40 protein-coding genes (1 of these 40 only partly in view) are annotated in these 41,302 nt (G+C 66.6%); 22 read left to right on the top strand and 18 right to left on the bottom strand.

Translation table 11 applies throughout. The features are described 5' to 3' along the window. Nucleotides 1-719: 719 nt before the first annotated feature. Nucleotides 720-2,450, bottom strand: a complete 1,731-nt coding sequence (locus tag PV764_RS11710) for a M28 family metallopeptidase (RefSeq protein WP_026070220.1) — start codon at nt 2,448-2,450, stop codon at nt 720-722. Between the two features lie 54 nt (nt 2,451-2,504). Continuing rightward, nucleotides 2,505-3,167: a hypothetical protein gene (locus PV764_RS11705; protein WP_019186007.1), complete on the bottom strand. Its 663-nt coding sequence runs from the start codon at nt 3,165-3,167 to the stop codon at nt 2,505-2,507. A 205-nt stretch (nt 3,168-3,372) separates the two neighbouring features. Here PV764_RS11705 and PV764_RS11700 point away from each other — a divergent pair, with 205 nt between their 5' ends. From PV764_RS11700 to PV764_RS11690, 3 genes are all read left to right on the top strand, one after another. Next, nucleotides 3,373-4,590: a peptidoglycan DD-metalloendopeptidase family protein gene (locus PV764_RS11700; protein ID WP_265183204.1), complete on the top strand. Its 1,218-nt coding sequence runs from the start codon at nt 3,373-3,375 to the stop codon at nt 4,588-4,590. A 127-nt stretch (nt 4,591-4,717) separates the two neighbouring features. Then, nucleotides 4,718-6,199: a S41 family peptidase gene (locus PV764_RS11695; RefSeq protein ID WP_019186005.1), complete on the top strand. Its 1,482-nt coding sequence runs from the start codon at nt 4,718-4,720 to the stop codon at nt 6,197-6,199. Nucleotides 6,200-6,220: 21 nt separating this feature from the next. Then, the gene (locus tag PV764_RS11690; RefSeq protein ID WP_019186004.1) at nt 6,221-6,655 is read left to right on the top strand and encodes a hypothetical protein; all 435 of its coding nucleotides are present in this window, start codon (nt 6,221-6,223) and stop codon (nt 6,653-6,655) included. Between the two features lie 22 nt (nt 6,656-6,677). Here the strand turns inward: PV764_RS11690 and PV764_RS11685 are convergent, their stop codons facing one another. After that, nucleotides 6,678-7,370, bottom strand: coding sequence for a rhomboid family intramembrane serine protease (locus PV764_RS11685; RefSeq protein WP_019186003.1), 693 nt, complete (start codon nt 7,368-7,370; stop codon nt 6,678-6,680). Nucleotides 7,371-7,596: 226 nt separating this feature from the next. Here PV764_RS11685 and PV764_RS11680 point away from each other — a divergent pair, with 226 nt between their 5' ends. Together PV764_RS11680 and PV764_RS11675 are read left to right on the top strand one after the other, a co-directional pair. Further along, a complete protein-coding gene (locus PV764_RS11680) occupies nt 7,597-8,940 on the top strand; it encodes an outer membrane protein transport protein (RefSeq protein WP_421116657.1) in 1,344 nt (447 codons plus the stop codon). 184 nt (nt 8,941-9,124) lie between these two features. Next, a complete protein-coding gene (locus PV764_RS11675) occupies nt 9,125-9,769 on the top strand; it encodes a hypothetical protein (protein ID WP_421116656.1) in 645 nt (214 codons plus the stop codon). 92 nt (nt 9,770-9,861) lie between these two features. Here the strand turns inward: PV764_RS11675 and putA are convergent, their stop codons facing one another. Continuing rightward, a complete protein-coding gene (putA, locus tag PV764_RS11670) occupies nt 9,862-13,101 on the bottom strand; it encodes a bifunctional proline dehydrogenase/L-glutamate gamma-semialdehyde dehydrogenase PutA (RefSeq protein WP_421116655.1) in 3,240 nt (1,079 codons plus the stop codon). A gap of 276 nt (nt 13,102-13,377) precedes the next feature. Here putA and PV764_RS11665 point away from each other — a divergent pair, with 276 nt between their 5' ends. The 6 genes from PV764_RS11665 (at nt 13,378) to PV764_RS11640 (ending at nt 18,102) form a co-directional block, all read left to right on the top strand. After that, a complete protein-coding gene (locus PV764_RS11665; RefSeq protein WP_019185999.1) occupies nt 13,378-13,854 on the top strand; it encodes a DUF2244 domain-containing protein in 477 nt (158 codons plus the stop codon). 11 nt (nt 13,855-13,865) lie between these two features. Continuing rightward, a complete protein-coding gene (gene coxB, locus PV764_RS11660; protein WP_421116654.1) occupies nt 13,866-14,801 on the top strand; it encodes a cytochrome c oxidase subunit II in 936 nt (311 codons plus the stop codon). A gap of 64 nt (nt 14,802-14,865) precedes the next feature. After that, entirely contained in the window at nt 14,866-16,476 is a 1,611-nt protein-coding gene (gene ctaD, locus PV764_RS11655) for a cytochrome c oxidase subunit I (protein WP_019185997.1), read from the top strand. 8 nt (nt 16,477-16,484) lie between these two features. After that, nucleotides 16,485-16,619, top strand: coding sequence for a hypothetical protein (locus PV764_RS11650; protein ID WP_421116653.1), 135 nt, complete (start codon nt 16,485-16,487; stop codon nt 16,617-16,619). Continuing rightward, complete coding sequence (locus tag PV764_RS11645) at nt 16,616-17,206, top strand: cytochrome c oxidase assembly protein (RefSeq protein WP_019185995.1); 591 nt, start codon at nt 16,616-16,618, stop codon at nt 17,204-17,206. Before PV764_RS11650 ends, PV764_RS11645 begins: the two co-directional genes overlap by 4 nt. A gap of 20 nt (nt 17,207-17,226) precedes the next feature. Beyond that, nucleotides 17,227-18,102 (top strand): cytochrome c oxidase subunit 3, encoded by an 876-nt coding sequence (locus PV764_RS11640; RefSeq protein ID WP_019185994.1) that lies wholly within the window; start codon nt 17,227-17,229, stop codon nt 18,100-18,102. A gap of 40 nt (nt 18,103-18,142) precedes the next feature. Here PV764_RS11640 and PV764_RS11635 read toward each other — a convergent pair whose 3' ends face one another. Then, complete coding sequence (locus tag PV764_RS11635) at nt 18,143-18,361, bottom strand: twin transmembrane helix small protein (RefSeq protein WP_019185993.1); 219 nt, start codon at nt 18,359-18,361, stop codon at nt 18,143-18,145. A 57-nt stretch (nt 18,362-18,418) separates the two neighbouring features. Between PV764_RS11635 and PV764_RS11630 the strand changes: the two genes are divergently transcribed. Genes PV764_RS11630 through PV764_RS11610 form a run of 5 tightly spaced genes read left to right on the top strand, consistent with a single transcriptional unit; the run spans nt 18,419 to nt 22,767 of the window. After that, on the top strand, nt 18,419-19,153 hold the full coding sequence (locus PV764_RS11630; RefSeq protein ID WP_046272850.1) for an SURF1 family protein: 735 nt from the start codon (nt 18,419-18,421) through the stop codon (nt 19,151-19,153). A gap of 27 nt (nt 19,154-19,180) precedes the next feature. Beyond that, the gene (locus PV764_RS11625; protein ID WP_421116652.1) at nt 19,181-19,756 is read left to right on the top strand and encodes a hypothetical protein; all 576 of its coding nucleotides are present in this window, start codon (nt 19,181-19,183) and stop codon (nt 19,754-19,756) included. A gap of 10 nt (nt 19,757-19,766) precedes the next feature. Next, nucleotides 19,767-20,978, top strand: coding sequence for a COX15/CtaA family protein (locus PV764_RS11620; RefSeq protein WP_019185990.1), 1,212 nt, complete (start codon nt 19,767-19,769; stop codon nt 20,976-20,978). 4 nt (nt 20,979-20,982) lie between these two features. After that, nucleotides 20,983-21,876, top strand: a complete 894-nt coding sequence (cyoE, locus tag PV764_RS11615) for a heme o synthase (RefSeq protein ID WP_421116651.1) — start codon at nt 20,983-20,985, stop codon at nt 21,874-21,876. 60 nt (nt 21,877-21,936) lie between these two features. Further along, entirely contained in the window at nt 21,937-22,767 is an 831-nt protein-coding gene (locus PV764_RS11610; protein ID WP_421116650.1) for a calcium-binding protein, read from the top strand. Between the two features lie 53 nt (nt 22,768-22,820). Here the strand turns inward: PV764_RS11610 and PV764_RS11605 are convergent, their stop codons facing one another. The 4 genes from PV764_RS11605 to PV764_RS11590 form a co-directional block, all read right to left on the bottom strand. Further along, on the bottom strand, nt 22,821-23,819 hold the full coding sequence (locus tag PV764_RS11605; RefSeq protein ID WP_019185987.1) for a bile acid:sodium symporter family protein: 999 nt from the start codon (nt 23,817-23,819) through the stop codon (nt 22,821-22,823). A gap of 52 nt (nt 23,820-23,871) precedes the next feature. Beyond that, nucleotides 23,872-24,342 (bottom strand): beta-lactamase hydrolase domain-containing protein, encoded by a 471-nt coding sequence (locus PV764_RS11600; RefSeq protein WP_421116665.1) that lies wholly within the window; start codon nt 24,340-24,342, stop codon nt 23,872-23,874. A gap of 74 nt (nt 24,343-24,416) precedes the next feature. Further along, nucleotides 24,417-26,147: a DNA primase gene (dnaG, locus tag PV764_RS11595; RefSeq protein WP_421116649.1), complete on the bottom strand. Its 1,731-nt coding sequence runs from the start codon at nt 26,145-26,147 to the stop codon at nt 24,417-24,419. 63 nt (nt 26,148-26,210) lie between these two features. After that, nucleotides 26,211-27,125: a YihY/virulence factor BrkB family protein gene (locus tag PV764_RS11590; RefSeq protein ID WP_019185984.1), complete on the bottom strand. Its 915-nt coding sequence runs from the start codon at nt 27,123-27,125 to the stop codon at nt 26,211-26,213. Nucleotides 27,126-27,272: 147 nt separating this feature from the next. Between PV764_RS11590 and PV764_RS11585 the strand changes: the two genes are divergently transcribed. Then, nucleotides 27,273-28,208, top strand: a complete 936-nt coding sequence (locus tag PV764_RS11585; protein ID WP_235318883.1) for a hypothetical protein — start codon at nt 27,273-27,275, stop codon at nt 28,206-28,208. A 69-nt stretch (nt 28,209-28,277) separates the two neighbouring features. Here PV764_RS11585 and PV764_RS11580 read toward each other — a convergent pair whose 3' ends face one another. Both PV764_RS11580 and rpsU read right to left on the bottom strand, forming a co-directional pair. Continuing rightward, the gene (locus PV764_RS11580) at nt 28,278-28,724 is read right to left on the bottom strand and encodes a GatB/YqeY domain-containing protein (RefSeq protein ID WP_070426478.1); all 447 of its coding nucleotides are present in this window, start codon (nt 28,722-28,724) and stop codon (nt 28,278-28,280) included. 135 nt (nt 28,725-28,859) lie between these two features. Continuing rightward, on the bottom strand, nt 28,860-29,075 hold the full coding sequence (gene rpsU, locus PV764_RS11575) for a 30S ribosomal protein S21 (protein WP_002808376.1): 216 nt from the start codon (nt 29,073-29,075) through the stop codon (nt 28,860-28,862). Nucleotides 29,076-29,242: 167 nt separating this feature from the next. Here rpsU and tsaD point away from each other — a divergent pair, with 167 nt between their 5' ends. Further along, a complete protein-coding gene (gene tsaD / locus PV764_RS11570; RefSeq protein ID WP_070471538.1) occupies nt 29,243-30,268 on the top strand; it encodes a tRNA (adenosine(37)-N6)-threonylcarbamoyltransferase complex transferase subunit TsaD in 1,026 nt (341 codons plus the stop codon). 24 nt (nt 30,269-30,292) lie between these two features. Here the strand turns inward: tsaD and PV764_RS11565 are convergent, their stop codons facing one another. Next, nucleotides 30,293-30,901, bottom strand: coding sequence for a hypothetical protein (locus PV764_RS11565; RefSeq protein ID WP_421116648.1), 609 nt, complete (start codon nt 30,899-30,901; stop codon nt 30,293-30,295). A 437-nt stretch (nt 30,902-31,338) separates the two neighbouring features. Between PV764_RS11565 and folB the strand changes: the two genes are divergently transcribed. The 4 genes from folB (at nt 31,339) to PV764_RS11545 (ending at nt 36,142) form a co-directional block, all read left to right on the top strand. Then, complete coding sequence (gene folB / locus PV764_RS11560; protein ID WP_019185979.1) at nt 31,339-31,707, top strand: dihydroneopterin aldolase; 369 nt, start codon at nt 31,339-31,341, stop codon at nt 31,705-31,707. A 26-nt stretch (nt 31,708-31,733) separates the two neighbouring features. After that, nucleotides 31,734-33,008 (top strand): mechanosensitive ion channel family protein, encoded by a 1,275-nt coding sequence (locus PV764_RS11555; RefSeq protein WP_019185978.1) that lies wholly within the window; start codon nt 31,734-31,736, stop codon nt 33,006-33,008. A 138-nt stretch (nt 33,009-33,146) separates the two neighbouring features. Further along, nucleotides 33,147-35,321, top strand: coding sequence for a glycoside hydrolase family 3 N-terminal domain-containing protein (locus PV764_RS11550; protein WP_421116647.1), 2,175 nt, complete (start codon nt 33,147-33,149; stop codon nt 35,319-35,321). 161 nt (nt 35,322-35,482) lie between these two features. After that, a complete protein-coding gene (locus PV764_RS11545; RefSeq protein WP_052727504.1) occupies nt 35,483-36,142 on the top strand; it encodes a hypothetical protein in 660 nt (219 codons plus the stop codon). Between the two features lie 68 nt (nt 36,143-36,210). Here the strand turns inward: PV764_RS11545 and PV764_RS11540 are convergent, their stop codons facing one another. From PV764_RS11540 to PV764_RS11515, 6 genes are all read right to left on the bottom strand, one after another. Further along, complete coding sequence (locus tag PV764_RS11540) at nt 36,211-37,359, bottom strand: PQQ-dependent sugar dehydrogenase (protein WP_421116646.1); 1,149 nt, start codon at nt 37,357-37,359, stop codon at nt 36,211-36,213. A 136-nt stretch (nt 37,360-37,495) separates the two neighbouring features. Beyond that, entirely contained in the window at nt 37,496-37,843 is a 348-nt protein-coding gene (locus PV764_RS11535) for a hypothetical protein (protein ID WP_070471533.1), read from the bottom strand. Between the two features lie 105 nt (nt 37,844-37,948). Continuing rightward, nucleotides 37,949-39,283: an APC family permease gene (locus PV764_RS11530; protein WP_421116645.1), complete on the bottom strand. Its 1,335-nt coding sequence runs from the start codon at nt 39,281-39,283 to the stop codon at nt 37,949-37,951. Further along, nucleotides 39,247-40,005: a L,D-transpeptidase family protein gene (locus tag PV764_RS11525; protein WP_421116644.1), complete on the bottom strand. Its 759-nt coding sequence runs from the start codon at nt 40,003-40,005 to the stop codon at nt 39,247-39,249. Before PV764_RS11525 ends, PV764_RS11530 begins: the two co-directional genes overlap by 37 nt. A gap of 17 nt (nt 40,006-40,022) precedes the next feature. After that, nucleotides 40,023-40,871 (bottom strand): MurR/RpiR family transcriptional regulator, encoded by an 849-nt coding sequence (locus PV764_RS11520; protein ID WP_019185971.1) that lies wholly within the window; start codon nt 40,869-40,871, stop codon nt 40,023-40,025. 121 nt (nt 40,872-40,992) lie between these two features. Further along, nucleotides 40,993-41,302: the 3' end of a dipeptide epimerase gene (locus PV764_RS11515; RefSeq protein ID WP_019185970.1), read on the bottom strand. Its footprint extends 797 nt past the window's final position; only the last 310 of its 1,107 coding nucleotides appear in the window; the start codon falls outside the window, past its right edge; the stop codon is at nt 40,993-40,995.

Below are 41,302 nucleotides of genomic sequence, written 5' to 3'. Positions count from 1 at the left end.
GAACTCGGAAGTGAAACGCAGCTGCGCCGATGGTAGTGTGGCCTAAGCCATGCGAGAGTAGGTCATCGCCAGGGTTTACACCCAAAACCCCGCTGCTCACGCAGCGGGGTTTTTTTTGTCCTTCTCCCAACGGATGGGAGCGTCTCATTTCACGTGCCACAGCAGATGAGCACGGTCATGCAGCCAGTGCGGCGGGTCTCGCTGGGTAGTAGTGCGGCGGGTCTCGCTGGGCAGTTCTGCGTTTTGGGAATGGTGGCGTCTCCGCTCGCATCTTCCGCGAGCGTAAGGCCCCCGTAGCGACCGGCAGCCCCTCGGCAAATGTCCCCCGGCCGCCGCCTGACGGCGACGCCCTCCTCCTTGATTTTGCCCAGGCGCCTACCGGCCGCTACGGCGCTCCGCGTGCTGTGTGAGGACCGACAAATCAATCCACACTCGCTGATCGCGCTGCTGCTGTGCGGCGCCAGTGGTCTCCACACGTGGGTCGCGATGCCCTTGTGGGCGAAATCAAGGAGGAGGGGGCGGCCACAGGCCGACCCCGGGGGACATTCGCCGGCAAGGGTATCCCGTCCCAACGCCCGACCAACCCAGCCGCCGCTGCACTTGGAGAGACGCACAGCTCGCCCACACTCGCCACGCGGAGAGGAAAAGACCCAAAAAAAACGGCGCCCCGAAAGGCGCCGTTTTCATGAAACAGAGATCACGTCAGGAAGAACGACCGCTCAGCGCGCAGACTCCGCGGCCGGCGCCTCAGCGCCCTTGCCCTTCATCATCGCATCGCGGGCCGCCTTGAACGGATTGCCTTCGTACCAGTTCGGCCAACGATCGCCGCCGGCCAGTTCCTTGCCAACCCCGTACAGCAGCTGCAGGTCCTCGACCGTGCCGTCCAGCTTCCAGGTGGCCGGATCGAACTCATCCTTGGGGCCGTGGTAACGGTGGCTGCCGTAGTCTTCGGCCGCCTTGCGGCCAGCCTCGACACCGCCGTCGCGCAGATCCTCACCACCGTCGGCATACAGCGCCGGCACGCCCGCCTTGGCGAAGTTGAAATGATCCGAACGGAAGTAGAAGCCGCTCTGTACCGCGGTCTCGCCGTGCAGGGTGCGGCCCTGATTCGCGGCCAGCGGCTTGAGGATGTCCTCCAGCTCGGAGCTGCCGAAACCGGTCACGGTCATGTCCTTGGCGCGGCCGGCCACCGACATCGCATCGATGTTGATCACGCCGGCGATCTTGTCCAGCGGGAAGGTCGGGTGGCTGACGTAGTACTTCGAGCCGAGCAGGCCGGACTCTTCCAGCGTCACCGCCAGGAACACCACCGAACGCTCCGGTGCCGGCTGCTGGTGGACCATCGCGTCAGCGACTTCCAGGATGCCGGCCACGCCGGTCGCGTTGTCGACGGCACCGTTGTAGATGTTGTCGCCCTGCTCACCCTCGTGCTTGCCCAGGTGATCCCAGTGCGCCATGTACAGCACGGCCTCGTCGGCGCGCTTGCTGCCGGGCAGGACGCCGACCACGTTGCGCGACTTCTTCTCGGCGATGGTGCTCTTCAGGTCGAAGGACACCTTGGCCTTCAGCGGGACCGGCTTGAAGCCGCGCTTGCTGGCATCCTTGTAGGCCTTGTCCAGGTCCAGGCCGGCCTCGGCGAACAACTGACGCGCGGCCTCGGCGCTCAACCAGCCCTGTGCGGGCAGGCGCGCTTCCGGATCATCCTTGGCCGGCAGGTCGTACTGCGGGCCGGCCCACGAGTTCTTGACCACATCCCAGCCGTACGACGCACCGGCGGTGTCGTGCACGATCAGTGCGGCAGCAGCGCCCTTGCGTGCGGCCTCCTCGAACTTGTAGGTCCAGCGGCCGTAATAGGTCATGCGCTTGCCGTCGAACAGCTTCTCGTCGTTGACGTGGAAGCCCGGGTCGTTGACGAACATCACGACGGTCTTGCCCTTCCAGTCCTGGCCGGCATAGTCGTTCCACTTCTGCTCCGGTGCGTCCACACCGTAGCCCACGAACACCAGATCGCTGTCCTGTACCTTTACCTCCGGCTGGCCGCTGCGGGTGCCGATCACCATGTCGGTGCCGAACCTCAGCTCGCGGGTCTTGCCGGCCTGGTCCAGCTTGAGCACGGTCGACTCATCGGCGGTGGTCTCGGTCATCGCCACGTCCTGGAACCAGCTGTCGCCGTTGCCCGGCTGCAGGCCGATGCGCTGCATCTGGTCGCGGATGTAATTGACGGTCAACTCTTCGCCCTTGCTGCCGGGCGAACGGCCTTCGAACTCATCCGAGGCCAGGGTCTTGACCAGCTCGGCGAAGTCGCCGGCATTGATCTCGGGCGAGAACGCATGGCCCGGCGCGGTCGGTGCCGCGTCGGTGGCGGGGGCCGCGGTGGGCGCGGCGGATTCGCCCTTGCACGCGGTCAACGCAGCGGCAGCGGCAAGGCACAACAGAAGTTTGCGGGGCATCATCGGTTCCTGGAACGGGAAAGGCGGGTCCGCGCGGCACCAACAGCCACAATATCAATCCTGCGGTGCGGTGTCGGTATCGAAGGGAACGGCCACCGCGCCACTGACCGGTCCGACGCGGGCCGTGCGGTGCACGTACAGGGTGACCTCGCGCTCGAACTGCAGCGGTCCGTTGACCGACGCGTTCGGGCCGATGATCACGCGCGGCTTGCGGCCGGGCGTCAGCGACAGGTTGAAGTTCGGTTTCTTGACCTCGATCCCGCCCTCCACCTGCGAGCCCACGCCAACGGTGATGTCTCCGTTGACGGTCTCGATGCCGCGCGCCACGCGCGTTTCGACCAGGCCGATGCTGCCGTTGACGGTTTCAAGGCTGCCGTCGATCTGGGTACCACGGTCCAGGAAGATGCCGCCGTTGACGGTGTCCACGCCGCCGCTGGCAATCACTTCGCGTCCGACCCGCACGCTGCCGTTGACCGTGGATATTCCCCCGGTGCGCGCGCGATCAGCCACGCGGATGCCGCCGTTGACGGTTTCGATACGACCCGTCACAGCGCCTTCGGCGACCTTGATGCCGCCGTTGACGGTCTCCAGATTGCCGTAGGTCTGACCGGCTTCGGCGGAGATGCTGCCGTTGACCTTGCTGATGTTGTCGCTCGCCAAGCCCGGCGCACAGGGCAGCGTCAGGGCCAGCAGCAGCGGGAGCAGGGAGCGTTTCATGGGAACCTCGATGGTGGAGCGCGGCTGGCAGGCCGCCTGCAGGAATGTCACCATGCATCGTTGCAATCCGCATCTGCCTGAAGTCACTGGAAAGCCCTTGCGCCACAACGCCTTTTCCTCACGCCGGGATAACAATCCGACCGATGGACGCGGTCGCACGCAGTGGCTGAGCCCGGCGTTGCGTGCCCTCGTGCTGGCAGTGGCCATGCTCGGCGCCAGCCCGCTGGCCGCGCAATCGTCCAAGGAGGCCGAGCGCAAGCTGCAGAAGCTGCGCAGCGAGCTCAAGGGCGTGGCCCAGGAACGGCGGACGCTGGAAGGCCAGCGTGGGCAGGCATCGCGCCAGCTGCGCGAAGCCGATGAGAAGGTGGCCCGCACCGGGCGCGTACTGGCCCAGACCGAAACCGCGCTGCAGCGCGAAACCCGCGCCATGAACGAACTGCAGGCCAAGCGCGATGCGCTGCAGGCCGGGCTGGAACAGCAGCGCACGGAGCTGGCCTCGCTGCTGCGCGCGGCCTATCGCATCGGCAACAACGCACCGCTGAAGCTGCTGCTGTCGCAGGACCGTGTTGCCGATGCGAACCGCAGCCTGGCCTACCACCGCTACCTGCAGCGCGAGCGCGCGCAGCGGATCCAGTCGCTGACGGCCGACCTCACCGAACTGCAGCGCGTGGAGGCGGAGATCGTCGAGCGGCGCAAGGCGCTGGAAGGCACCCGCCAACAGCAGAAACAGCAGGTGGCCACGTTGGCCGATGACCGCCGCGAGCGGGCGGCCACGGTTGCCACGCTGGATGAGCGCTACAAGGACCGCAGCGAGCGTGAGAAGGCGCTGGGCCAGGACGCCAAGGCACTGGAAACGCTGCTCGCGAATCTGCGTGCCGCCGCTGCACGTGCCGAGGCGGAACGTCGCGCTGCCGCGCGCCGGGCCGCTGCGGAAAAAGCCGCTGCCGAGAAGGCTGATCGCGCTGCTGCCGCCAGTGGCACGCGGCCGCCGCCGCGGGCGACCAAGACACCCCCTGCGGTCGCTTCCGCACCGGCCCCGAAGGTGGGCGGCCTGGGCTGGCCGCTGTCCGGCAATCTGCTCGCCCGCTATGGCGGCAAGCTGCCTGATGGCCGCACCAGCAGCGGCGTGCTGATCGGCGCGCCAGCGGGCAGCACGATCACCGCCGTCGCCGATGGCACCGTGGTGTTCTCCGACTGGATGACCGGCTACGGCATGATCCTGATCGTCGACCACGGCAACGGCTACATGAGCCTGTACGCCCACAACGACACCCTGCTGCGCGATGCCGGCGCCACGGTGAAGAAGGGTGAGGCCGTGGCCAAGGTCGGCAACTCGGGTGGGCAGGGCGTGACCGCGCTGTACTTCGAGCTGCGCCGCAATGGCCAGCCGGTCGACCCGGGCAGCTGGCTGCAGCGGCGATAAACCGCGCACAACAGCAGCGCACCGCCAGGGGCGGGGTTCAACGGGAATTTATCGTCGCTTCGCGCATAATCGGGCGACGCACCCCGGTGCGTGGCTCAACCGTCCCCCGCTCATCCTGGAGTGCTTCATGCGCGTAGCCCGTTCCGCCACCTTGCTGCTGGCCCTGTTGCCCGCGGTGTCCTGGGCGCAGCAGACCGCCGAAGCGCCGGCACGCGGGGCCGATGCGGCCACCACGGAAGAAGCGGTGACCTCACGGGTTCCGTTGGAAGAGATCCGCCGCTATGTGGCCGTGTACAACGCGGTGCGCGCCGCCTACGTCGACCCGGTCGATGACAAGAAGCTCATGCAGTCCGCCATCCGTGGCCTGCTGCTGGATCTGGATCCGCACAGCACCTATTTCGACAAGGAAGACGCCGAAGCCTTCGATGAGCAGGCCAACGGCGCCTACGACGGCATCGGCGTGGAGCTGCAGCAGCAGCCCGACAACAGCAGCCTGAAAGTGATCTCGCCGATCGACGACACCCCGGCCGCACGCGCGGGCATCCTTGCTGGCGACCTGATCATCGCCATCGACGGCAAGCCGATCAGTGCGATCGAGGCTACCGAGCCGCTGCGCGGCGTGGCCGGCACCAAGGTCGTGCTGACCCTGGTGCGCGAAGGCAAGCCCAAGCCGTTCGATGTCAGCGTCACCCGCGAGACCATCCGCGTGACCAGCGTGCGCAGCCGGATGCTTGAACCCGGTTACGGCTACATCCGCCTGAGCACCTTCCAGGCCGACACCGGTGCCGATTTCCAGAAGCACGTTGCCCAGTTGCAGCAGCAGGCTGGTGGCAAGCTCAAGGGGCTGGTGCTGGACCTGCGCAGCAACCCGGGTGGCCTGCTGACCGCCGCGGTGCAGGTAGCCGACGACCTGCTCGAGAAGGGCAACATCGTCAGTACCCGTGGCCGCATCTCGATCAGCGATGCCCGTTTCGATGCAACGCCGGGCGATCTGCTCAAGGGCGCGCCGGTCGTGGTGCTGGCCGACGCCGGCTCGGCCAGTGCCTCCGAGGTGCTGGCCGGCGCCCTGCGCGACAACGGCCGCGCGCGCGTGGTCGGCAGCCGCACCTTCGGCAAGGGCTCGGTGCAGACCGTACTGCCGCTGGACAACGGGGACTCGGTGAAACTCACCACCGCGCGGTATTTCACGCCGAGCGGCAAGTCGATCCAGGCCACCGGCATCATTCCCGATGTGCTGCTGCAGCCGGAAAAGCGTGCTGGCGATGACGACCTGCCGGCCAGCCTGACCGACTACAGCGAAGCCACGCTGCCCGGGCACCTGCGCGGTGACGAGGAAGGCACCGAAGGCTACAAGGCCGGTGACGTGCTGCCGGGCGATGGTCCGATCAACGATGCCCTGGCCGAGTTGAAGCAACCGGGTTCGGTGCTGGCCAGGCAGAAGGCGGAGGCGGCGAAGAAGCCGGCGGCCAAGCCGTCAGCGGCAGCGGTCAAGCCAGTAGAGGCAAAGCCGGCAGATACGAAGCCAGCCGAACAGCCTGCGGCTGCACCGGCTACGCCCGCACCGGCCGAGCCGGAAGCTCCGGCCTCGACGGCACCGATCAAGCCCTGACCAAGCCACCCAGTACTCGCCATGACGGACCTGTTTGATCAGATCGCGGCATTGACCCGCTCCGCCGCGCTATCCGAAGACGAGAGGGCAATGCAATTGGGCACTGTGGCCGCGCTCCATGGCATCGATGGCGATCGCGTCTACTGGTGGGCCGGGCTCTCCCGCCCGCCCCGCAGGATGCCGTATGAAGATGGCAGCGGATTGGCTCTCCTCAACGAAGTGCTGACTGCGCTGCCACTGGAAGAAGTAGTGCTGGTCGCAACCGACGAGGAACCCGCGCCTTGGCCGATGTGGGTGCTGGGTCGGGATGAGCTCATCGCGTTGCTGGAAGCACTACCGTTCTTCGAGTACTTCGTTGCGTCGCCAGATGGGCGCACGCTAGTTTTCGATACGCATCACAACGAATTGCTGATCGCTTCGCTGGACCCCTCGGGGGCTGTCTCTCGCTCGGACTGACGCGAACGCGCCGTCCCCGATATCAAAACCCGTGCCGCTTGCGCAGCCGCCGCGCGATCGCCGCACGCACATACACGCCATAGCCGAGCCCAAACACGAAGCCGGCGATGTGCGCCCACCAGGCGACCATGCCGAAGGTCGGGCCGATGTAGGCGAAGACCACCTGCAGCGCCGCCCAGACACCGATCAGCAGATAGGCCGGCGCACGCACGAATTCCAGGAACAGGCCCAGCGGAATCACCACGCCCAGCCGCGCGCCCGGGAACAGCGCCAGATAGGCGCCGATCAGGGCCGACACCGCGCCGCTGGCCCCGATGATGATCTGGTCCGGGCTGCCCATGGTGTAGATCGCGGTCAGATTCGAAATCGCCCCGCCGACCAGGAACAGCAGCATCAGCCGCCATGGGCCCAGCACGCGCTCGGCCGGCAGCCCGAAGATCAGCAGGAACACCAGGTTGCCCAGCAGGTGCGACCAGTCCGCATGCAGGAACAGCGCGGTGAACAGCCGCAGCACGCTGCCGTCCTGCAGGGTCGCCCACCAGTCCAGCGGGTGGGTCAGGCCGGTGGAAAGCGCGCCCCAGTCCATCCACAGGCTGCGCCGGGCGTCGTCCGGCCGGGAGATCGACCACAGGAACGCGACCCACAGCGCCGCGAACAGCAGGGGGGTGGCCCAGCGGTAGGCGGCTTTCTTGCGGGAGGGGGTCGACACGAACATGCGGGCACTAGCCTAGCGCGGAGGCTGACCTGACGGGGATATGTCGTGTTCAGCATGAATAGCCACAAGGGCGACGCACGTTATTGTTTCATTAACCGCTCTCGGTATACTCGGATACGGCGTCGTATGTCGGGAGGGGAATCCGGCGCGTTGTCCTGACCCATCAAGGGGAGGGGCGGCGCAGGCGCGCGTTGCCAACATCACCGCTTTCCGGAGAGAACCAACAATGCATACCGCTTCCACTCTTGCCCGCGTCACCGCCCTGGCCGTCGGCATTGCCGGTGTCCTGGCCGTGGGCCACGTCCACGCTGCCGCCTTCCAGCTGAAGGAAAACAGCGCCAAGGGCCTCGGCCGCGCCTTCGCCGGTTCCGGCAGCGCCGCCGGCGACGCCTCGATCATGGCCGTCAACCCGGCCGGCATGCGCCAGCTCGAGGGCATGCAGGTCCAGGGCGACCTGAGCGCCATCAGCTTCTCGGCCAAGTTCAAGGGCACCGGCCGCAAGCCGACCGGCCAGCCGCAGACCGGCGGTGACGGCGGCGACGCCGGCATGATCGCCCCGGTTCCGGCCGCCTACTTCCATATGCCGATCGGCGAAAAGGCCCACTTCGGCGTCTCGCTGACCGCCCCGTTCGGCTTCAAGACCGATTACGACAATGGCTGGGTCGGCCGTTACAGCGGCCTGAAGACCGACATGAAGGCCATCGACCTGGGCTTCGCGGCTTCGTATGACGTCAACCCGTACGTGTCCTTCGGTGCGTCCGTGTTCGTCGAGCACCTGACGATCGAGCTGAGCAACCAGATCGACTTCGGCACCGCGCTGGCGCAGTCGCGCGTGCCGGGCTTTGCCCCGGGCAGCGCCGACGGCAAGTTGACCGTGGAAGGTGACAACAATGCCGTGGGCTGGACCGTCGGTGGCTTGTTCAGCCCCGATGAAAACACCCACATCGGCATCAGCTACCGTTCCAAGGTCGAGCACAAGATCACCGGCGGCGATGCCACCTTCGATGTGCCGCAGAACGCTGCTGCCGTGCTGGCCGTCGCCCAGCCGGGCCGCTTCGTGAGCACCTCGGGCAAGGCCACGCTGACCCTGCCGGCCTCGGCTACCCTGAGCGTCACCCACAACGTCAACGACCGCTGGACCGTGATGGGTGATGTCACCCGCACTGCCTGGTCGACCGCGTTCGACCAGTTCACCATCGACTTCGCGTCGGCGCAGCCCGATTCGGTGCTGGAGTTCGGCTACCGCGATACGACCTTCGTTTCGCTGGGTACCGATTTCAAGCTGAGCGACACGGTGACCCTGCGTGGCGGTATCGCGCTGGACCAGACCCCGACCACCAACGCTCACCGCGACGTGCGCGTGCCCGATACCAGCCGCAAGTGGCTGTCGCTGGGCGTGGGCTGGACCCCGTCGGCGAACACCGAATACAACTTCGGTTACACCCACCTGTTCACCAAGGATCCGGACGTGATCATCGGTGGCACCACCAACAACCAGGGCAACTCGCTCAACGGCAAGTACAAGGTCCGTGGCGACGTGCTGGCCGCGTCGTTCAACTACAAGTTCTGATCGACGCAGCACTGAACGGTTGAACGCAGCAGCAGAAAACCCCGCGAAAGCGGGGTTTTTTGTTGGTCGCGTTGAGGCGCTTGCGGATCGACTGCCGCAGCACGGTGGGATCCGCGATGACGACGTACAATCCCCGCCCGGACTGCGCCCCTGCCGTCCCGTGCCTACTGACAAGGATCTGTATATGTCGTCTCTGCTGCTGCGCTCCACGCTTGCTCTTGGCCTGGCCGGTCTCTCGCTGCCCGCCATCGCCGCGCCGGAGTTCGCCGCCTGTTTTACCTTGACCCCGGGCCTGTCGTGGTCCAGCAGCGATGAAACGCTGACCATCGAGAAGGCCACGTTCGCCGGGCAGGAGGCGATCAAGGTGAGCAGCGCCGGTGGTGGGGTTGGCACGGCCAGCTATTACGACGCCAGCGGGCGCCAGCTTCTCGGCCAGGAGCGCCTGGGCATTTCCGCTTGGGGTGGCGACGCGTCCAGGCCGGTGATGACCGACATCTTCAAGCCCGCGCCGACGTTCCCGCAGAGCGCCAAGCCAGGCGATCGGTTCGAGGTCAACGGCAAGGGCGAGCGCACGAACCATGTCGACGAGACGGTCGAGCCGATCGACTACGACGGCTTCTCCGATTACACCTTCGTCGGCTTCGAAGATCTGGAGACGGAAGTCGGCGACCAGCCGCGGACGTTCAAGGATACCTGCCATGTCACGGCGACCTTCGAAGACAACCGTATCGAGGCGTGGCACGCCGCCGGCTTCGGCCGCATCAAGTTCGAGCGCTACATGGGCAGCGAACTGCTGATGCGCGATGAGATCGAGTCCATCGAGCAGTAGTGCCGGCCGCTGGCCGGCAATCTGTGCCAGCTTCCAGGCCACAAAAAACCCCGCTTTCGCGGGGTTTTTCGTTCAACGCATGTGCGCTGGAATCAGTCGCCCAGGGTCAGCAGCGAGGCATTGCCGCCGGCTGCCGTGGTGTTCACGGTGACGGTCTTTTCGGTGGCGAAGCGCAGCAGGTAGTGCGGACCGCCGGCTTTCGGGCCGGTACCGGACAGGCCCTGGCCGCCGAACGGCTGCACGCCGACCACCGCGCCGATCTGGTTGCGGTTGACGTACACGTTGCCGACATTGATGCGCGAGGAGATGCGGTCGACGGTTTCATCGATGCGCGAATGCACGCCCAGGGTCAGGCCGTAGCCGGTCGCATTGATCTGGTCGATCACCGCGTCGAGCTGATCGCCCTTCCAGCGGATCACGTGCAGCACCGGCCCGAAGATTTCCTTGTGCAGCTGGTCCAGGTTCTTCAGCTCGTAAGCACGCGGTGCGAAGAAGGTGCCGTGTGCCGCTTCGTCGCTCAGCGAGGCGGCGGCGATCAGGCGCGCTTCCTTCTCCATGCGCACCGCGTGATCCTTGAGGATCTGCAGGGCATCGGCATCGATCACCGGGCCGACGTCCGTGGAGAGCAGGCCCGGGTCACCGACCTTCAGCTCGGCCATCGCGCCGGACAGCATGGTCATCACCTTGTCGGCGATGTCGTCCTGCACGAACAGCACGCGCGCGGCCGAGCAGCGCTGGCCGGCCGAGGTGAAGGCCGACCCGATCGCGTCCTTGACCAGCTGCTCCGGCAGCGCCGAGGAGTCGGCGATGAAGGCGTTCTGGCCGCCGGTTTCGGCGATCAGCACACCGATCGCGGCGTCGCGCGCGGCCATCGCACGGTTGATCGCACGGGCGGTATCGGTCGAGCCGGTGAAGGCCACGCCGGCCACGCGCGGGTCGGCGGTCAGGGCGGCGCCGACGGTCGCACCGTCGCCCGGCAGGAACTGCACAACGCCTTCGGGCACGCCGGCGTCGAGCAGCAGCTTCACCGCGTAGTAGCCGATCAGGTTGGTCTGTTCGGCCGGCTTGGCGATCACGCTGTTGCCTGCGGCGAGCGCAGCGCTGACCTGGCCCAGGAAGATCGCCAGCGGGAAGTTCCACGGGCTGATGCAGACGAACACACCGCGGCCATGCAGCTGCAGTTCGTTGGATTCACCGGTCGGGCTCGGCAGCTTTTCGGCATGGCCGAACTGCTCGCGTGCCTGCTTGGCGTAATAGCGCAGGAAGTCGACCGCTTCGCGCACTTCGGCAATACCGTCGGGCAGGCTCTTGCCGGCTTCCTTGACGCACAGTGCCATGAACTCCGGCAGGCGCGCCTCGAGCTGGTCCGCCGCGTGTTCCAGGATCGCGGCGCGGCTGGCGGCCGGGGTGCGGTTCCAGGCCGGCTGCGCGGCCATGGCGTTGGCCAGGGCCTTCTCCACGGTGGCACTGTCGGCCGGCTGCCACTGGCCGACGACCTGGCGGGTGTCGGCCGGGTTGGTCACGTTCAACAGCGCAGCGGTCGGGCTGGCACCGGGCACCAGCGGCGCGGCGTGCCACCCGCTCTTACCCGGCGCGGGCACGGCCGCGTTGAGCTGCTCGGCCAGAGCGCGCAGATCGTTGTCGTTGGCGAGATTGACGCCCATGGAGTTTTTCCTGTCATGGTTCTGGCTGCGCAGCAGATCGACCGGCAGCGGGATTTTCGGATGCGGGATGGACGCGAACGAGGAGACCACGTCCACCGGATCGCGGATCAGGTCGTCGATGGCCACGTTCTCGTCGGTGATGCGGTTGACGAAGCTGGAATTAGCGCCGTTTTCGAGCAGGCGGCGCACCAGGTACGGCAGCAGGTCTTCATGCGAACCGACCGGCGCGTACACGCGGCACGGCACGTTCAGACGGTCGGCCGGCACCACTTCGGCATACAGGTCATCGCCCATGCCGTGCAGCTTCTGATGCTCGTACTGGCCGCCCTTGGCGATCGCCTGCACGGCCGCGATGGTGTGCGCGTTGTGGGTGGCGAACATCGGGTAGATCGCATCGCTGTGCGTGAACAGACGCTTGGCACAGGCCAGGTAGGACACGTCGGTGTTCTGCTTGCGGGTGAACACCGGGTACGCCGGCAGGCCCTCGATCTGCGCACGCTTGATTTCCGCATCCCAGTACGCGCCCTTGACCAGGCGTACCTGCAGGCGACGACCGATGCGGCGGGCCAGATCGGCCAGGTAGTCGATCGTGTACGGAGTGCGCTTCTGGTACGACTGCACGACCACGCCGAAGCCTTCCCAACCGGCGAGCGAGGCATCGCTGACCACCGTCTCGATGATGTCCAGCGACAGCTCCAGGCGGTCGGTCTCTTCGGCATCGACGGTGCAGCCGATGCCGTAGGACTTGGCCAGCTGAGCCAGTTCCAGTACGCCCGGCACCAGGTCGGCCATCACGCGTGCGCGCTTGGCATGCTCGTAGCGCGGGTACAGCGCGGAGAGCTTGATCGAGATGCCCGGTGCCGAATTGACATCGCCGTCCGGGCGGCCGCCGCGTGCCTTGTGGTCACCGCCGATCGAGTGGATCGCGCGACGGTAATCCTCCAGGTAACGCTTGGCGTCCTTCATGGTCAGCGCGCCTTCGCCGAGCATGTCGAACGAATAGCGGTAGCTGGCGTTGTCGCCCTTGTGCGAGCGCGACAGCGCTTCGTCGATGGTGCGGCCCATGACGAACTGGTGGCCCATGATCTTCATCGCCTGGCGCACTGCCAGGCGGATCACCGGCTCACCCACGCGACCGATCAGGCGCTTGAACGCGCCCGGCACATCGGCGCGGGTGGCATCGTTGATCTGGACCAGGCGGCCGGTCAGCATCAGGCCCCAGGTGGAGGCGTTGACCAGCACCGAGTCGCTGCCGCCCATGTGCTTCTTCCAGTCCGCATCGCCGAGCTTGTCGCGGATCAGCTTGTCGGCCGTCTCCTGGTCCGGAATGCGCAGCAGCGCTTCGGCCACGCACATCAGCAGCACGCCTTCCTCGCTGCCCAGATCGTACTGGCGCATGAAGGCTTCGATCGCGCCCTGGTCCTGGGCACGCACGCGCACCCGCTTGACCAGGTCGGCGGCGGTGGCCTGCACCCTGGCCTGTTCGGCGGCGGGAAGGCGCGCCTGCTCCAGCAGCTCGCGCACATGGGTGGCCTCGTTCTTCAACCAGGCATCGGTGATCGCCTGGCGGAACGCGTTGGGAACGGCCGGCAGCTCAGGAGAGAGCAGCGGCGGGCGGGCGGCGCCGGACGATGCCGGGGCAGGGGGAAGGACAGAGGATGCAGTCATGCCGGTCGGCTCGTGGAGAACTTGACCATTTTAATCGTTTTTTGGGGGAGTCAAGTGCTTTCCGTGGCTGCGCCCATGCGGCGCATAGCCTTTCATACAGGGGGATTCGGCGGATTCGACCCGGCTGGTATTTATTGTGCCGATTTCGTCAAAACGGCCGCCGCAGCCGATGCTGTGTTGCAACATTCCTGAAACTGTGAATGGACCCTTGCTACTCGCTGGAGAGCGGGGCTACCATCGAGACGTTTCCCGCGGCAGGAAAAACGCGATTGCGACATGATCGAGGTGCTCATCGCTCCGGACGGATCAGGGACGCAACTGCGGCTGCGTCCCCCACGGGCGCTCGATGCCCGGCAGTTCGTCCTGTTGTTTGCAGTGTTGGCGGGGGTGATGTGGCTGGCGGCCGGCCTGGGCTGGTTCACCGGCAACGTATTCGCCCCCGTGTTTGCTCTGCTGTACAGCGTGTTGCTGGCAGTGGCGCTGCGCACGGTGTGGCGCAGTGGAGAACGGCAGGAAGAGATCCGGGTAGTGCCGGCGTGCGTGGAAGTGATTCCCGCACCCGGGCATTCGCCGGTGTTCAGCGCCCACCCGCACTGGGTGAGGCTGATCGCCGACGAACGCAGAGTCCGGCTGGCATCCAGCGGTAGGCAGGTGGACGTGGGGAGCTTCCTCGCACCGGCCGAACGCCAGGTACTGGCTCAGAAACTAGAAGGCTTGCTCGCGGCCACTGACGGCCGCAACCGACGACGCTAAGGGTCTAGGCAATGAAGCAATGCAGAAAGTGGGGCAGGACGTTCGGGAAGTCAGTGTTGAGCGGGGCCGCGCTGCTGGCGCCGGCCATGGCGTGGGCCCAGGCGGCCGACCCCAAACCGTGGCAATTGAACATGGGCAAGGGGGTGACCCAGAGCTCGCGGTTGGCGTGGGAGTCCAACCTGTTTTCGCTGTGGGTCTGTACCGTGATCGGGGTGCTGGTATTCGGCGCGCTGTTCTACGCGATCTTCAAGTTCCGCAAATCCAAGGGCGCGGTCGCCGCCACCTTCAGCCACAACACCAAGGCCGAGGTCATCTGGACCGTGATCCCGGTGATCATCCTGGTGGTGATGGCCTGGCCGGCCACGGCCAATCTGATCAAGTTCTACGACACCCGCGATTCGGAAATGACCGTCAAGGTCACCGGATATCAGTGGATGTGGAAGTACGAATACCTCGGCGAGAACGTCAGCTTCACCAGCCGCCTGGACCGTGAGTCCGACCGTGTCCGCCAGAGTGGCGTGGTGCCGACCCGCGACAGCCATCCGCATTACCTGCTGGATGTCGACAACCGCCTGGTACTGCCGGTCGATACCAAGGTGCGCTTCGTAATCACCTCCGACGACGTCATCCATGCATGGTGGGTGCCGGCGCTGGGCTGGAAGCAGGATGCGATTCCCGGCTTCATCAACGAGGCCTGGACCAACATCGAGCAGCCCGGCGTGTACCGCGGTCAGTGCGCCGAACTGTGTGGCAAGGATCACGGCTTCATGCCGATCGTGGTCGAGGCGGTCTCCAAGGAGGATTACCAGAAATGGCTCGCCTCCAAGAAGCCTGCGCCGGCCCCTGCACCGGAGGCTGCCCCGGCACCGGCACCGGCGGTCCCGGCCGAGGCCACTCCGTCACCGGCCAGCGAGCCGGCCGCGGCAGCAACAGACAGCAACGCCTGAAATCGAGCCGCGTCCGCCAGCCGGCGGATGCGGGTACCACCGGATACAGTGAGGTGTAGTTGCGATGGCGCATTCCGCAGTTGACCACGACGGGCATCACGGGCATCAGCAGGGGTTCTTCGAGCGTTGGTTCTTCTCGACCAACCACAAGGACATCGGCACGCTCTACCTGCTTTTCAGCTTCATCATGTTCATCATCGGTGCGGCGATGAGCGTGATCATCCGCGCTGAGCTGGCGCAACCGGGCCTGCAGTTCGTCAAGCCCGAGTTCTTCAACCAGATGACCACCGTGCATGCGCTGGTGATGATCTTCGGTGGCGTGATGCCGGCCTTCGTCGGCCTGGCCAACTGGATGATCCCGCTGCAGATCGGCGCGCCGGACATGGCGCTGCCGCGCATGAACAACTGGTCGTTCTGGCTGCTGCCGGTGGCCTTCAGCCTGCTGCTGCTGACCCTGTTCCTGCCCGGCGGCGCACCGGCCGGTGGCTGGACGTTGTATCCGCCGCTGTCGCTGCAGGGCGGCTACAACGTCGCCTTCAGCGTGTTCGCCATCCACGTGGCCGGCATCAGCTCGATCATGGGCGCGATCAACATCATCGCCACCGTGCTCAACATGCGCGCCCCCGGCATCGATCTGCTGAAGATGCCGATCTTCTGCTGGGCCTGGCTGATCACCGCGTTCCTGCTGATCGCGGTGATGCCGGTGCTCGCCGGCGCGGTGACGATGCTGCTCACCGACAAGTTCTTCGGCACCAGCTTCTTCAACGCCGCCGGTGGCGGTGACCCGGTGATGTACCAGCACATCTTCTGGTTCTTCGGGCACCCGGAGGTCTACATCATGATCCTGCCGGCGTTCGGCGTGGTCAGCGAGATCATCCCCACCTTCAGCCGCAAGCCGCTGTTCGGTTACCAGGCGATGGTCTACGCGATCGCCGCGATCGCCTTCCTGTCCTTCATCGTATGGGCCCACCACATGTTCACCGTGGGCATGCCGCTGGGCGGCGAAATCTACTTCATGTTCGCCACGATGCTCATCTCCATCCCGACCGGGGTGAAGGTGTTCAACTGGGTCAGCACGATGTGGCGTGGCTCGCTCACTTTCGAAGCGCCAATGCTGTGGGCGGTGGCCTTCGTCATCCTGTTCACCATCGGTGGCTTCTCCGGCCTGATGCTGGCGATCGTGGTGGCCGACTTCCAGTACCACGACACCTATTTCGTGGTCGCGCACTTCCACTACGTGCTGGTCACCGGCGCGGTGTTCGGGTTGATCGCCGCGGTGTACTACTGGTGGCCCAAGTGGACCGGGCGCATGTACAGCGAAACCTGGGCCAAGGTGCACTTCTGGTGGTCGATCGTGTTCGTGAACCTGCTGTTCTTCCCGCAGCACTTCCTCGGCCTGGCCGGTATGCCGCGGCGTATTCCGGATTACAGCGTGGCCTTCGCCGACTGGAACCTGATCAGTTCGATCGGTGCGTTCGGCATGTTCGTCACGCCCTTCATGATGGCCGCGATCCTGTGGCACTCCCTGCGCCACGGCGCGAAGGCCGCCGATCGCTGCTGGGAAGGCGCACGTGGCCTGGAGTGGACGATCCCGTCGCCCGCACCGGCGCATACGTTCACCACGCCGCCGACCATCCGTCCGGGTGATCTGGCGCATGACGACATCACCCATTGAGGCCGCTCATGACCAGTACGCTCCACACCCCCGATGAGCAGGCCCTGCAACGCCGCCGCGCGCACCGCACCGCGTGGGCCGTCGGCATCGTCGCGGTGATGGTCTATGCCGGCTTCATCCTCAGCGGGGTGATCGGGCGATGAGCGATCCGCGCCCGGCTCCGCCCGCACGTCATGCGGGCCTGCCCCGACTGATCGGGGTGGCCCTGGCGGTGTTCGTGCTGACCTTCTCGCTGGTGCCGCTGTACCGCATCGCCTGCGAGAAGGTGTTCGGCGTGCGCCTGGAACGTGGCCCGGGCGCGGCGGCGGGTACGGCGGCCGCCACCGGCAAGCGCACGGTGCGGGTGGAGTTCGATGGCGGTGTGAATTCCAAGCTGCCGTGGGCGTTCCATCCCGAACAGCTGACGATGGACGTGGTGCCCGGCGAGCTCAACGAAGCGCTGTATTACGCGCGCAATGACAGCGATCGCGCGCTGGTCGGCAGCGCGGTGCCGTCGGTGGCCCCGGCCAAGGCGTCGGGCTACTTCAGCAAGACCGAGTGTTTCTGCTTCACCGCGCAGACGCTGCAGGCCGGTGAGAAACGCGACATGCCGGTGCGCTTCATCGTCGATCCCGACCTGCCGGCCAACATCACCACAATCACCCTGTCCTACACCTTCTACAAGAACGACGCTTTGTCCGCGCAGTTGGCCCCGGCCAGCCTGCCGACCGGCGCGCGTGCAGCTCCCTGATCCGGACCGGACCCAAGACCATGGCCCAGCAAAGCCCCGATGCGAACGTGTACTTCGTGCCCACGCACAGCAAATGGCCGTTCATCGGTTCCATCGCGATGATGGTGACGATGGTCGGCGTGGCCAGCTGGCTCAATGATTCCAGCTGGGGCAAGTGGACCTTCTACGCGGGCATCGCGATGCTGGTGCTGACCCTGTTCTGGTGGTTCAGCGACGTGGTGCGCGAATCGCAGGCCGGCAGCTACAACCGCCAGGTCGACGGCTCGTTCCGGATGGGGATGGTGTGGTTCATCTTCTCGGAAGTGATGTTCTTCGGCGCATTTTTCGGCGCGCTGTTCTATACCCGCAACCTGGGCCTGCCGTGGCTGGGCGGCGCGGGCGACGGCGTGATGACCAACGAGTTGCTGTGGGATGGTTACTCGGCGGCGTGGCCCACCAACGGCCCCGGGGCCATCGGCGGGCATTTCCAGACCATTCCGGCCTGGGGCCTGCCGCTGATCAACACGCTGATCCTGCTGACCTCCGGTGTCACCCTTACCATCGCGCACCACGCGCTCAAGGCCGGGCATCGGCGCCAGCTGCTGGTCTGGCTGGGCATCACCGTGCTGCTCGGCCTGGGCTTCCTTACCCTGCAGGCGGAGGAGTACATCCACGCCTACAAGGAACTCAACCTCACGTTGGGCTCGGGCATCTACGGCTCGACATTCTTCATGCTCACCGGCTTCCACGGCGTGCACGTGCTGCTCGGCACGATCATGTTGGCGGTGATGTGGCTGCGTTCCTCGAAAGGGCATTTCACCCGCGACAACCATTTCGGTTTCGAAGCCGCCGCGTGGTACTGGCACTTCGTCGACGTGGTGTGGCTGATGTTGTTCCTGTTCGTCTACGTGCTGTAGCGTCGGTGCGACGTCCTGCCGCATCGACGCCGGTGCGGCTTCAGCCGCCGATGCCGTGGGGCTTGATCCAACCGCTGTAGATGCCGATGACCACCAGCACGATCAGCGCCACCGACACCGCGATGCGGCGGGTGAGGGCATTGACGGTGCGCTTGGTCTGGCCGCGATCGACCAGCAGGTAATACAGCCCGGCGCCCAGATTCCAGACGATGACGATCAGAAACGCGATTACCAGCAGGGTCTTCAACGAATCATTCATGCGCGGCTCGATGGCGTGGCGGGTGCGCCTATATCACCGCGTTTTGCCGGCGTTGTCATGATGCGCAAGCACACACGCCTGATCGGCTGGATCGCCGCGGTACTCGTCATCCTCGCGTTCTGCCAGCTCGGCCGCTGGCAACTGCAGCGCATGCATGAAAAAGAAGCGCTGCTGGCCCAGCAGGTGCCAGCGCGTGCGCAGTCACTCACGCTGCGCCAGGCGCTGGCGGCACCGCCGGTGCTGCGCTGGGTGGAGGACCGGGGCCGCTTCCTGCCGGGTACGCTGCTGCTCGACAACCAGACCCGCGATGGCCGGGCCGGGATCAAGGTCTATCAGCCGTTCCAGAGTGACGACGGCGCGCGGGTGCTGGTCGATTTGGGCTGGCTGCCGATGCCACCCGACCGTGTGATCCCGCCGATCACCCCGCATAGCGGCCCCACGGCCCTCAGCGGCCTGCTGGCGCCGCCGCCGGCTACCGGCCTGGCGCTGGGCCCGGCGCTGTCGCCCGCGCCACAGCCGGGCGTATGGCTGGCCAGCCGGATGCCACCGGAAGAGATGGCGCGCGCGCTGTCGTTGCCGCCGGGCAGCCTGCAGGTGCGCGTGCTGCGGCTGGACCCTGCGCTGCCAGGCGGATATGCGCGGGATCTGGAGCTGCTGCCCAACACACTGCCGCCCAGTCGCCATCTGGGCTATGCCGTGCAATGGTTCGGGCTGGCGTTGACCGTGCTGGTGGTCGCGCTGGTCCTGGAATTCCGACGCCATCGCCGCCGGCGTGGCACTTCCCGGCGCTGACCGGCTCAACATGAGAAAATGCCGCCCATGAATGCCACTTCCCCGGCACGGCTGCCGTCCCGTTCACGCGGCCGCTGGACCCTGATCGCCCTGTTCGGCGTGTTCTTCGGCGCCATGGCGTTGGCGGGCGTGCTGCGCTTCTCCGGCTGGCAGCCCGCCGCGCACCGCAATACCGGGCAACTGCTGCAGCCGCCGGCGGACCTGCGGGCGCTGCCGCCGACCCTGGCCGACGGCCAGCCGTACCCGTGGAATCCCAACGAACGGACCTGGCGGATCCTGGTGGCCCCGTCTGCCAGCTGTACCAGCGAGTGCGTCACTTTGTCGCAGGGATTGGGCAAGGTGTGGCAGCTGTTCGGCCATAACGCGGATAATGTCGAGATCCTGTGGCTGGGCACGCCGCCGGCCGAGGTCCAGGGCATGCCCGCACTGCGCGCGCTGCGCGCCCAACCGGACCTGCGTGCCGCTTTGCCCGCCGTGGATGACGCCGCCGGCACGCCTGTGTATGTGATCGATCCCAACGGTTTCGTGATCATGCGGTACGCGCCGGGATTCGATATGGCCGGTCTGCGCAAAGACCTGGCCACGCTGCTGAAACTGAAGTGAGTTCTGTTCGATGAGCCTCTCCGCACGCCCGGTGCTGCACCGCAATTTCCACCGTCTGGCGTGGTTTGCACTGATCATGACGGCCAGCACGATCATGTTCGGCTCGTTCGTGCGCTTGTCCGATGCGGGCCTGAGCTGCCCGGACTGGCCGACCTGCTATGGCCGTGTCACCTGGCCGCAGCACGCCGAGGAAGTGATCGGCCACGAGGCCGCCAAGATCCGCCCGCTGGAAACGCACAAGGCGTGGCGCGAACAGGTGCACCGCTTCCTGGCCGGCGCACTCGGTATCGAGATCCTCACCCTGGCGCTGCTGGCTACGCGCCGCCGTCGTTGGGGCAGCACTGCGGTCATCACCGCCTGTGTGCTGGTGGCGACCGGCATACCGCTGTACATGATGGGCATGCATGTTCCCGCGAGCATCATCGCCTTGATCGGCGAAGCGATCCTGCTGATCGCCGCGTTGCGCTGGACCAATATCGACCTGGCCCGCGCCGCGTTGCTGACGCTGGCGGTCGTCATCTTCCAGGCGCTGCTCGGCATGTGGACGGTCACCTGGCTGCTCAAGCCGATCGTGGTGATGGGCCATCTGCTTGGCGGCATGCTGATGTTCGGTCTGCTGGTGTGGATGGCGTGGCGCGCCACGCACATGCCGATCACCCTGGCCGAAGCGCCCAAGCTGAAATGGCTGATCCGTGCCGGCGTGGCCGTGCTGGTCGCGCAGATCGCCCTCGGCGGCTGGGTCAGTGCCAACTACGCCGCACTCGCCTGCGGTGGCGGCAGCGCCTCGCTGGACAACTTCCCGCGCTGCGTCAGCCAGTGGTGGCCGCCGCATGACTTCAAGGAAGGCTTCACCCTGTGGCGCGGCATCGGCGTGGATTACGAAGGGGGCGTGCTGGATGGCGCCTCGCGCATCGCGATCCAGATGGCGCACCGGATGATGGCGATCGTGGTGGCCGTGTACCTGCTGTGGCTCTCGGTGCGCCTGTTCCGCCTGCCGAGCATGCGCGGCTGGGCGAGCGCACTGGGCCTGCTGGTGGTGCTGCAGATCACCCTGGGCATCCTCAACGTGAAGCTGGCGGTGCCGCTGGAAGTGGCCGTCGCGCACAGCGGTGGCGCGGTGGCGCTGCTGTTCGTGCTGGTGACGCTGCTGGCGCGCCTGCGCGCGCCGGATGCCGAGGGCGGCAAGGCCAGCGCTGCTTCCCCTGCCGTGCAGGCGGGCTGACGGCATGGCCAGCTATCGTCAGTACTGGGATCTGACCAAGCCCAAGGTCGTCGCCCTGATCGTGTTCACCGCGCTGGTGGGCATGTTCCTGGCCATCCCCGGGCTGCCGACCGCGCAGCAGGCGCTGGACGGCGCGCTGGGCTTCCTTGGCATCTGGCTGGCGGCCTCGGCCGCCGCGGCGATCAACCAGCTGCTGGACGCGCGCATCGATGCACAGATGGCGCGCACCTCGTGGCGCCCACTGGTGGTGGGCAAGGTCCAGCCGTGGCAGGTGCTGGTGTTCGCCGGCCTGCTGATCGCGCTGTCGATGACGATCCTGGTGGTCTGGGTCAACGTCATCACCGCGGTGCTGACCTTTGCCTCGCTGATCGGGTACGCGGTGATCTACACCGTGTACCTCAAGCGCGCGACCTCGCAGAACATCGTCATCGGTGGCCTTGCCGGCGCCACCCCGCCGATGCTCGGCTGGGCCGCGATCACCGGCATGCAGGGCCCGTGGGACTGGGCCTACGCATCGCTGCTGGTGCTGATCATCTTCATCTGGACTCCACCGCACTTCTGGGCGCTGGCGATCTTCCGTCGCGAGGATTACGCCAAGGCGGAGATCCCGATGCTGCCGGTGACCCATGGCGTGGCGTACACCCGCAAGTCGATCATGGTCTATTCGATCGCCCTGGCCATCGTCAGCATCCTGCCGGTCGTGTTCGGCATGAGCGGCATGTTCTATCTCGGCGGCGCGATCGTGCTCAACGCGGTCTTCCTCTGGTACGCCTGGCGCATGCTGAATCCGCCGGATGAGATCTTCTCGATGAAGATGTTCGGCTACTCCATCGTCTACCTGATGGCGCTGTTCGCCTTCCTGATGGTGGACCACTGGATGCTGCCCTGGTTGCAGTAACCGCCTTGAATCGGTGATTCGCCGTCGCCATTGCGTCTCTACCGAACAGGGAGTGACGGTATGAAGCGATGGCGTTGGATGGCAGGGTGGGTGATCGGGTTGGCGTTGGGTGCGGCCAATGCGGCACCGGCACCGGTAGCACCAGTGGAGGACACGGCTGCGCAGATCATCCAGCATGCAGGCGATGCGCGCCTGATCGTCCTCGGCGAGTACCACGGCACCGCTGAAACGCCGCGGCTCGTGGCCGATCTGGTGGAGCGCTACAGCCGCGACAACGCCGCGGTTCGGCTGGGACTGGAGATGCCGATGAGCGAGAACGTCGCGCTCGCGCGCTACCTGCGCTCCAACGGTGATCCTGATGCGCGTGAAGCACTGCGGACCACCCCGTTCTGGTCCGTCAAGGATAACCAGCATGACGGACGGCGAAGCCGGGACATGCTCGACCTGATCGAATCCATTCGATCGCTGCGCGCGCAGGGACGCAATGTAGGCGTCGCCGGCTATGACGTGGAGAGCGGAGCGTCCAACGGCAACGAGGCGCGCGACGCCGCCATGGCCACGCATCTGCACCAGCAGTTCAACGCGCTGCCGCCCGGCGCCCGGATGCTGGTGCTGACCGGCAACGTGCATGCGATGCGCAGCCCGCCCGCAGATGCGCCACCGGAGATGCAGCAGCGCACGATGGCCTCCCACCTGCTGGATCTGCCGCTGTACAGCGTGCGCCTGGAGGCGTTGCGCGGTCATTTCTGGGCCTGCGTGCAGCCTTGCCGCGCGCTGCCGCTGATCGAGCGCGCACCACGTGATCCCGAACTCAGTGCTGACCAGGATCAGCAGTACGATCTGGTGGTGTTCCTGCCCGGACTCAGCGTCGGCACGCTGACGGCGCCCTAGGGCTGGCTCTGCGGCCTGCGTGACGAGGCCGCGCAGGCTGCAGTATTGCCGTCTCAGTCCTGCCGGGTGACGGGCGTCGGTTCCACCGGATCACGCGCATACCGCTGCGCGATCATCGCGCAGACGATCAGCTGGATCTGGTGATAGATCATGATCGGCAGCACGATCGCACCGAGGCTGCCCCCGGCGAACAGCACCTTGGCGATGGGCACGCCGGTGGCCAGGCTCTTCTTGGAGCCGCAGAACAGGATGGTGATTTCATCCTCGCGGTTGAAGCCCAACCGGCGCGCGATGAAGCGGATCAGCGGCATCGCGATGCCGAGCAGTACTGCTGCCACCACCGCCACACTGAGCAGCGACAACAGCGGCGTCTTGCTCCACAGCCCTTCGCTCACCGCTTCGCCGAAGGCGGAATAGACCACCAGCAGGATCGTGCCCTGGTCGGTGTAGCGCAGCAGGGCGCGCTGCTTTTCGACCCAGCGGGCGATCCAGGGCCGCAGCAGGTGGCCGGCCACGAACGGCACCAGCAGCTGCAGCATGATGCTGACGATGGCCTGGCCGGGGTTGTGCATGCCGCCTTCGGTGCCGGCCAGCAGGGCCAGCAGCAGCGGGGTCAGGAACACGCCGAGGATGCTCGACAGCGAGGCGCTGCACACGGCCGCCGGGACGTTGCCACGGGCGATCGAGGTGAACGCGATCGAGGACTGCACGGTGGACGGCAGCGCGCACAGGAACAGCACGCCGATGTACAGCTCGGGGGTGAGCAGCCAGCCATCCAGCGGTTTGAACATCAGCCCCAGCAACGGGAACATCACGAAGGTACAGGCCAGGATGGTCAGGTGCAGGCGCCAGTGCAGCAGGCCGGCGACGATCGACTCACGCGGCAGGCGTGCGCCGTGCAGGAAGAACAGTGCGGCGATGGCGACGTCGGTGACATCGTCCAGGACCATCGCGGCGGCGCCGTGCATCGGCAGGAAGGACGCCAGCAGCACGGTGCAGAGCAGGGCGAGGGTGAAGTTGTCCGGTCGCAGGCGCGACCACCAGCGGGTCATGGTGGGCAGGCTCCTGTAGAGCAGGGAAGTGGGCGGGGGAAGAATAGCGGGGTCAACGCGCGGCGTCCTGCTCCAGCAGGACACGGGTCGGCGCTTCCAGCGAGGTCATGCCGGCCTCGCGGCCGAACTGCACCGCCTGGTCCACCGAGGCACCCTCACGCGCCTCCAGCACGGCCAGCAATGCACCGGCGCGGTTGCCGGAGGCGCAGTGCAGCAGCACCGGGCCCTGGCTCTGCGCCAGGGCGGTACGCAGCGCCTGCGCGTTGGCGTCGGTCAGGCCGGCGGCACCCGCAACGGGAATGCGCACATAACGCAGGCCCAGGCGCTCGGCCGCGGCGGTTTCATCAAAGCCACGCGCCTCGTCGGGCTGGCGCAGGTCGATCACGGTGGTGATCCCGGCCGCGGCCGCCTGCTGCAGCTCGGCAGCGCTGGGTTGCCCGGCGGTGTACAGCTGCGGCCGTGGCTGTGCGAATGGCAGTTCCGCCGCCCAGGTGGGCAGGCACGGCGCGAACAGCGCGGCCATGACGCCAGCGCGGAGCCAGCGGACGATCGGTGCGGTGGAACGTGCGATGTGGGATGCCACGGCGGCTCCGTCGGTCAGAAGCGGAGGGTGCTGCGCGCCTTGAGCAGTTCGCGCAGCTCGTACTTGTCAGTATCGTCCAGACCCTGCTGGCTCTGCTTTGCCTGAAGCTCATCCAGACGTTGCATCAGCAGCTGTTTCTCCAGCTGGGCCACGGCGTCATGCAGTTCCTGGGTCCACATCGCCTCGTCGCCGGGCAGGGTCTGTGCGGCCAGCTTGTGCAGCGCGTCCTGTTCCTCGCGCCCGTCGAAGTGCTCCAGCAGCGCGCCGGTGCTGATGTCCGGGCGCTGCTCGACCAGGATCAGCAGTTCGGTCAGCAGTTCGATGCCGGGCAGGCGCAGGCCGGTGAAGTGGTGGCCTTCCAGGGTCATCGCCAGCGAGGGCTGCTGCAGCAGGATCGCGATGGCCGCGCGCACCAGGCTGCGGCGCTGTGCCGGTGCGACCGCGCGCTGTGGCGGCCGCGAAGGAGCCGCGGATGCGCTGGGCTTGGCACCCAGGCCGGTCAGCGTGGTCAGCTGCTGCTTCATCAGGTCGCCGAAGGCGCCATCGGGAATCTGCGCCAGCATCGGCTTGGCCCGTTCGGCCAGGCGTGCCTTGCCGTCAAGCGTGCCCATGTTGACCTCACGGGTGAGCTCATCGAAGAAGAACTGCGACAGCGGCGTGGCCTGCTGCAGGCGTGCATCGAAGCCCTCGCGGCCTTCCTTGCGCACGATCGTGTCCGGGTCCTCGCCGTCGGGCAGGAACAGGAAGAATGCCTGGCGGCCGTCTTTCATGCGCGGCAGCACCGACTCCAGCGCACGCCAGCCGGCGCGACGGCCGGCGGCATCGCCATCGAAGCAGAAGAACACGTCCGGCGCGTTGCGGAACAGCAGCTCGGCGTGGTCCGGCGTGGTCGCCGTGCCCAGCGTGGCCACTGCCTGGGTAACCCCGAACTGGAACAGCGAGACCACGTCCATGTAGCCCTCGACGACGATCAGCCGCTCGATCTTCTGGTTGGCCTGGCGTACCTGCCACAGGCCGTACAGCTCGCGGCCCTTGTGGAACAGCGCGGTCTCGGGCGAGTTGAGGTACTTCGGGCCGTCGTCCTTCTCCATCACGCGGCCGCCGTAGGCGATCACGCGGCCACGGCGGTCGAAGATCGGGAACATGACGCGGTCGCGGAACTTGTCGTAGACGTGGCCGCGGTCGTTCTTGGAGAACAGGCCGGCGCGGTCGAGCAGCTTCATCCGGCGCTCGTCCTTGCCCAGTGCATCCTTCAACGCGCTGTAGCCGTCCGGTGCGTACCCGATGGCGAAGCGCTCACGGTTTTCTTCATCGACACCGCGCTGGTCCAGGTAGGCGCGCGCCTTGTCGCTGCCCTTCAGCGCGGTCTGGAAGAAGCGCGTGGCCGCATCCAGGGCCGAGTACAGATCGCGGCTGTCGTCCTGCTGCTGGGCGGTGCGCGGCTGGGTATCGCGCGGCACTTCCATGCCCACGCGCTTGGCCAGCTCATCGACCGCGTCGAGAAACTCGAGGCGGTCGTAATTCATCAGGAAGCTGATCGCCGTGCCATGCGCGCCGCAGCCGAAGCAGTGATAGAACTGTTTGGTCGGCGAGACCGTGAACGAGGCCGAGCGCTCGTCATGGAACGGGCACCGCGCGGCGTATTCCTTGCCCTGGCGCTTCAACGGCACGCGGCTGCCCACCACCTCGACAATGTCGGAGCGGGCCAGCAGGTCGTCGATGAATGCGTCGGGGATACGGGCCATGGGCAGCAGGCGGGGGCATGGCCGGTCACGGCCACGCGCGGAAGCGGGGGTGCCGCTAGTCTACTAGCTGCCGGCCGTTTCGCCCGGTTTCGGCGGCGCGACACCGGCCTGGGCGAGGACGGCATGGGCGCGCAGGCGCTCATCGATCACCGAGGTCATCAGTGCACCAACGAAGAACACCACGGTGGCGTAGTAGATCCACACCAGCGAGATCACCAGGGCGCCCATCGAGCCATACGCGCTGCCCGGTGCGACGGTGGCGATGTACAGGCCGATGCCATAACGGCCCAGCGCGAACAACGCCGAGGTGATCGCACCGCCGATGAAGGCCTGTCGCCACGCCACGCGGCGGTCGGGCAGGTAGTGGTAGAGGAAGGCGAAGCCCACCGTGTACAGCGCCAGGCTGGTGAGATAGCCGATCGCCGGCAGGACCGAGGGCAGGTGCGCGAAGACTACCTGCAGCATGGTGGTGGCGGTCATCGACAGGATCAGCAGGAAGCCCAGCGCCAGGACCACGCCGAAGGAGAACACGCGCTTGCGCAGCCACGCCACGATCCCATCCAGGCGCTCGCCGCTGGTGTTGAAGATCAGGTTCAGGGCGTTCTGCAGCTGGGCGAACACCGCCGTGGCACCGATGAACAGCAACAAGGTGCTCCAGACCCCCGCCAGCGTGCCGATGTCCGGCTGGTTGTTGGCGTTGCTGAGGACGGTTTCGGCCACCGAGGCGGCACTGGTGCCGGCCACATCGTTGATCTGGCCCAGCAGCGCCTGCTGCGCCGGGGGATACAGCGAGGCCGTCAGCCACAGCAGCAGGACCAGCAGCGGCGCCATCGAGAGCAGGGCATAGAAGGCCAGCGCGGCGGCCTGGGTCATCACGTCCGCATCGATGAAACGGCGCACCAGTACGGCGGGAAAGCTCTTCTCCAGCCGCGCCATGTGCTTGCGGACCTTGGACAGGGAGGGGCTCGGTTGGTGCATGGACGGCGTCGGGTCGGGAGCGAGGCCCCTGTTCTAGCAAATGGCCGGGGTGCGCCGGGTGAAGCGGTCCGGTCACGGCGTGACCTTGACGGATATCGCGCTATCCTTTTTCCCGGTTTTCCACCTTCACAGCAGAAAGGACGCTTCATGAAAGGAATGGTCTACACGACGATGGCGCTGTTGGCGGCCGCAGGTCCGGCGATGGCCGCCGGGGCCTGCGACAAGGCCTTCAAGACGGTAGGGGACGCGCGCAACGGTGCGCTTTACATGGCCGATGTCACCGTACCGGGCCTGAAGGTGCAGAGCGCGCTGGACCAGTTGCGCAAGATTGGCGGCGATGACGAATTCGAAGTCGCTGGTCAGCTGGTGCAGGGCGATACCGGCGATCAGTACCTGATCCAGCGCAAAGGGCTGCGCACCCCGCTGGTACTGGTGGGCACCGCCGACCGTACCGGTCGGGTCACCCTGGCGACCAAGCTGGCCCGGGGCCAGTCGGTCGAGCCGGCGGCGGCCAAGCAGTCGATGTGCGGGATGCTGGACAAGCTCAAGGCGGGCAGCCAGGGCGACGCGGTTGCCGCAGCGGGACGCACCCAGTACCCGATGCCGGCCATGGAGGCCGTGGCGGCCCCGGATCTGTCCAAGATGATGGGCAAGGAAGTCAAAGACACGATGGCCCTGTACCGCAGTGCGGGTGCCTTCAAGGACCTGATGCTGGGTACCACCACCAACAAGGAAGACAAGGGCGACCGCTCGGCCACGTTCCTGCCGCTGTACGCCAAGTATGTGGGGCGGCGCTACCAGATCGACGGCCAGATCTATACCGTCAATCCCAACACGTACTCGACCAAGCCTGGTGACATCGGCTCGATCAACTATCTGGTCACGCCAACCCGCGGCCTGCTGCGCGTCCGCCAGAGCGACAGCTACAACAACAACAACTACACCATCCGCTGCGAATTCGCGTCCGACCAGGCCGCCAACTTCACCATGCTGCGCGAGCGCGACTGGGCCAAGCTGGAAGGCGAGATCAGTTCGATCGAGGAAAGCTCGATGACGCTGCGCAATTGCCGCCAGGCCTCCTGACAACGGACCTGCTGAAACTGAAAAGGCCCGCGAAATGCGGGCCTTTTCGTCGGCGGCGTGGCGGCGTGATCAGCCGGCCAGCTGCTGCTTGACCAGCTTGGACACCAGGCCCATGTCGGCCTGGCCGGCCAGGCGCGGCTTGAGCGCGCCCATCAGCTTGCCGATGTCGGCCGGGGTGGTCGCGCCGGTTTCGGCGATGGCGGCCTGGATGGCGGCCACGATCTCGGCTTCGCCCAGCTTGGCCGGCAGGTACTGGTCGATGACCACGATTTCCTCGCGCTCGATCACGGCCAGGTCTTCGCGACCGGCGGCCTCGAACTGGGTGACCGAGTCCTTGCGCTGCTTGACCATCTTTTCCAGCACGGCGAGCACGGCGGCGTCGTCCAGCTCGATGCGCTCATCGACTTCGCGCTGCTTGATCGCGGCGTTCATCAGGCGGATCACGCCCAGGCGGTGCTTCTCGCCGGCCTTCATGGCGGCCTTCATGTCATCGGTGAGCTGCTGCTTCAGGCTCATGGGAACACCTCGTGTCGGTGGAAATGGGAGCGGGGCGCCGAAGCGCTGGAACGCAAAAAGCCGGTAACGCTCGCGCGTTCCGGCTTCGGCTCCGTCACGACAGGCCAGGGCCCGCCGTATCGAAGTTGCGTCCGATCAGTACAGGCGCTGACGCTTGGTAACGTCGCGCGACGAACGGCGCAGCTGACGCTTCACAGCAGCGGCAGCCTTACGCTTACGCTCCTGGGTCGGCTTTTCATAGAACTCGCGCTTGCGGGTTTCGGCCAGCACGCCGGCCTTTTCGCAGGTGCGCTTGAAGCGACGGAGCGCAAACTCGAAGGGCTCGTTCTCGCGGACTTTAACGCTGGGCATGGAATCTCCGGGACACAGTAGAACCGGGTCACGCCCGGTGAGAGCCGCACATTATAGCGGCGAGAAAAGAAGTTGCAACCCACCCCGGCGAACTTCTTGGCCACGGGTGATGCTGAGACAGGCCAGCGTACGTCTGCCGGGGCCTGAAGAGGTCCATAATACCCGTTATGCGAGTCCTTGGTATCGAATCTTCCTGCGATGAGACCGGCGTGGCGGTGTATGACACCTCCCTGTCCGGGATCGACGCCCTGCGCGCCCACGCGGTCTACAGCCAGATCGCCCTTCACGCCGAGTACGGCGGGGTGGTGCCCGAGCTGGCCAGCCGCGACCACGTGCGCAAGCTGCTGCCGCTGATCCGCCAGACCCTGGCCGAAGCCGGCATGACCGTGGCCGACATCGACGGGGTGGCCTACACGGCCGGCCCCGGCCTGGTCGGCGCGCTGCTGGTCGGGGCGGGCGTGGCCCGTTCGCTGGCCTGGGCGCTGGAGGTGCCGGCGGTCGGGGTCCACCATATGGAAGGGCATCTGCTGGCCCCGCTGATGGAAGACGACCCGCCGCAGGCGCCGTTCGTGGCCCTGTTGGTGTCCGGCGGGCATACCCAGCTGGTGGCGGTGGACCGGATCGGCCAGTACCGCCTGCTCGGCGAAACCCTGGACGACGCCGCCGGCGAGGCCTTCGACAAGACCGCCAAGCTGATGGGCCTGCCGTACCCCGGTGGCCCGCAGTTGGCGGCCCTGGCCGAGCGCGGCACGCCGGGCCGGTTCAAGTTCACCCGGCCGATGACCGACCGCCCCGGGCTGGATTTCAGCTTCTCCGGGTTGAAGACCCAGGTCCTGCTGGCCTGGCGCGACAGCGACCAGAGCGAGCAGACCCGCGCCGATATCGCGCGCGGTTTTGAAGATGCGGTGGTCGACACCCTGGCGATCAAGTGCGAACGCGCGCTGGATGCGGCGGGCACCGATGTGATCGTGGTGGCTGGCGGCGTCGGGGCCAACAAGCGCCTGCGCGCCAAGCTGCAGCAGATGGCCGCCCGCCGCGGTGGCCGCGCCTGCTTCCCGCGCCCGGCGCTGTGCACCGACAACGGCGCGATGATCGCCTTCGCCGGCGCCCTGCGTCTGGAAGCGGGCCAGCACACCCCGCCGCAGGTGCAGGTCACCCCACGTTGGGACATGGCGACGCTGCCGGCGGTGTGAGGTTGACCGAACGTCGGCAACGACTCAGACCGGCCTCCGCTTCAGCAATGATGTCACCGACTCATGCCGGTTCATCCACCGCTCGATATGGGCGCAGCGCATCTGGACGATTCGTCCAATCGTGGCCAGATCCAGCGCAAGGTCACGCGCGAAGATCGGTTCGTGATGCGCAATCCGGTTGCGCAGCTGCCTCACCTGTTCGAGGTTGCCGTGCAGCTGCGCGCGCACAAGGTGCCCGGGTACGTCCGGATCCGCGCCTGGAAGGACGCGCCTCAGGGTCTTGGACCATAGCGTCCTGTCGAATCGTTGGGTAAACAGGTGCTGCCAGAACGCGAATCTCAACGAGGCGATAACGGCCGCCGTTGACGTGTGCTTCGACGCTGCGCGGCGCAACTCTTCGCGCGCGTTGTAGCGCGCTGTGCCGCCGGGAAGACTGGTACGGAACCCTTCCTGCCATGGCCAGAGTGCACCATGCTGCTGGGCTACCGCTTCAGCCACCGCATTGCGGATGACGACCTCGCAGGTATGGAGCGGCAGTAAAAACGCGCCGCTGACCCTCATTTTCCATCGATACAGCTCGAATGGATGGGTGCGAAGTCGGGCGTGTGCGACGGCTCCTTCATACCTTGTCATGCGTGCTGCGGAGAATGAGCGGTGAATCAGGTGCTGATCGCGCACGTCAGAGCTTTGCGGGGTCCATGGGCCTCCACCGTAGAGGGTGGCTGTCGCGCGCGGTATCAGGGAAGTCGGTCAGTCGCGGCAGGTTTGATCTATCGAAAACACTTATTGGATCAATGATCTACCGAGTTCCAGGGGGCTGAGCACTACGTCGTAAATCCGGATTCAGACCGTTGACCCTATTTGGCAACACCGGTACCGTTGCCGCGTGTGCCACCGGGATCAGCTGATGGGTATGCCCATCTCCCCCGGGGACAGTGGTGGTAAGCAAAGGGTCCCGCGCGGGGCCCTTTGTCTTTTCCGGCACCGGCGCGGACGCCCGCCGACCCCGATTCCCGGCACATTCCGGACAGCCCCGTTACCATGGTCGCCATCTTCCACGTGGCATGGCTATGGACAAGGTATTCATCGAGGGGCTCGAGATCGATGCCCTGATCGGGATCTACGACTGGGAACGGCGGATCCGCCAGACCCTGCGTTTCGATCTGGAAATGGGCTTCGACAACCGCCGTCCGGCGGCCAGCGACGACATCGCCGATACCCTCAATTACAAAGCCGTGAGCAAGCGCATCGAGCAGTTCGTGCGTGACTCGGACTATGGCCTGGTCGAAACTCTGGCCGAGCGCATCGCCGAGATCGTGCTGCGTGAATTCAAGGTGCAATGGCTGCGCCTGAAGCTCAGCAAGCCCGGCGCGGTGCGCGGTGCGCGCGCGGTGGGCGTGATCATCGAGCGCAGCGCGCAGGACCTGGCAACGCCCTGATACCCCGATTAGGAGATCGATACCCGATGTTGGATGCGGTAGTGGCAACCCGATGGCTGGACAGTGTCCAGCAGACCCTCGAACCCTGGCCCTGGGCCTACACCCTGCTGGTGCTGGCAGCGCTGGCCCTGGCGGCCTGGCTGGCCAACTTCGTCACCAAGAAGATCCTGCTGCGCGGCCTGCGCAAGCTGGTCAGCCGCCTGCCTGGCCATAGCGCCGGCAATGAAGGCGGCAACAACCTGCGGGTGATTTCGCGGTTGTCCAACGTGGTGCCGAGCATGGTCATCGCCGCCGGCATCCGGATCGTGCCGGACCTGCCGCCGGAGCTGGTGGCGTTCGTGATCGGCGCCTGCCGGGCGTGGGCGGTGCTGACCGTGGCGCTGGCCGTCTCGCATGCGCTGGATGCCGCCAACGATCTGTACGAGCGGCGCCCGGATGCGCGCAACAAGCCGATCAAGGGCTACCTGCAGGTCGTGAAGATCATCGTCTTCGTGATCGCCGGCCTGTCGATCGTGGCGACCCTGCTGGGCGTGAAGCTCGGCCCGCTGGTGACCGGCCTGGGTGCGGCCACCGCGGTGCTGATGCTGATCTTCCAGGACACCATCCTCTCGTTGGTGGCCAGCGTGCAGATCAGCGGCGATGGCCGGGTGCGGCTGGGCGACTGGATCGAAATGCCGAGCCAGAACGCCGATGGTGATGTGATCGATATCGCGCTGCACACCATCACCGTGCAGAACTTCGACAAGACCATCACCACCATCCCGACCAAGAAGCTGGTGACCGAGTCGTTCAAGAACTGGCGTGGCATGCAGGAAGCGGGTGGGCGCCGGATCAAGCGCTCGCTGTACCTGGACCAGCACAGTGTCGGCTTCGTCGATGCGCCGATGCTGGCCGAGCTGGAGCAGTTCGCGGTGCTGGGCGATTACCTGCGCGGCAAGCAGGCCGAGCTGCAGCAGTACAACGCCGACCTCCAGGCCAAGGGCGTGGCCGCCGTCAACGCGCGCCGGGTGACCAACCTGGGCACCTTCCGCGCCTATGTCGAGCGCTACCTGCAGCACCATCCTGGCATCCATACCGAAATGACCCTGCTGGTACGGCAGCTGCAGCCCACCACCCAGGGCCTGCCGCTGGAGATCTACTGCTTCACCCGCAGCACGGCGTGGGGCGAGTACGAGGGCGTGCAGTCGGACGTGTTCGATCACCTGCTGGCGATCCTCCCGGCCTTCGGGCTGCGGGTTTTCCAGGAATCCAGCGACGCCATGTTGATGGCGGGGCAGCAGCGCCTGGCCGCTGCGGAGTAAGCTCCTGTGCCCCCGTTGCTGCCCGTGCGGTGGCGGGGGTCTTCCCTCCGGGGAAGAAAAATGAACGCAAAAGTCATTCACAACGGCCTCGGGAACGCTAGAATCCCGGGCTTGTAAACGTTTTCATAAGGACAGCCGGTGGCCGCCGATCGTATCGAAACCCTCATTGCCCAGATGACCGTCGAAGAAAAAGTCGGCCAGCTGGGTGTGTTCGCCGACATGGTCCGCCCGTTCGCGCCGGATGTGAATCCGGAAGCCAACGTCAGCAATGCCGACCAGGTGCTGCAGCAGGTGCGCGAGGGCAAGGTGGGCTCGCTGTTCAATGGCGTGGGCGTGGAAGCCGGCCGCCGCATCCAGCAGGTCGCGCTGGAAGAAAGCCGCCTGAAGATTCCGGTGATCCTGGCCGCGGACGTGATCCACGGCATGCGCACCGTATTCCCGATCCCGCTGGGCGAGGCCGCCAGCTTCGAACCGGACCTGGCCGAGCGCACCGCCCGCGCCACCGCGGTGGAAGCGACGGCAGCCGGCCTGCATTGGACCTATGCGCCGGCCGTGGATATCGCCCGCGACCAGCGCTGGGGCCGTGGCGCCGAGGGCGCCGGTGAAGACGTGGTGCTGGGCTGTGCGTTCGCCGCCGCCCGCGTGCGCGGTTTCCAGGGCCTGGACCTGCGCGCCGCCGATGCCCTGCTGGCCACCCCGAAGCATTTCGCCGCCTACGGCGCGGTGATGGCCGGCATGGAATACAACATGGTCGACATCTCGCCGCAGACCCTGCGCGACGTGCACCTGCCGCCGTTCAAGGCCGCTTTCGAAGCCGGTGCCCTGACCGTGATGTCCTCCTTCAACGACATCAACGGCGTGCCGGCCAGCGCCAATGCCGAGCTGTTGACCGACATCCTGCGCGGGGAGTGGAAGTTCCCGGGCGTGGTGATCTCCGACTACACCGCCGACATGGAACTGGTCGCGCACGGCTACGCCGCCGATGACCGCGACGCCACCGCCAAGGCCTTCACCGCCGGCCTGGACCTGAGCATGCAGAGCGGCTTCTATGCCGAGCACCTGCCGGGCCTGATCGAGAGCGGCGAAGTCCCGATGGCCACGCTGGACGAGTCGGTGCGCCGCATCCTGCGCCTGAAGGAAGCGATCGGCCTGTTCGACGACCCGTACCGTTCGCTGGATCTGGCGCGCGAAGCGGACACCTCGCATATCGCCGCGCATGACGAACTCTCGCGCGATGCCGCGCGCCGTTCGATCGTGCTGCTCAAGAACGCCGAGTCGGTGCTGCCGCTGAAGAAGGCTGGGCAGAAGATCGCGCTGATCGGGCCGTTCGTGCAGGACCGCGACAACATCGAAGGCTGCTGGACGCTGTTCGGCGACAAGTCGCGCTACGTCACCCTGGAAGCCGGCGTACGCGCGGCGATCAGCGATGAAGCACTGCTGGAAATCGTGCCGGGCTGTGATCTGGAAGCCGCCGTGCAGGACGGCATCGAACAGGCCGTGGCCGCCGCGCTGCGTGCCGACGTGGTGGTGCTGGCCCTGGGCGAACCGCAGCGTTACAGCGGTGAGGCGCAGTCGCGCGTTGAGATCACCTTGCCGCCGGCACAGCAGGCGCTGGCCGAAGCGGTGGCGATGACCGGCAAGCCGCTGGTGGTGCTGCTGCGCAATGGCCGCGCGCTGGCCCTGCAGGGCGCGGTGCGCAATGCCCATGCCGTGGCGATCACCTGGTACCTGGGCACCCAGACCGGGCACGCCGTGGCCGATGTGCTGTTCGGCGATTACAACCCGTCCGGCCGCCTGCCGGTGAGCTTCCCGCAGGTGTCGGGCCAGCAGCCGTATTTCTACAACCACCCGCGCACCGGTCGCCCGGAACTGCCGACCATGTCGGAGTTCAAGGCGCGCTGGCGCGAAATTCCGAACGAGCCGGCATACGCGTTCGGCCACGGCATGGGCTACACCACCTTCGCCTATGGCGTGCCGCAGCTGAGCAACGCGCAGCTGGGCTGGGACGACACCCTGACCATCACCACCACGCTGACCAATACCGGTGCGGTGGCAGGTGAGGAAGTGGTGCAGCTGTATATCCACGATCGCGTGGCCAGCCGCGTGCGGCCGGTGCGCGAGCTGAAGGGCTTCGACAAGATCGCGCTGCAGCCGGGCCAGAGCACCGAGGTGACCTTCACCCTGGATCGCCATGCACTGGGCTTCACCGGCCGCGATGGCGTGTTCCGCGCCGAGCCGGGCCAGTTCGAGCTGTGGGTGTGCGCCTCGTCGGTCAGCGGCGAGCCGGTGATCTTCGAGCTGCTGGCCGCCTGAGCCGGCCTCGCTTCACCGGTAGTGCCGGCCGCTGGCCGGCAACGCTGAACGGTGATGGCATCTAGGGGTGCCGGCCAGCGGCCGGCACTACCGTATCCATCATCGGCGGCTGACGTTCCGGCGGGTACGCTGGCTCCCTCGTGAAACCGATGGAGCCCCCCATGCGCCTGTCCCGTACTCCTTTGTTGCTGGCCCTGGCCAGCCCGCTGTGGCTGGCCGCCTGCAGCCCGTCGTCGCCGCCGCCGGCTGACACCGCCGCTGCGGATCCCGCCCAGGGCCCGGCCACCGCCATCCCCGAAGGCCGCCCGACGCCGGGTGACACCGTGCCGTCCTCGGGCCTGTCGCCGGATGCGGTCACTGCCGGCAGCCCCGCGCCGGATGCCGCCGCGCCCGCCGCTGGCGGTGCCACGACACCTGCTGCGGACGCCGCCGCCACACCTGCCGCGCCGACCAGCGCTGGCACCGGCGATGTCCGCCAACGCATCGATCAGGTGCTTGGCGACGCGGCCCAGTACGAAGCTGTGTTCAATGCCTTCCAGAAGGCGGTCAACGGCGGCGATCGCGCGGCCGTGGTCGAGGAAGTGCGTTTCCCGCTGAACATCGCCAATGGCGCCAGGATCACCGGCCCCGGCGAGTTCCAGCGCAACTACGAGCGCATCCTGACCCCGGCCGTGCGCAAGGCCATCGCCGCGCAGAAGTTCGACGACGTCATGGTCAACCAGCAGGGCGTGATGATCGGCGACGGCCAGGTCTGGCTCAACGGCGCGTGCCTGGATCAGGCGTGCAGCCGCACCGAGGTCAAGGTGGTGACCATCCAGTAAGCACGTGCAGCGCTTGAACGCACGTGAGGGATGCAGGCTGCCGGCGATGCGCCGGCAGCCTGTCTGGCTCAGGCTTTCGGCGTGAGCTTGAGCAGCTTGCCGTTGCTGCCGTCTTCGAGCAGCCAGATCGCGCCATCCGGACCCTGTTCGATCTCGCGGATGCGCTCGCCCATGTCGAAGCGCTCGGCCTCGCGGGCGTTGTCGCCGTCGAAGGCCACGCGCACCAGCGCCTTGGAGGACAGGCCGCCAATGAAGCCACTGCCGTCCCACTTGGGGAACTGTTTGCCGTTGTAGATGATGAAACCGGCCGGCGAGATCACCGGGGTCCAGGTCACCTTGGGCGCGGCGAATTCCGGGCGGGTGGAATGGTCGGGAATGTCGCGGCCGTCGTAGTGATTGCCGTTGGAGACGATCGGATAGCCGTAGTTGGCCCCGCGCTCGATCAGATTCAGCTCATCGCCGCCGGCCGGGCCCATCTCATGCACCCACAGCTTGCCGCGCGCATCGAAGGCGATGCCCAGCGCATTGCGGTGGCCGAGCGACCACACCTGCGCGGCCACGCCGCCCTGCGAGGCGAACGGGTTGTCGGCGGGCACGCTGCCGTCGTCATTGAGGCGGACCAGCTTGCCGAGGTTGCCGCCCATGTCCTGGGCCGGATCGAACTTCTGGCGCTCGCTGGACGTGATCCACAGCTTGCCGTCCGGACCGAACGCGAGGCGGTGGCCGTAATGCCCCTTGCCGCTCACTTTCGGGGTCTGGCGCCAGATCACCTTGAGGTCTTCCAGCGTGCCGCTGCCATCGGCCGCCAGCGCCAGCCGCGCACGGGCAACCGCAGCGCCACGGGTATCACCGTCGCCTTCTTCGGCGTAGCTGAGATAGATCCACTGGTTCTTCGCGAAGTCCGGGTGCGGCAGCACATCGCCGAAGCCGCCCTGGCCGCCGTAGGCGACGTCCGGGACGCCGGTGATGGTGGCGGTTTTGCGGGTCTGCACGTTGAAGTGCTTCAGCGCGCCTTTCTTCTCGGTGACCAGCAGGCTGCCGTCGGGCAGGAAACTCATCGCCCAGGGCTCGTTGAAGCGGGCGAATTCGGTGGCGGCGAACGGCCACTGCGCTTTTTCCACGGCTGGCGCGGCGACCTTGTCGGCAGCAACACAGGCGGTGGTGAACAGGGCGGGGGTGAGGCTGATGGCGAGGGTAAGCAAGAGCTTGCGGGTCATGGAAGTCTCCGTCGGGGAGGCGATGGCCAACCCCTGTTGTACACCATGCCCATCAACGCCGCGTGGACCAGAGGTCCTGCCCATACGACAACGGCGACCCGAGGGCCGCCGCTGGAGGTGGGTCGAGGAGTGCGCGTCAGGTGCCGCGCGGGACGCCCTTGTCCAGGTGCGCCTGGCGCAGCGCGGTGGACTCATCCCAGCCGCGGCGCACCGCATTGCGGGCCTGTTCCCAGCTCAGCTTGCTCTGGCCATGTTCCTGCGCCCAGCGGGTCTGCAGTTCGGCTTCCACTTCTTCATACGCGCGGATCATGTCGTCAGCGCGGGTGCGATGGCCGAGCTGGTAGGCCGGCTCGTAGTCATCGAAGAACTGGTTGTTGTCATAGTACGGTTCGCTTGGAAAGCGTTCACGCCAGTAATCCGATACGGCCTGGCGCGGGACACCGTCTTCCGGCACCCGGCCGGGAATCTGATAGTCAGTGCTCATGTGTTGGCTCCGGTTGGGTGAGGCTTCACCGTACCCAAAGCCGGGTTAACGCCATGGACCGGCGAGGTGAATGACACATCAAGTGCCATTCACCTGTGCACCTGCTCAGCCGTCGTGATCGCGGCGCGGGAATTTATAGATGACCGCGCCTACCGCGAAGGCGATGCCTGCCGCCGCGATGTTCTGCCAGCTCGCGCTGGCGAACAAGGCCAGGCACAACAGCAGTGCGAGGATTGGGATCAGCGGTCCGCCGGGCAGCTTCAACGCGCCAGGGCGATCACGGAACCGGCGCGCCAGCACCAGCACCGCCGCGGCCGTGCCGATGTAGGCGAACAGGCGCGTGGTCATCGACAGCAGCGCCAGCTGCACGAACGAACCGGACAGGGCCAGCGCCAAGGCGATCAGGCCCTGCGCGACGATCGCCGCCGCCGGGGTGCGGAAGCGCGGATGCACCTGCGCCAGGATCCTCGGCCCGTAGCCATCGCGCGCCAACGCAAACAGGAAGCGCGGGCCCATCATCATCGTGTTGCTGTTGGTGCCCAGGATGGAGATCGTTGCGCCCACGGTGAGGATCAGGGCGAGGGTGAGCCCGCCGAAGCTGGCGGCGGCATCGGCCAGCGGCGTCGGCGAACTGGCCAGCACGGCCAACGTGCCCTGCGCGATGAACTGCACTGCGCCGTAGATCACGGTGACGGTGATGATCATGGTGATCAGCGCGAACGGAATATCACGGCGCGGGTTCTTGTACTCACCGGCAGCGGCCGGGATGTTTTCGAAACCGGCATAGGCATACAGCAGCAGGAGCGCTGCTTCGCCCATGCGCTGCAGATCGTGCGGGTCCGGGCGTACGCCGGAGAAGGCCAGGTCGGTATCCACGTAGAACGCGCCGATCGCCACGAACAGCACCAGCGGCAGCAGCTTGCCGATCACCAGGATCACACCGGTACGCGCGGCCGAGCGCACCCCGGCCACGTTCACCGCGGTGAGGAAGCCCAGCGATACCACGATGACCGCGATACGGCCGATGTCATGCCCGGCCCAGGGCCAGAAGCGCGCCACCGCATCGGCCAGTGCGTTGCTGAGCGCCGCCGCCGAGCTGATGCGGGTGAGCCAGATCATCCAGCCGATCTCGAACCCGGCAAACCGGCCGAATGCCTCGCGCGCATACAGATAGCTGCCGCCGGGCTCGTCGAAACAGCTGGCTGCCTGCGCATAGCAGAGCACCAGCAGGGCGACCACGATGCCGGCCGCGACCACCCCCCACAGGCTGAAAGGACCGAGCAGGGCGACGGTGGCCGCCGGCAGCAGGTAGATGCCACTGCCGATCACATCGTTGATCGAAAGGCCGACGATCTGCCAGCGGCTGACCGCGCGTTCGAGTTGCGGGTCGGGCGGCGCGGTGCTCAATGCACGCTCCCGGCCAGCATGGGCAGCTGCCATTCGGCCTGCAGGCGCTGGTATTCCGCGCGCGGCAACAGTACGAAGCGCGGCCGCGCGCTGGCGTCCAGCCACGCCAGCAGCGTGGTCATGCGCGCCGGGTCCATCGCGGTGCAGCCGGCGGTCGCCTCACCGGGTGTGCGCCACAGGTGGGCGAAGATGCAGCTGCCACGGCCGGGCGTCGCTTTCGGGTTGTGCTCGATGACGAAGCCTTCGCGGTAGCGTACGTCGCCCTTGTTGTGCAGGTCCAGCCGCATCGGCTCGGTCGAGCCTTCCACCGCTTCGGCACCGATCACCTCGGCATCGACGATGCGGTTGTAGTACGGCGAGTCCGGCACATCCATGCAGTAACTGGTGTCGCGCATCGGCTGGTAGGGCAGGCCGCTGGTGACGCCGCGCGCATAGCCGAAGGCCGGGCCGATCGCGAAGATGCCGGCCGGGCTGCGGCCATCGCCTTCCTGCTTCCGTGGCGTCCCGGACTGGGCCGGGTGCAGCCCTTCGCCCCACGCGCTGCCGCTGCGGCCCACGGCGACATCGAAGGCGGCGCCGTGCGGCTGCCAGCCCTTCGCGGTGCGCTCGAAGGCCTGCAGCTTGCCCTGGGTGGCATCCCAGCCCTCGGTGGTGACCACGACCAGCTGCGTGCTGCCCTCCAGCGCGGCGGCGAACACGGGGGCGGCGATGACCAGCATCACGGCGGCGGTGACGGAGCGGAACAGCGGCATCATCGTGGCGGACTCCAGGATCAGCTGTCGATCAAATGTTCGATCCGTTCCAGGTTCACCCCGAGCTGGCGGTGGCGGTCCGGGTTGGCGTGGCACAGCAGGACGAAGACGAAATCCAACAGCGCCTGCAGAGAAGAACGGTACAGCAGTTGCGCCACGTGCGGCGCCGGGTCATGCGCGCACAGCACCAGGCTGGCATCGGCATGGGCGCGCAACGGGTTGGCGCTGTGGCGGGTGATCGACACCACCTTGCCGCCCATGTCCTGGAACTGGCGCGACAGCTGGAACAGCTGTGGCAGCTTGCCGAACTCGGAGAACACCAGCATCGCGTCCCCGGGCCGTGCGGCCGAGAGGTTGGCCATCATCAGGATCGGGTCGGCGTGGTGCACGGTAAGCATGCCCAGCAGCGACAGGCGCATGGCGAATTCGCGGGCGTACAGGCCGTCATCGCCCAGGCCGTAGACGAACACCTTGGGCGCGCCATCGATCAGCTGCACGATCGCTTCGATGTCGGCCTGGGGATTGGCCAGCCAGGTTTCTTCCTCGGCGGCGGCCTTGCTCACGCGCAGGCGCTCGGCGATCTGGGTGTAGTCGTTGGCGGCCTCTGGGAGCGGCGGGCGGCTGTGCGGGTCGCTGCCGGCGCGGGCGACGGCCTCGCCGATGGAGTACTTGAGGTCCGGATAGCCCTTGAAGCCCAGTTTCTGGCTGAACTTGACCACGCTTGACTGGCTGATGCCCAAGGCGCTGGCCAGCTGCTGGGAGGAGTAATCGCGCAGGAGGTGGGCGTTGTCGAGGATGAAGTCGGCGATGCGGCGTTCGATCGCCGACATGTGGTCACGCTCGGAGCGGATTTTCACCAGGGGCGGCATGGGGAGGGCGTCAGATCCGGTAGAGCCACCCCATGGGTGGCTGCGGCAGGTGGGATTGCGCGAACGGCAGCCACGCATGGCGTGGCTCTACCGTAGGCGACCGGCGAGGCGGATACAACGGTCACCACCGCCGCGGCGTGATCATCTCCAGCCCACGCACCTCGGTGATGCCCAACCCGGGCGCATCGCTGATGGTGATCTCCGATTCGTTGAAGTTGACCCCGCCGGTCACCGGGTTGAACTGGCCCAGCGACGGCCCATCCAGATCCACCTTGGTGATGATGTCGCTCTTGGCGACGGCCAGGTGCACGGCGGCGGCCACGGAGATGCTCGATTCGATCATGCAGCCGATCATGCATGGCACGCCGTAGATCGCGGCGATATCGGCGATGCGGATCGCATTGGAGAGGCCGCCGGTCTTCATCAGCTTG

This window comes from Stenotrophomonas sp. AS1, assembly GCF_048957655.1.
Classification (GTDB): Bacteria; Pseudomonadota; Gammaproteobacteria; order Xanthomonadales; family Xanthomonadaceae; genus Stenotrophomonas; species Stenotrophomonas bentonitica_A.
This window is presented reverse-complemented; position numbering and strand designations above follow the sequence as displayed.

Excerpts from the sequence above, each read along its gene's own strand:
- folB (WP_019185979.1), top strand. The coding sequence starts at position 31,339 with ATGGACAAGGTATTCATCGAGGGGCTCGAGATCGATGCCCTGATCGGG.
- PV764_RS11675 (WP_421116656.1), top strand. The coding sequence starts at position 9,125 with ATGTCGTCTCTGCTGCTGCGCTCCACGCTTGCTCTTGGCCTGGCCGGT.
- PV764_RS11565 (WP_421116648.1), bottom strand. The coding sequence starts at position 30,901 with ATGACAAGGTATGAAGGAGCCGTCGCACACGCCCGACTTCGCACCCAT.
- ctaD (WP_019185997.1), top strand. The coding sequence starts at position 14,866 with ATGGCGCATTCCGCAGTTGACCACGACGGGCATCACGGGCATCAGCAG.
- PV764_RS11630 (WP_046272850.1), top strand. The coding sequence starts at position 18,419 with ATGATGCGCAAGCACACACGCCTGATCGGCTGGATCGCCGCGGTACTC.
- PV764_RS11695 (WP_019186005.1), top strand. The coding sequence starts at position 4,718 with ATGCGCGTAGCCCGTTCCGCCACCTTGCTGCTGGCCCTGTTGCCCGCG.
- coxB (WP_421116654.1), top strand. The coding sequence starts at position 13,866 with ATGAAGCAATGCAGAAAGTGGGGCAGGACGTTCGGGAAGTCAGTGTTG.
- PV764_RS11585 (WP_235318883.1), top strand. The coding sequence starts at position 27,273 with ATGAAAGGAATGGTCTACACGACGATGGCGCTGTTGGCGGCCGCAGGT.
- PV764_RS11590 (WP_019185984.1), bottom strand. The coding sequence starts at position 27,125 with ATGCACCAACCGAGCCCCTCCCTGTCCAAGGTCCGCAAGCACATGGCG.
- PV764_RS11545 (WP_052727504.1), top strand. The coding sequence starts at position 35,483 with ATGCGCCTGTCCCGTACTCCTTTGTTGCTGGCCCTGGCCAGCCCGCTG.
- PV764_RS11640 (WP_019185994.1), top strand. The coding sequence starts at position 17,227 with ATGGCCCAGCAAAGCCCCGATGCGAACGTGTACTTCGTGCCCACGCAC.
- PV764_RS11625 (WP_421116652.1), top strand. The coding sequence starts at position 19,181 with ATGAATGCCACTTCCCCGGCACGGCTGCCGTCCCGTTCACGCGGCCGC.
- PV764_RS11635 (WP_019185993.1), bottom strand. The coding sequence starts at position 18,361 with ATGAATGATTCGTTGAAGACCCTGCTGGTAATCGCGTTTCTGATCGTC.
- PV764_RS11650 (WP_421116653.1), top strand. The coding sequence starts at position 16,485 with ATGACCAGTACGCTCCACACCCCCGATGAGCAGGCCCTGCAACGCCGC.
- PV764_RS11610 (WP_421116650.1), top strand. The coding sequence starts at position 21,937 with ATGAAGCGATGGCGTTGGATGGCAGGGTGGGTGATCGGGTTGGCGTTG.
- PV764_RS11555 (WP_019185978.1), top strand. The coding sequence starts at position 31,734 with ATGTTGGATGCGGTAGTGGCAACCCGATGGCTGGACAGTGTCCAGCAG.
- PV764_RS11530 (WP_421116645.1), bottom strand. The coding sequence starts at position 39,283 with ATGGCAGCTGCCCATGCTGGCCGGGAGCGTGCATTGAGCACCGCGCCG.
- PV764_RS11620 (WP_019185990.1), top strand. The coding sequence starts at position 19,767 with ATGAGCCTCTCCGCACGCCCGGTGCTGCACCGCAATTTCCACCGTCTG.
- rpsU (WP_002808376.1), bottom strand. The coding sequence starts at position 29,075 with ATGCCCAGCGTTAAAGTCCGCGAGAACGAGCCCTTCGAGTTTGCGCTC.
- putA (WP_421116655.1), bottom strand. The coding sequence starts at position 13,101 with ATGACTGCATCCTCTGTCCTTCCCCCTGCCCCGGCATCGTCCGGCGCC.
- PV764_RS11520 (WP_019185971.1), bottom strand. The coding sequence starts at position 40,871 with ATGCCGCCCCTGGTGAAAATCCGCTCCGAGCGTGACCACATGTCGGCG.
- PV764_RS11700 (WP_265183204.1), top strand. The coding sequence starts at position 3,373 with ATGCTCGGCGCCAGCCCGCTGGCCGCGCAATCGTCCAAGGAGGCCGAG.
- cyoE (WP_421116651.1), top strand. The coding sequence starts at position 20,983 with ATGGCCAGCTATCGTCAGTACTGGGATCTGACCAAGCCCAAGGTCGTC.
- PV764_RS11665 (WP_019185999.1), top strand. The coding sequence starts at position 13,378 with ATGATCGAGGTGCTCATCGCTCCGGACGGATCAGGGACGCAACTGCGG.
- PV764_RS11690 (WP_019186004.1), top strand. The coding sequence starts at position 6,221 with ATGACGGACCTGTTTGATCAGATCGCGGCATTGACCCGCTCCGCCGCG.
- dnaG (WP_421116649.1), bottom strand. The coding sequence starts at position 26,147 with ATGGCCCGTATCCCCGACGCATTCATCGACGACCTGCTGGCCCGCTCC.
- PV764_RS11685 (WP_019186003.1), bottom strand. The coding sequence starts at position 7,370 with ATGTTCGTGTCGACCCCCTCCCGCAAGAAAGCCGCCTACCGCTGGGCC.
- PV764_RS11705 (WP_019186007.1), bottom strand. The coding sequence starts at position 3,167 with ATGAAACGCTCCCTGCTCCCGCTGCTGCTGGCCCTGACGCTGCCCTGT.
- PV764_RS11535 (WP_070471533.1), bottom strand. The coding sequence starts at position 37,843 with ATGAGCACTGACTATCAGATTCCCGGCCGGGTGCCGGAAGACGGTGTC.
- PV764_RS11600 (WP_421116665.1), bottom strand. The coding sequence starts at position 24,342 with ATGGCCGCGCTGTTCGCGCCGTGCCTGCCCACCTGGGCGGCGGAACTG.
- PV764_RS11710 (WP_026070220.1), bottom strand. The coding sequence starts at position 2,450 with ATGCCCCGCAAACTTCTGTTGTGCCTTGCCGCTGCCGCTGCGTTGACC.
- PV764_RS11540 (WP_421116646.1), bottom strand. The coding sequence starts at position 37,359 with ATGACCCGCAAGCTCTTGCTTACCCTCGCCATCAGCCTCACCCCCGCC.
- PV764_RS11680 (WP_421116657.1), top strand. The coding sequence starts at position 7,597 with ATGCATACCGCTTCCACTCTTGCCCGCGTCACCGCCCTGGCCGTCGGC.
- PV764_RS11580 (WP_070426478.1), bottom strand. The coding sequence starts at position 28,724 with ATGAGCCTGAAGCAGCAGCTCACCGATGACATGAAGGCCGCCATGAAG.
- PV764_RS11525 (WP_421116644.1), bottom strand. The coding sequence starts at position 40,005 with ATGATGCCGCTGTTCCGCTCCGTCACCGCCGCCGTGATGCTGGTCATC.
- PV764_RS11645 (WP_019185995.1), top strand. The coding sequence starts at position 16,616 with ATGAGCGATCCGCGCCCGGCTCCGCCCGCACGTCATGCGGGCCTGCCC.
- tsaD (WP_070471538.1), top strand. The coding sequence starts at position 29,243 with ATGCGAGTCCTTGGTATCGAATCTTCCTGCGATGAGACCGGCGTGGCG.
- PV764_RS11605 (WP_019185987.1), bottom strand. The coding sequence starts at position 23,819 with ATGACCCGCTGGTGGTCGCGCCTGCGACCGGACAACTTCACCCTCGCC.